General features: G+C 43.5%; 49 protein-coding genes and 1 pseudogene (1 of these 50 running past the window's edge). 19 read left to right on the top strand and 31 right to left on the bottom strand.

Annotated elements, in window-relative coordinates:
- Nucleotides 1-487: the 5' portion of a DUF4097 family beta strand repeat-containing protein gene (locus AC19MV_RS15625; protein ID WP_498308707.1), read on the bottom strand. The gene continues 317 nt to the left of window position 1, outside the view; only the first 487 of its 804 coding nucleotides appear in the window; its start codon is at nt 485-487; the stop codon falls past the left edge of the window.
- 280 nt (nt 488-767) lie between these two features.
- On the opposite strand from AC19MV_RS15625, the gene yjjX reads away from it, so the two are divergent.
- From yjjX to AC19MV_RS15595, 6 genes are all read left to right on the top strand, one after another.
- Entirely contained in the window at nt 768-1,340 is a 573-nt protein-coding gene (gene yjjX / locus AC19MV_RS15620; protein WP_498308705.1) for an inosine/xanthosine triphosphatase, read from the top strand.
- The gene (locus AC19MV_RS15615) at nt 1,324-1,836 is read left to right on the top strand and encodes a GNAT family N-acetyltransferase (RefSeq protein WP_498308704.1); all 513 of its coding nucleotides are present in this window, start codon (nt 1,324-1,326) and stop codon (nt 1,834-1,836) included. The genes yjjX and AC19MV_RS15615 overlap by 17 nt, the downstream gene beginning before the upstream one ends.
- 146 nt (nt 1,837-1,982) lie before the next feature.
- On the top strand, nt 1,983-3,023 hold the full coding sequence (locus AC19MV_RS15610; RefSeq protein ID WP_432402536.1) for an NADP(H)-dependent aldo-keto reductase: 1,041 nt from the start codon (nt 1,983-1,985) through the stop codon (nt 3,021-3,023).
- A gap of 124 nt (nt 3,024-3,147) precedes the next feature.
- The gene (locus AC19MV_RS15605; RefSeq protein WP_498308703.1) at nt 3,148-4,407 is read left to right on the top strand and encodes an aminotransferase class V-fold PLP-dependent enzyme; all 1,260 of its coding nucleotides are present in this window, start codon (nt 3,148-3,150) and stop codon (nt 4,405-4,407) included.
- Nucleotides 4,408-4,444: 37 nt separating this feature from the next.
- On the top strand, nt 4,445-4,906 hold the full coding sequence (csdE, locus tag AC19MV_RS15600; protein ID WP_498299218.1) for a cysteine desulfurase sulfur acceptor subunit CsdE: 462 nt from the start codon (nt 4,445-4,447) through the stop codon (nt 4,904-4,906).
- A gap of 39 nt (nt 4,907-4,945) precedes the next feature.
- On the top strand, nt 4,946-6,127 hold the full coding sequence (locus tag AC19MV_RS15595) for a membrane dipeptidase (RefSeq protein ID WP_498308702.1): 1,182 nt from the start codon (nt 4,946-4,948) through the stop codon (nt 6,125-6,127).
- Nucleotides 6,128-6,212: 85 nt separating this feature from the next.
- Here AC19MV_RS15595 and cysC read toward each other — a convergent pair whose 3' ends face one another.
- The 5 genes from cysC to cobA are packed head-to-tail and all read right to left on the bottom strand — an operon-like array spanning nt 6,213 to nt 11,882.
- Nucleotides 6,213-6,836 (bottom strand): adenylyl-sulfate kinase, encoded by a 624-nt coding sequence (cysC, locus tag AC19MV_RS15590; RefSeq protein ID WP_432402548.1) that lies wholly within the window; start codon nt 6,834-6,836, stop codon nt 6,213-6,215.
- A gap of 45 nt (nt 6,837-6,881) precedes the next feature.
- Nucleotides 6,882-8,606 carry an SLC13 family permease gene (locus AC19MV_RS15585; protein ID WP_498308701.1) on the bottom strand — a complete coding sequence of 575 codons (1,725 nt, stop codon included), beginning with the start codon at nt 8,604-8,606 and terminating at the stop codon, nt 6,882-6,884.
- Between the two features lie 3 nt (nt 8,607-8,609).
- Nucleotides 8,610-10,052 (bottom strand): sulfate adenylyltransferase subunit CysN, encoded by a 1,443-nt coding sequence (gene cysN, locus AC19MV_RS15580; RefSeq protein ID WP_498308781.1) that lies wholly within the window; start codon nt 10,050-10,052, stop codon nt 8,610-8,612.
- A 48-nt stretch (nt 10,053-10,100) separates the two neighbouring features.
- A complete protein-coding gene (gene cysD / locus AC19MV_RS15575; RefSeq protein WP_432402552.1) occupies nt 10,101-11,009 on the bottom strand; it encodes a sulfate adenylyltransferase subunit CysD in 909 nt (302 codons plus the stop codon).
- A 54-nt stretch (nt 11,010-11,063) separates the two neighbouring features.
- Nucleotides 11,064-11,882 (bottom strand): uroporphyrinogen-III C-methyltransferase, encoded by an 819-nt coding sequence (gene cobA, locus AC19MV_RS15570; protein WP_498308700.1) that lies wholly within the window; start codon nt 11,880-11,882, stop codon nt 11,064-11,066.
- Between the two features lie 272 nt (nt 11,883-12,154).
- On the opposite strand from cobA, the gene AC19MV_RS15565 reads away from it, so the two are divergent.
- Complete coding sequence (locus tag AC19MV_RS15565; RefSeq protein WP_498299251.1) at nt 12,155-13,018, top strand: phospholipase A; 864 nt, start codon at nt 12,155-12,157, stop codon at nt 13,016-13,018.
- A gap of 81 nt (nt 13,019-13,099) precedes the next feature.
- On the opposite strand, the gene AC19MV_RS15560 is transcribed toward AC19MV_RS15565, so the two are convergent.
- From AC19MV_RS15560 to AC19MV_RS15545, 4 genes are all read right to left on the bottom strand, one after another.
- Nucleotides 13,100-14,824 carry a hypothetical protein gene (locus tag AC19MV_RS15560; protein ID WP_498308699.1) on the bottom strand — a complete coding sequence of 575 codons (1,725 nt, stop codon included), beginning with the start codon at nt 14,822-14,824 and terminating at the stop codon, nt 13,100-13,102.
- Between the two features lie 763 nt (nt 14,825-15,587).
- Nucleotides 15,588-16,361: a phosphoadenylyl-sulfate reductase gene (locus AC19MV_RS15555; RefSeq protein ID WP_498308698.1), complete on the bottom strand. Its 774-nt coding sequence runs from the start codon at nt 16,359-16,361 to the stop codon at nt 15,588-15,590.
- A 10-nt stretch (nt 16,362-16,371) separates the two neighbouring features.
- Nucleotides 16,372-18,063 carry an assimilatory sulfite reductase (NADPH) hemoprotein subunit gene (gene cysI, locus AC19MV_RS15550; protein ID WP_498308697.1) on the bottom strand — a complete coding sequence of 564 codons (1,692 nt, stop codon included), beginning with the start codon at nt 18,061-18,063 and terminating at the stop codon, nt 16,372-16,374.
- A gap of 71 nt (nt 18,064-18,134) precedes the next feature.
- A complete protein-coding gene (locus AC19MV_RS15545) occupies nt 18,135-19,925 on the bottom strand; it encodes an assimilatory sulfite reductase (NADPH) flavoprotein subunit (RefSeq protein WP_498308696.1) in 1,791 nt (596 codons plus the stop codon).
- Between the two features lie 464 nt (nt 19,926-20,389).
- Between AC19MV_RS15545 and AC19MV_RS15540 the strand changes: the two genes are divergently transcribed.
- The 4 genes from AC19MV_RS15540 to AC19MV_RS15525 all read left to right on the top strand — a co-directional run bounded on the left by AC19MV_RS15540 (nt 20,390) and on the right by AC19MV_RS15525 (nt 25,557).
- Nucleotides 20,390-21,919, top strand: a complete 1,530-nt coding sequence (locus AC19MV_RS15540) for a Re/Si-specific NAD(P)(+) transhydrogenase subunit alpha (protein ID WP_498299225.1) — start codon at nt 20,390-20,392, stop codon at nt 21,917-21,919.
- A gap of 11 nt (nt 21,920-21,930) precedes the next feature.
- On the top strand, nt 21,931-23,415 hold the full coding sequence (gene pntB, locus AC19MV_RS15535; protein WP_432402568.1) for a Re/Si-specific NAD(P)(+) transhydrogenase subunit beta: 1,485 nt from the start codon (nt 21,931-21,933) through the stop codon (nt 23,413-23,415).
- Nucleotides 23,416-23,537: 122 nt separating this feature from the next.
- Nucleotides 23,538-24,542 carry a PAS domain-containing protein gene (locus AC19MV_RS15530; protein WP_498308695.1) on the top strand — a complete coding sequence of 335 codons (1,005 nt, stop codon included), beginning with the start codon at nt 23,538-23,540 and terminating at the stop codon, nt 24,540-24,542.
- A 316-nt stretch (nt 24,543-24,858) separates the two neighbouring features.
- Nucleotides 24,859-25,557 (top strand): DUF3581 domain-containing protein, encoded by a 699-nt coding sequence (locus AC19MV_RS15525; RefSeq protein ID WP_498299227.1) that lies wholly within the window; start codon nt 24,859-24,861, stop codon nt 25,555-25,557.
- A 299-nt stretch (nt 25,558-25,856) separates the two neighbouring features.
- Here AC19MV_RS15525 and AC19MV_RS15520 read toward each other — a convergent pair whose 3' ends face one another.
- The 3 genes from AC19MV_RS15520 to hldE all read right to left on the bottom strand — a co-directional run bounded on the left by AC19MV_RS15520 (nt 25,857) and on the right by hldE (nt 28,974).
- On the bottom strand, nt 25,857-26,330 hold the full coding sequence (locus tag AC19MV_RS15520) for a TetR/AcrR family transcriptional regulator (protein ID WP_432402574.1): 474 nt from the start codon (nt 26,328-26,330) through the stop codon (nt 25,857-25,859).
- Between the two features lie 247 nt (nt 26,331-26,577).
- Entirely contained in the window at nt 26,578-27,540 is a 963-nt protein-coding gene (locus AC19MV_RS15515) for a hypothetical protein (RefSeq protein ID WP_498308694.1), read from the bottom strand.
- Nucleotides 27,541-27,543: 3 nt separating this feature from the next.
- Nucleotides 27,544-28,974 carry a bifunctional D-glycero-beta-D-manno-heptose-7-phosphate kinase/D-glycero-beta-D-manno-heptose 1-phosphate adenylyltransferase HldE gene (hldE, locus tag AC19MV_RS15510; RefSeq protein WP_498308693.1) on the bottom strand — a complete coding sequence of 477 codons (1,431 nt, stop codon included), beginning with the start codon at nt 28,972-28,974 and terminating at the stop codon, nt 27,544-27,546.
- 105 nt (nt 28,975-29,079) lie between these two features.
- Here hldE and AC19MV_RS15505 point away from each other — a divergent pair, with 105 nt between their 5' ends.
- Complete coding sequence (locus tag AC19MV_RS15505; protein ID WP_498299230.1) at nt 29,080-30,006, top strand: LpxL/LpxP family Kdo(2)-lipid IV(A) lauroyl/palmitoleoyl acyltransferase; 927 nt, start codon at nt 29,080-29,082, stop codon at nt 30,004-30,006.
- A 47-nt stretch (nt 30,007-30,053) separates the two neighbouring features.
- On the opposite strand, the gene AC19MV_RS15500 is transcribed toward AC19MV_RS15505, so the two are convergent.
- Nucleotides 30,054-30,440, bottom strand: a complete 387-nt coding sequence (locus AC19MV_RS15500; RefSeq protein WP_498308692.1) for a hypothetical protein — start codon at nt 30,438-30,440, stop codon at nt 30,054-30,056.
- A 93-nt stretch (nt 30,441-30,533) separates the two neighbouring features.
- Nucleotides 30,534-31,202: a nitroreductase family protein gene (locus AC19MV_RS15495; RefSeq protein ID WP_498308691.1), complete on the bottom strand. Its 669-nt coding sequence runs from the start codon at nt 31,200-31,202 to the stop codon at nt 30,534-30,536.
- A 150-nt stretch (nt 31,203-31,352) separates the two neighbouring features.
- Between AC19MV_RS15495 and AC19MV_RS15490 the strand changes: the two genes are divergently transcribed.
- Both AC19MV_RS15490 and AC19MV_RS15485 read left to right on the top strand, forming a co-directional pair.
- Nucleotides 31,353-32,033, top strand: coding sequence for a Rossmann-fold NAD(P)-binding domain-containing protein (locus AC19MV_RS15490; protein ID WP_498308690.1), 681 nt, complete (start codon nt 31,353-31,355; stop codon nt 32,031-32,033).
- A gap of 103 nt (nt 32,034-32,136) precedes the next feature.
- Nucleotides 32,137-32,316 (top strand): helix-turn-helix domain-containing protein, encoded by a 180-nt coding sequence (locus AC19MV_RS15485; protein WP_432402586.1) that lies wholly within the window; start codon nt 32,137-32,139, stop codon nt 32,314-32,316.
- Between the two features lie 111 nt (nt 32,317-32,427).
- On the opposite strand, the gene nqrF is transcribed toward AC19MV_RS15485, so the two are convergent.
- From nqrF to AC19MV_RS15440, 9 genes are all read right to left on the bottom strand, one after another.
- Complete coding sequence (nqrF, locus tag AC19MV_RS15480; protein ID WP_498308689.1) at nt 32,428-33,645, bottom strand: NADH:ubiquinone reductase (Na(+)-transporting) subunit F; 1,218 nt, start codon at nt 33,643-33,645, stop codon at nt 32,428-32,430.
- A gap of 24 nt (nt 33,646-33,669) precedes the next feature.
- Entirely contained in the window at nt 33,670-34,278 is a 609-nt protein-coding gene (gene nqrE / locus AC19MV_RS15475; protein ID WP_498308688.1) for an NADH:ubiquinone reductase (Na(+)-transporting) subunit E, read from the bottom strand.
- 9 nt (nt 34,279-34,287) lie between these two features.
- Nucleotides 34,288-34,908, bottom strand: coding sequence for an NADH:ubiquinone reductase (Na(+)-transporting) subunit D (locus AC19MV_RS15470; protein ID WP_432402592.1), 621 nt, complete (start codon nt 34,906-34,908; stop codon nt 34,288-34,290).
- Nucleotides 34,909-35,676: a Na(+)-translocating NADH-quinone reductase subunit C gene (locus AC19MV_RS15465; protein WP_498308687.1), complete on the bottom strand. Its 768-nt coding sequence runs from the start codon at nt 35,674-35,676 to the stop codon at nt 34,909-34,911. It abuts the gene before it with no gap.
- Entirely contained in the window at nt 35,666-36,877 is a 1,212-nt protein-coding gene (locus AC19MV_RS15460; protein ID WP_498299234.1) for an NADH:ubiquinone reductase (Na(+)-transporting) subunit B, read from the bottom strand. The genes AC19MV_RS15465 and AC19MV_RS15460 overlap by 11 nt, the downstream gene beginning before the upstream one ends.
- The gene (locus AC19MV_RS15455; protein ID WP_498308686.1) at nt 36,877-38,253 is read right to left on the bottom strand and encodes a Na(+)-translocating NADH-quinone reductase subunit A; all 1,377 of its coding nucleotides are present in this window, start codon (nt 38,251-38,253) and stop codon (nt 36,877-36,879) included. Before AC19MV_RS15455 ends, AC19MV_RS15460 begins: the two co-directional genes overlap by 1 nt.
- A 270-nt stretch (nt 38,254-38,523) precedes the next feature.
- Nucleotides 38,524-40,224, bottom strand: a complete 1,701-nt coding sequence (gene cydC, locus AC19MV_RS15450) for a heme ABC transporter ATP-binding protein/permease CydC (protein ID WP_498308779.1) — start codon at nt 40,222-40,224, stop codon at nt 38,524-38,526.
- Nucleotides 40,225-40,307: 83 nt separating this feature from the next.
- Nucleotides 40,308-42,086, bottom strand: a complete 1,779-nt coding sequence (gene cydD / locus AC19MV_RS15445; RefSeq protein ID WP_498308685.1) for a heme ABC transporter permease/ATP-binding protein CydD — start codon at nt 42,084-42,086, stop codon at nt 40,308-40,310.
- Nucleotides 42,087-42,265: 179 nt separating this feature from the next.
- Complete coding sequence (locus AC19MV_RS15440; RefSeq protein WP_432402603.1) at nt 42,266-43,339, bottom strand: DUF3626 domain-containing protein; 1,074 nt, start codon at nt 43,337-43,339, stop codon at nt 42,266-42,268.
- Nucleotides 43,340-43,658: 319 nt separating this feature from the next.
- On the opposite strand from AC19MV_RS15440, the gene AC19MV_RS15435 reads away from it, so the two are divergent.
- Complete coding sequence (locus tag AC19MV_RS15435) at nt 43,659-45,146, top strand: DEAD/DEAH box helicase (RefSeq protein WP_498308684.1); 1,488 nt, start codon at nt 43,659-43,661, stop codon at nt 45,144-45,146.
- 439 nt (nt 45,147-45,585) lie between these two features.
- Here AC19MV_RS15435 and dbpA read toward each other — a convergent pair whose 3' ends face one another.
- The 3 genes from dbpA to AC19MV_RS15420 all read right to left on the bottom strand — a co-directional run bounded on the left by dbpA (nt 45,586) and on the right by AC19MV_RS15420 (nt 49,708).
- Nucleotides 45,586-46,959 (bottom strand): ATP-dependent RNA helicase DbpA, encoded by a 1,374-nt coding sequence (dbpA, locus tag AC19MV_RS15430; protein ID WP_432402633.1) that lies wholly within the window; start codon nt 46,957-46,959, stop codon nt 45,586-45,588.
- Between the two features lie 226 nt (nt 46,960-47,185).
- Nucleotides 47,186-48,052 (bottom strand): pirin family protein, encoded by an 867-nt coding sequence (locus AC19MV_RS15425; protein ID WP_498308683.1) that lies wholly within the window; start codon nt 48,050-48,052, stop codon nt 47,186-47,188.
- A 105-nt stretch (nt 48,053-48,157) separates the two neighbouring features.
- On the bottom strand, nt 48,158-49,708 hold the full coding sequence (locus AC19MV_RS15420) for a methyl-accepting chemotaxis protein (protein ID WP_498308682.1): 1,551 nt from the start codon (nt 49,706-49,708) through the stop codon (nt 48,158-48,160).
- A 295-nt stretch (nt 49,709-50,003) separates the two neighbouring features.
- Here AC19MV_RS15420 and AC19MV_RS15415 point away from each other — a divergent pair, with 295 nt between their 5' ends.
- Together AC19MV_RS15415 and AC19MV_RS15410 are read left to right on the top strand one after the other, a co-directional pair.
- Complete coding sequence (locus tag AC19MV_RS15415; protein ID WP_498308681.1) at nt 50,004-50,378, top strand: hypothetical protein; 375 nt, start codon at nt 50,004-50,006, stop codon at nt 50,376-50,378.
- 152 nt (nt 50,379-50,530) lie between these two features.
- Nucleotides 50,531-51,490 carry a hypothetical protein gene (locus AC19MV_RS15410; protein WP_498308680.1) on the top strand — a complete coding sequence of 320 codons (960 nt, stop codon included), beginning with the start codon at nt 50,531-50,533 and terminating at the stop codon, nt 51,488-51,490.
- Between the two features lie 57 nt (nt 51,491-51,547).
- Here the strand turns inward: AC19MV_RS15410 and AC19MV_RS15405 are convergent, their stop codons facing one another.
- Nucleotides 51,548-52,567 (bottom strand): GGDEF domain-containing protein, encoded by a 1,020-nt coding sequence (locus AC19MV_RS15405; RefSeq protein WP_498308679.1) that lies wholly within the window; start codon nt 52,565-52,567, stop codon nt 51,548-51,550.
- 320 nt (nt 52,568-52,887) lie between these two features.
- On the opposite strand from AC19MV_RS15405, the gene AC19MV_RS15400 reads away from it, so the two are divergent.
- Together AC19MV_RS15400 and AC19MV_RS15395 are read left to right on the top strand one after the other, a co-directional pair.
- A complete protein-coding gene (locus AC19MV_RS15400) occupies nt 52,888-53,139 on the top strand; it encodes a hypothetical protein (RefSeq protein WP_498308678.1) in 252 nt (83 codons plus the stop codon).
- Between the two features lie 320 nt (nt 53,140-53,459).
- A complete protein-coding gene (locus AC19MV_RS15395) occupies nt 53,460-53,951 on the top strand; it encodes a DUF1097 domain-containing protein (RefSeq protein WP_160053445.1) in 492 nt (163 codons plus the stop codon).
- A 97-nt stretch (nt 53,952-54,048) separates the two neighbouring features.
- Here the strand turns inward: AC19MV_RS15395 and AC19MV_RS15390 are convergent, their stop codons facing one another.
- The 3 genes and pseudogenes from AC19MV_RS15390 to AC19MV_RS15380 all read right to left on the bottom strand — a co-directional run bounded on the left by AC19MV_RS15390 (nt 54,049) and on the right by AC19MV_RS15380 (nt 57,537).
- On the bottom strand, nt 54,049-55,362 hold the full coding sequence (locus tag AC19MV_RS15390; protein WP_498308777.1) for a M24 family metallopeptidase: 1,314 nt from the start codon (nt 55,360-55,362) through the stop codon (nt 54,049-54,051).
- Between the two features lie 216 nt (nt 55,363-55,578).
- A pseudogene (locus AC19MV_RS15385) lies at nt 55,579-56,590 on the bottom strand (substrate-binding domain-containing protein).
- A gap of 665 nt (nt 56,591-57,255) precedes the next feature.
- Nucleotides 57,256-57,537: an anti-sigma factor domain-containing protein gene (locus tag AC19MV_RS15380; protein ID WP_498308677.1), complete on the bottom strand. Its 282-nt coding sequence runs from the start codon at nt 57,535-57,537 to the stop codon at nt 57,256-57,258.
- Between the last annotated feature and the right edge of the window lie 134 nt (nt 57,538-57,671).

Here is a 57,671-nt window from a genome sequence, read left to right as displayed (position 1 = left end):
AGCCGTCTTTAAGTTTAATGGCGGCCGCTACATCAGTTATCTTAATCGAGCCAGAACCGTCGGTAATATCTAGCGCTAAAGCCGCTGGTACAGTCAGTAACACATCGATAAAAGGAGATTGCTCCATAAAACCGTCAGACTGAATATCGGCAACAAACATGCCATTGTCGCCTTGTTTGTTTAAGGTTAATTCAATCTCAACATCGTCGCTGTCTTTATCCGTATAAATATCGGCCGTGACTTCAATGTTTGTTTGCCCCTCTACCCCTTTAACGGTTAATTTACCCGCGCCAGTATTAGCCACTAATTGGTTTAGTGATTGGCTGTCTAGGGTCATTTTTTGTTGGGTATGTGTTAGTTCTGCATTCACGTCGGCAGAATCTGCTAACGAGAATATCGACTCAGCTTCAGTGTATGACGCGCCAAAAATCGTCGCACCTAATACTAAACCTACAGTTAGGCTAATGGTCGCAATACGAATAGACATAGGTTAAATTCCTTTTAAAAGAGATTCGAAATAGAATAGGCTGATACACAAGGTTAGTCGCAAACTGACTAATACATATCATCACCTGATAGCTATCACTAAGCAGGTTTCATACCAAAAAAGTAAGCTGTTGTTTTAAATCGCTTATAATTATTTTATGATAATACTCATTGAGCTAAAAAATTAAAACTTCACCTAAAACAACACAAAGTGGTGAATATCACTACCCGATAAATCCAATATTGAATAACAAATATTGAACAACGAATAACGACAACTTATGACAACAATTCAACACGACCATCTTCATTGCATCGATATCATTGTCGGCTCTACCAATCCAGTAAAAATAAATGCTGCCAAAAACGCCATAGCGCAGTATTACCCCAACAGCACTGTGCGCTGCCAAGGTATGCATGCACCCTCGCAAGTGGCAGAACAACCGATGACCGAAGCAGAAACCAAACTAGGCGCCATTAATCGTGCTCGTTATTGTCAACAACAGGCACAAGTTGCAGACTTTTATGTGGCAATGGAAGGCGGCGTTGACCAATTCGATCATGGCCCTGCCACGTTTGCTTATATGGCGATTATCAGTAATGACACTTTATCGGTCGGCCGTAGCGCCAACTTACCCTTACCGCCGACCGTATATGATGCTCTAGCCGCGGGCGAAGAACTCGGCCATGTGATGGACCGAATGTTTAGCACCCAAAATATCAAACAAAAAGGCGGCGCGATAGGCTTACTGACCCAAGGTTTAGCCACTCGTGAAAGCATTTATACCCAGGCGCTGCTACTGGCCATGACCCCTTTTATTAATGCGGAATTATTTAATGACTCAACACTCTAGTATTTCAAGCCACAGCGTCAATGCCATAATCCGTAGACTCACAGCGCAAGATGATGCCGCAATAGCCGCGGTTATCCGTGAAGTGTCGGCAGAATACGGCTTAACCCCAGATAAAGGCTTTAGCGTGGCTGATAAAACCCTCGACAGCTTAAGTGAAGTGTATCAAGCACAAGGCTCACAATATTGGGTGATTGAATACCAAGGTAAGGTCGTTGGCGGCGCCGGCGTTGCAGCGCTTGCGGGGAATATTGGCGTGTGCGAACTGCAAAAAATGTATTTTAACCGCGCCATCCGCGGCCAGGGCATGGCCAAAAAACTTACCCAGCAATGCATTGAGTTTGCTAAAAACCAGCAATATCAATCGATGTATTTAGAAACCACAACAGTGTTAGTTGAAGCCTTAGCGCTCTATGAAAAATTAGGATTTAAACACTGTCAGCATTTAGGCGAAACCGGTCACGATGCCTGCGAAATCGCCATGATAATGGACTTATAGCTAAAAAGCATGCCATTAATTTACCTACCACCCAGCTTACTTTAGAGTGTTTTTTAAGCAGTCCTCTCCTAACCGTTTAATAGCGCTTTGCACGGATGCAAAAGCTTGGTAGCCTAAAATTAAGCACATTCCATAGGAGGAAGGTAATGGAATATCAACGTATCGGACATTCTACGCTTGAGGTGAGTAAAATTTGCCTTGGGACGATGACTTGGGGTGAACAAAATACCCAAGCACAAGCTTTCGCTCAACTTGACTATGCCATTGGCCAAGGCGTTAACTTTATTGATACCGCTGAGATGTATCCAGTGCCACCCAAAGCTGAAACTCAAGGCGAAACCGAACGCATTTTAGGTTGCTACTTAAAAGCGCAAGGTAATCGTGACGAGCTCGTTATCGCCACTAAAATCGCCGCGCCTGGGGGTAAAGGCGACTATATTCGCGACAATATGGCCCTAGACTGGCGCAATGTACATCAAGCTGTTGATGACTCACTGAGTCGGTTACAAATCGACACCATCGATTTATACCAAGTGCATTGGCCTGACAGGAATACCAATTTCTTTGGCGAAATGATGTATGAGCACGATGAAGATGAACATTACACGCCTATTTTAGACACCCTCGAAGCCCTCGCTGAAGTCATAAAACAAGGTAAAGTCCGTTATATTGGGATTTCGAACGAAACCCCTTGGGGCTTTATGAAATACCTTAAATTGGCTGAAAAACACGATTTACCGCGTATTGTCAGTGTGCAAAATCCTTATAACTTACTCAATCGCAGTTATGAGATAGCCATGTCTGAAATCAGTCACCGCGAAGACGTACCACTACTGGCTTATTCGCCATTGGCATTTGGGATGTTGACGGGTAAATATGAAAATGATCAATGGCCGGAAGGCGCGCGCTTAACGGTATACAAACGTTTTGCTCGTTACAACAGCACACAAGTTGCATTACAAGCCACTCAGGCCTATATCGACCTGGCGCGCGAGTTTGGCTTAACCCCAACAGAAATGGCCTTAGCGTTTGTTAATAGCCGTAAATTTGTGGCCTCTAACATTATTGGCGCAACAGACTTGCATCAGCTCAAACAAAATATCGACAGCCATAAAGTGACATTATCGACGGAATTAATGGTTAGGATTAATGAACTATCAACACTGTATCGTTTTCCTTGTCCGTAAACTCGATACATTAGGTTAATTGGCTAGCGTGTAACATTATGCTAATTGCCGACAAACCTTGCATTAGGCATCAAGATCACTGAAGATCTTGATGCCTTTTATTTTGATAAAGAACCCCATATTCATGAAGTCGATATCCCCATTGCCGTCGCAAGCGCCATTTGATCACCCTGCCATTCGCGATCAATTTCCGGCATTAAAGCAGACCCTAGGCGATCATCCTTTATGTTATTTAGACACTGCCGCAACCAGCCAAAAACCTCAGGCTGTGATTGATGCAATGAATGAGTATTATCAGCTCAACAATGCCAATGTTCATCGCGCAGCGCACCAATTATCGGCTCGAGCAACCAGCCAATATGAAGCGGTAAGGCTGCAGGTTGGCCACTTTATTAATGCCGCAAAGCCGCAAGAAATTATCTTCACTCATGGCACGACTGAAGCAATCAATATGGTGGCATACGGCTTAACTGCGCAGCTACAAGCTAATGATGTGATATTAATTGATACCGCAGCCCACCACGCCAATATTGTTCCTTGGCAGGAACTGGCAAAGCGCACTGGCGCGGTGATCAAACCGATCCCGCTGACAACTGACGCGCAACTGGATATAACCGTTTTTGATCAATTATTAGCCCTAAAACCTAAAGTGGTTGCCCTGTGCCATGTGTCAAATGCCTTGGGCACATTAAACCCAGTCAATGAGCTAGTCGCAAAAGCCAAAACCGTCGGCGCACTAACCTTAGTTGATGGCGCACAAGCTATTGCTCATCTAGATATTGATGTACAACACATTGATTGCGACTTTTATGTGTTTTCAGGTCATAAAATGTATGGTCCTACAGGTGTAGGTATTTTATACGGCCGCTTTGAACAACTAGATGCATTAACCCCCATGCTCACTGGCGGCGAGATGATCAAAACCGTTAGCTTTGATCGTACTGAATATGGTGAGTTGCCAAACAGGCTTGAAGCGGGCACACCAGCCATTGCCGAAGTCATAGGCTTAGGCGCTGCAATCACATTTTTGCAGGGCCTACCGCGCCAGCACATTAAAGCCCACGAGCAACAGTTAATGGGTTATTTACAACAGCAACTGCTTAGTTTGGGTGATATATCTTTGTACGGCATTGCAGATAATCCACTGCAGAATAATATTGGCTCTGTGGCGTTTAACGTAGCTAATGAGCATCACCAAGATGTTGGCATATTACTAGACCAACAGGCGGTTGCCGTTCGCTGCGGCCATCATTGTGCAATGCCACTGATGAGCGATCTTAATTTAGCCGGCTGCTGCCGCGCTTCAATTGGCATCTATACTAATAAGCAAGATATAGATCAATTTATTCATGCGTTAATTACGGTAAAAGAGTTACTGTTATAACTTGGCAACCTACGCGCTTTATGAGACAACACAGTTAATGACCCAAATTAGTGCAACTAATACACCAGAAAGTCAGTTATTTATCTCGTTACCTGCAGAGCTATCAACGGCAGTCACTCAGATAGAGCAAGCCAAAAACTGGCAAGACAAATATCGTCACATTATGCTACTTGGTAAACAATTACCGACGTTAGCCGATGAATTCAAGCAAGCTGATGCTCAAGTTAAAGGTTGTGAAAGCCAGGCCTGGTTATACCATCACCAACAAAACGGCCAGCATTTTTATCTCGCTGACAGCGATGCGCGGATAGTCAAAGGACTGATTGCCATTTTACTTGTGGCAACCCAGGGTAAAACCACTGAACAAATCAGCCAATTCGAAGTATCAGCTTATTTTGATCGCTTAGGCCTTAGTGGCCAGTTAAGTCCATCACGAACAAATGGCCTCAATGCATTAGCCGAAGCAATAAAACGTTATGCAAAAGAGAGTGTCACCTAAAAAAGTGCCGCCAATATCGGCCACAACTAAGGAATAATAATGACCCTAAAAGTCTGCAACCCAACACGCCGCCACATCATAAAAGGCCTTGGAGCAGCCACATTATTAAGTCCACTTTGTACGCTTCCTGCATGGGGAGCTCAATCTCACCGTCTGTATGTTGACGGGCTATCGTTTTTACCCAATGACATCAATGATGTTAAAGCCTCAAAACTCGATGCTTTTATTGCTGACATTTCTGCAATTGAAACCATCGAGCAAAGCGATGGCACCAAAAACTATAAACGCACTTATCAAGCCTGCATTAACAGCATTAAACAAGCAGCAAGCTCAGTTAATGCTAACCCTGACGTTTACTTGCAAGGCCTCACAGGCGCCGATATCGACAAGGCTCGGGCACAACAACGCACAGCAGTGTACTTTCAAATCCAAGGTGCTGATTGTGTTGAAGCCGATGGCATTTCAACCAATGGCAAGCCTCCACTTTGGCCACAGCTAGACTCACTGCATCAACACGGGTTGCGGGTATTACAGCTTACCCATCACTACGGTAATCGTTTTGCAGGTGGCGCATTAGACAACAATGGCAGCCAGGGCCTTAACGAGCCTCTTAGCGCCGCGGGTGTTGAGCTAATCGCAGAGCTTAATCAAAGAAACATTATGATTGATGTTAGCCACTCAAGCGAACAAACCGCGCTTGATACCGTCAAGGCTAGCCAATCACCTATTGTGCTAAGCCATGGCGCAGCTAGACACTTTGTCAATCATGCGCGCTGCTCGTCAGACGAGGTTATTCGTGCAATAGGCGACAGCGGCGGTATATTTGGGGTGTTTATGATGAGTTTTTGGCTAACAAACAACCCCACTCCAACCATAGAAGATTACATCGATCAGCTTGAATATGTCGCCAAGATCGGTGGTGTGGATTGCGTGGCGATAGCCAATGATTTCCCACTGCGGGGCCAAGAGAATTTATTAGCGTTAAACAACAATAATAGCGAAGGGGTAAAAGAGTACCTTGACTGGTGGCACAGTTTACAGAGTAGAAACGTACTCGGTTTTGATGTAGAACCTAAGCATGTGGTGATCCCAGAGTTTAATCATATCGATCGCATGAGCCGCATCGACGACGCACTCAAAAAAGCGCACTTTAAATCATCTGATCGCGATCGTTTTATGGGTGGAAACTGGCAAAGAGTGATGAAAAAAGTATTGCTATAAACCAATAAACTCACATAAAAAAAGGGCTGAATAATACTATTCAGCCCTTTTTCATTATTTGTTCAATGAGGTTTACATTCGAGACTTAAATCCCCGCACCAGCAATTTGTCTCGGTGGATTTAACACTTCGATTGCTTTTAAATAAGCTAATAAGCCATTCACTTGAGTACCAAGATCGCCTTTGCTGGTGTCTATGGTTAACTCAGCAGATTCAGGCACTTCGTATGGTGATGAAATACCGGTAAAGTTAGCAATTTCGCCTTTACGCGCTTTAGCATATAACCCTTTAGGATCTCGCGACTCACACACACTCAATGGCGTTGAAACATGGACTTCAACAAATTGACCTTGTGGAAATAATGCACGGACGCGATCACGCTCTTCGCGGGTGGGTGAGATAAACGCAGACAGTACCACTAAGCCTGAATCAACCATCAATTTAGATACTTCGCCCACACGACGTAAGTTTTCATCACGGTCTTCAAGGCTAAAACCTAAGTCTTTACATAAGCCATGACGAACGTTATCACCGTCTAACAAATAGGTATGAAAACCATGCTCAAATAACGCTCTCTCTAATGCGCCAGCAAGGGTTGACTTGCCAGAACCAGACAAACCAGTAAACCATAACAACACTGGGTTTTGGCCTTTTTGCGCCCCTCGGGCGGCTTGGTCTATCGAATGTTGATGCCAAACAATATTGCTCATAACAGCTCCTGATCTACGGCAATATACACCGCACGAAAACTCATACTAAAACGGGAAAAAATACGGTACAGCCATTAACACTATGGCGGAATACAAAACTGATAACGGTAAACCTAAACGCACAAAATCGCTGAGTTTATAGTTGCCCGCGTTGTATACCATCAGGTTAGTTTGATAACCGTAAGGAGAAATAAAGCTCGCGCTTGCGCCGAACACTACCGCCATAATAAATGGACGAGGATCAACACCAAAGCTTATGGCTATCGCATAAGCGACCGGGAATGCTAACGCCGCAGCAGCATTGTTGGTTATCAGTTCAGTGACAATCAAAGTGATAAAATACACGCCAACAAAAGCAGCAAATACACCGTAACCACTAAACACACTGAGTAAGCCCTGAGCCATTTGGTCTGCTAAGCCAGTTGTCACCATTAGGTTGGCTAACCCTAACGCACTGCCGACGATAACCACCAACTCGAGCGGGAAGCGTCGTTTTAGTTCAGTTAACGTCACCGCGCCAATCGCCACATAGCTGAGCAGTAATAACACTAACCCTTTGGCTAAGGGTAATACTTCAAAAATGCTCGCTAAGATAGTTAATGCAAATCCCGCTAACACCCAATTACCGCGTTTTTCATCTAACCGGACACTGAGGTCTAAACCACTAATGGCCGCAAAATCTGTGGTTAAATTGGGGCATTTTGAAAAACGATCGCCTGGGGTTAATAGCAATACATCTCCAGGCTGTAATACGATGTCACCCAGGCCACCCTTTAACGGCATATTGCCACGACGAATCGCCATGACTGCAGCGTCAAACACTTCACGAAATCGAGAGTCTTTTAAGCTCGTACCCACTAAACTTGATGATGGTGCTAACACCGCTTCCACCAAATTTTGGCCTTTAGCGTGTTGCTTACCAAACCATTCTAAGCCATCAAATTGATGCAATAATTCGACCGACTCCACCGCGCCACTAAATCGCAAAACATCATCTGCTTGCAACACCATTTGTGGTGGCACAGGACAAATGCGAATACCACTGCGTTCTAATTCAACTAAATACAGTTTTTTAAGTGCACGTAAGCGGTTATCGATAACACTATTACCCACCAAGGTGGAGGTTTTAGCCACGTGAGCTTCAAGCAAATAAGGCAATGCCTCGTCTTCTGACTCTTCGCGTCTGTCGGGTAAAAAGTTAGCGAGAATGGTCAGTAAAGTTAATCCACCCACCACCAACAGTGCACCCACCTGTGAAAATTCAAAAAAACCTAATGGCTTTAAGCCCGCATTTTCCACAAATGAGTTAACAATAAGATTGGTTGAGGTACCGATTAACGTTAACGTGCCACCTAAAATGGCAGCATAGTTTAACGGTAATAACAGCTTAGATGGTGCATGTGCTTGGTTTCGGCGCACAACACCAATAAGCGAAGCCACAACGGCAGTATTGTTAGTAAACGATGACAACAATGCTGTCGAGACACCGAGTTTAGCTAGGGTTGAAAACAGCGAACCTTTACCAATCACTTGGCTTAATTTACCTAACAAAGAGGTTTTCTCGAGCGCTGTGGCGGCAAGCACCAAGAGCACAAGTGTGATTAAGCCGTTATTGGTAAAACTACTCAGGCTGACACTTAAATCCACCAACCCGAGCATGTAACACAATAATGAAGCGAAAAAAAACATGGCGGCCGGAGTGGCAAGCCCAGCAAGGAGCCCGCCGACCAGTGCTAACAAGATAATCGCTAACAACCATATTTCGCTCATTAATTATTTTCCAAGTACGCTAATATCACGGGCATTCCAGTGTGGATAATGCTTACGGACCAACGCATTAAACTCAATTTCAAATGCACTAAATTCAGTATTGGTTTGCTTATCACCTTGATGACCACTCACAACCATTACGGCTGCGACTGTCGCATTTGATAAACGGTCGATTAAAATCATTCCGCCCGTATCGCGCACTAAGCTGTATGCATCTAATACAATCGATTCTGTAAGATCTAACTTAACTCTCGCGATGGTGTTTAAGCTCAACGTAGTCGCTGCACTGCGCTCAAGGGTATTTACATCGGTAACATATTCGATTTCACTGACAACAGCTTGAGTCTTTTTACCCGCCACTTTTACATCGTATAACTGACCGATTTGTAATGGCTTTTCATCCATCCACACTAAGTCTGCCGCGATATGGTTAGCCATTTCTGGTGCACTGTCTGGTTTAGCTAACAAATCACCACGAGAGATATCAATTTCATCTTCAAGGGTAATGGTCACAGCTTGACCCGCTACAGCCTCTTGCAAATCACCATCAAAGGTCACAATGCGTTCAATCTTGCTGCGCTTGCCTGAGGGAAGTGCTACAACTTCATCACCTACATTAAGCACACCAGAAGCTAATGTGCCTGCAAAACCACGAAAATCTAGGTTAGGGCGAGAAACATACTGCACAGGAAAACGAACCGGTAACTCGCTAAGCTCGCGCTGAGTATCAATCGTTTCAAGTAGTTCCAATAAGGTACCACCTTGATACCAATCACACTGCGTGCTGCGGTTAACTACGTTGTCGCCATTTAATGCTGATAACGGCACGTAGTGAATATCTAAGTCGCCGAAGTCTTTTACGAAGTCAGCAAAATCTGCCTGAATGTTATCAAATACAGTTTGATCAAAACCCACTAAATCCATCTTGTTTACTGCGACAACAAAGTGACGCAAACCAAGAAGTGAAGCAATAAACGCATGACGTTTAGTTTGCGTTTGTACACCGTAACGCGCATCAACCAAAATAACAGCGAGGTCGCATGTCGACGCGCCGGTTGCCATGTTACGAGTGTATTGCTCATGGCCAGGCGTATCTGAAATAATAAACTTACGCTTTTCGCTTGAAAAGTAACGATAAGCCACATCAATCGTAATGCCTTGCTCGCGCTCTGCTTGCAGGCCGTCAACTAATAACGCTAAATCGATCGCTTCACCTGTGGTGCCCATTTTAGCGCTGTCATTTTTTAAACTGGCTAGCTGGTCTTCGTAAATCTGGGCGCTGTCATGTAGTAAACGGCCAATTAAGGTACTTTTACCATCATCAACACTGCCACACGTTAAAAAGCGTAATAAGCCTTTATTTTGTTGTAAGGCTAAGTATTCTTTTACACCATGCAGCTGGATCTCTGCTGCCATGCGGTCGGTATTTGCTGTTGCTTTATCCATCATATCTCTCACTCAAATTAGGTCTAGTGGCGTTGTCCGCTGGGTTAATTAGAAATAACCTTGACGTTTCTTGTGCTCCATCGACGCACTTTGGTCCGAGTCGATTAAGCGGCCTTGTCGTTCACTTGAGCGAGTAAGCAACATCTCTTCAATAATTTTCTCTAACGTATCAGCTTCAGATGGCATCGCGGCTGTTAACGGATAACACCCTAAGGTTCTAAAACGCACGCGCTCAACAGACTCAACATCACCCGCTTCTACAGGCATACGGTCATCATCTTTCATGATGAGCTGTCCGCCTTTATTCACGACAGTGCGAGGTGCGGCAAAATATAACGGTACAATTTCAATGTTTTCTTGATAGATATATTGCCAAATATCCAACTCAGTCCAGTTAGACAATGGGAATACACGAATGCTTTCGCCTTTGTTTACCGCGCCGTTATAAGTGCGCCATAATTCTGGACGTTGGTTTTTAGGGTCCCAACGATGGTGTTTATCACGGAACGAATACACACGTTCTTTAGCGCGAGACTTTTCTTCATCGCGACGGGCGCCACCAAAAGCAGCATCAAAACCGTATTTGTTTAACGCTTGCTTTAAAGACTGGGTTTTCATGATGTCAGTGTGTTTAGCACTTCCATGGGTAAAGGGTCCAACACCTTGCTCAACACCCTCTTGGTTTGTATGAGTCAATAACTCAAAACCAAACGCCTTAGCTTGGGCATCACGAAAAGCGATCATCTCTTTAAATTTCCAACCGGTATCGACGTGGAGCAACGGGAATGGAATTTTGCCTGGATAAAACGCTTTGCGTGCAAGGTGCAGCATCACCGATGAATCTTTACCTATCGAATACATCATGACAGGGTTATCAAACTCGGCGGCAACTTCGCGGATGATCTGGATGCTTTCAGCTTCCAGTTGTTGTAAATGGCTTAACGAACGGCCTGCCATGATGATTCTCCATTACCTAATATGCTGTCTACACAGCGGGTTAAAATTGTGTGACTACAGCGCTTTGGCTGCAGCCTCTAAATCGATTACATGTTGTTCAGTGTTGGGCTCAAACCAGTGTAAAGTGTCTGCTAACTCAACCACTTCGCCAATGATCATTAATGCTGGCATGTGTAATGCGGGATCGGCTGCTAACTGTGCAAGCTCGCCTAATTTACCAATAAAGCGCTGTTGCGATGATGTCGTGGCTTTTGACACGATAGCCATAGGTGTATCAGCGCTTCTACCTGCGCCAATGAGCCCTTCGCTAATAATATTGGCATTTAAAATCCCCATATAAACCACCAGGGTATTGTTAGGATTGGCATAACCTTGCCAATCCATTGGGCGACTGGCTAACTGGCAATGCCCGGTAATAAACGTGACACCTTGGGCATAATCACGATGTGTTAACGGGATACCGGCATAAGCAGATGTACCGCTGGCAGCGGTAATGCCCGGTACAACTTCAAAGGCAATGCCTGATGCCACTAATGTTTGTAGCTCTTCGCCACCACGGCCAAAAATAAATGGGTCGCCACCTTTTAAACGCACTACGTTTTTACGGGTATACGCTTTTGTCACTAATAGCTGATTAATTTCATCTTGGGCGGCACTGTGTTTACCCGCGCGCTTACCTACGGCAATTTTTTCAGCGCTGTTGGGAATAAGATCTAAAATATCCTGGCTCACCAATGCGTCATATAGCACTGCATCAGCGTTTTTAAGAATGCGATAGGCTTTTAGGGTTAATAGCTCAACGTCACCAGGACCTGCGCCAACTAACCATACTTTGCCTTTGGCCTTCTGACCCGGCATCGATACTAATTCCATCACATCTACCTCAAGATAATTTACTATGTTCAAATATAGCGGTTTCTATATTCCATATACAATAGTAAAAAGTTAGTTTTTATAACCAAAAAGAATAAGCCGTAAATTAATCTATTTACGACACCAAAACGTATAAGCTACCCCGATAAGCACACAAAAACGAACTTTGTTCGACAAAAGCTGCACAATTGATAACAATGTGTATCAAAGAATTCATACTGACTATTTTGCTAATGGATAATGCAATGAAAAAAAGCACGCAATACCTTGGAATGTCACTGTTAATGCTTGGCAGTATCAATAGCGCATTGGCTGAAGATTCACTAGTAGAAGAACGTGTTAAAAGAGAACTTGCTACCTCAGAAAAGCCTTTTGTGCTCACGCCGCATAAAGCTAACTACTTGCTGCCGGTTACGTATCAAACCAGAACGAACCCTGCACCATTTGAAGCGAAATACCCCGACGACGACATTAACATTGATAAGTTAGAAGCTAAGTTTCAAATCAGTTTTAAGTTTCCGGTTTGGTATAACGTGTTTGGCGACAACGGCCATTTATTCTTTGCTTATACTAATCAGTCCTATTGGCAAGTGTACAACCAAGATGCTTCGTCGCCGTTTCGTGAAACTAACCACGAACCTGAAGTGTTTATGCTGTTTAACAACGACTGGAAAATTGGTGGCTTTACTAACTCATTTTTAGGATTTGGTGCAGTGCATCAATCTAACGGCCAAACGACTGAATTATCGCGCAGCTGGAACCGCATTTACGGCAGTGCCGTATTTGATAAAGGCCCATTCGCGCTAGGATTAAAAGTCTGGTGGCGTATTCCCGAAGACGAGAAAGAAATGCCTAACTCAGCTGATGGCGATGATAACCCCGATATTAACGACTACATGGGTAACTTTGAGCTCACGGGTGTGTATGGCCTAGATGAGCATCGTTTTACGATGTTACTGCGTAATAACTTTGAATCGCCAAATCGTGGTGCAGTCGAGTTAACCTGGAGTTATCCGATTATCGGTAATCTGCGAATATATACTCAATACTTTAATGGTTACGGCGAAAGCCTTATCGACTACAACCATCATAATCAACGTTTTGGTATTGGTATTGCGTTAAACGATATTTTATAACTCACCTGAATTCAGGTTAAAGACAAAAAAGGTGACCTCATTAGGTCACCTTTTTATTTGCTTGTTGAGGCTGGTTTTGAACTACTCAGCGCTGGCTTTGCTGTTCACTTTAGAACCAATCACAATGCCTTTATCAGTAAAGTCGACAGACATCTTTAACCGCATGTCGTAATCTTTTAATACCGATAACTCTTCTGGCATTGGCTCACCGCTCATTTCAATCATGTCCACTAACGGCATAAACATTTTTTGATAATCGACGGCAAAATCAAAGAAGCCATTCGCGTCTAATGTTTGCGTGTAAAGGCCATCAGCCAGTTCGGTGCCTCTGTCGCCAGTGTAAACCACAAGGTGATTACCTTTAATCGCCACTTTCGCACTGACACCATACTCTGGAGGTAACATCAACATTGGCGTGATATCAACTGGGTCGCCATTGTCTTTAAGATCAATACTCGCCAACGGTGGAAAGAATGGCTTAGCCATATCAATTAACATCATTGGATTATCAGCCGAAATACTGATTAAGGCATCAAGCTTCTCAAAGCTTGGTTCACCATTGGTTTCTGCTAACTTGTAATCAGCTAGCGTAACACTAATACCTTTAACACCGTTGGCCATGCCGGTCATCATGCCGACCATTGCAGGGTTTAATTCATCTAGCTCACCTTGCATTTGTGCAAGAGCTTCACACTGATAAGATGGCGCTTGTAAGTCTTTCCATATTTCATTCAATGCTGGCGCTAATTGATTAACATCAATGCCTAATCCAAGCGATAAAATATTTTCGTGGTCGCTATTATTAAACGCCGGAATAAAGCCGCGCATTTTGTTCAACGCAGACAGAATAACTTGGTTATTACTTTCAACCACAATCGCAGCATCAATGGTGCTTTCTGCACGGCTAATAGAGTAACTGTTGAGCCCCATTACTGTGCGCGGCCAGTTAGCTGCAATAGCCGAAAACTCCGCTTGGCAAGTCGGTGTTTTAAGCTCAGCCAGTGGGTCTTCACCTTGTGCTGCAGCCATTTTGCTAATTTGTTTAGCCAGCATGTTACCGTCGGTGGTTGTTAATCCTTTAACCAGTTCAACATGGTTAATGAAGCTAATGCTGTCTTGCATAAAACCGTGTGTTTTAGCGATGTCTTGTAACATCGTGGTACCACTTAGTGGGTTATCGACTTTTTTCTCACCAAGTGCGGTTTCAAGCAGCGCCACATCATTTACTGACGTATTTAACGTGACCGTTAACCAACCTTGCTTTTCAGAAAAGATAATACTGATTTGCTCTTTGTCATCGGCATCGGTTAACGCATAGGCGCGGTATTCACTGTCGCCAGCCTTACCAGTGGTATGCACTAAACCACTGTCTTGCTCTGCACGGTCAAGCTCAGCCCAAAATGCAGTAGGATTGCTTAGCTGAGTTTTCATCACAGGCAATGCACCGAGTGTATAAAAATAGCTTTTTATCGAATCAGCTAAACCATAAGTGCTAAGCAATGCATCTGGTGTAGGCAGTAATGTCATGTATTGCTTGTATAAGCTTACAAAGAAGCGCGCTTGTGGGCTTGAGCTATCATCAATTTGCAGTAACTCATCAATGTCCTGAGCTTGGTAATTACCCGCAATGCTATATAAATAGTCTTTTAGTGGGAATGGCGCTAATTGTCCTGAAAACGCTAATGTGTCTGCGGGAATGTAATCAAGCATGGGGTCACTTGTACTTACCGAACCACCTTGTTGTGTTAGTAAATATCCACCAGCACCGACGGCTAATACCACAGCAGCAATTGCCATTTTATTCATCTATAAACTCCAATTTATATGACTGTTAACTCTTCCTTGAAATGAGTTAGCGTTAAAATTCTTTAAGTGTGAATTATCAATTACATCGATAAACAGCGGATTAATTTAACATTAATTGAGTCATTTGGCATCTGCTGAGGCCTAACAACAAAAAAATAAACAAAATAATAACAATTAAGTTAAACGATAGCTGGGCAAAATAAATGATGACGTAGAGAGAGGAGATGTGATTTAACGATTAAGAGGCTACCCGATAACCCATGTACATCAGGGTTATCGGGGCTAACTCAAATGATTGCTTATACGCTAACAAGTCAATCAAAGTACTCGAGGATGCGAGCGAAGCTTTTGCAGGTACGTGGATTGCAAAAACAATCCCAAAACGTCCACAAAAACCGTCTACGGGAACATCTAAATCTAGACTACTATCGGCATCTATGCATGAAAATTTAAATAAAATTTAACGTTTTTATTTATCGCGATTATCTCTTCTAAACCCTCATGTGGAATGTGGGCGATTGTTACCCCTATTTTCGCAGACCCACACTCGGTTTTTCGCAATCATATGGACGCAAAATTGAATAATCGCTCTGCCAAGTTGCGCTAACAATTCAAACTTTTGAATGACAAAAATCACGGGCAGAAAATGAGGATATTACCAAGCAGTAAAACGGGGATAAAAATTTGATTATCATCCATCTGCAAATTGCAGATGGATGATATAACACGATAATGTTCTATCGCGCGAATGAAAGAGGTTAAGCTAGATATCGAAGTGCAGACCACATTCTCGCTGTAAACCATTAAAACGAGTTTCTTCTTCGCTCATACCAAGCTCAAGTGGTTTACTTGAGTGAGTATCGCCTACCGACACATAACCCTGCTCCCATAATGGGTGATAGGGTAAGTCATGTTCAGTTAAGTACATGTGCACGTCTTTGTTGCTCCACTCAATGATGGGCAGCAACTTAAAACGTTTGCCACTAATAGCTAAAATAGGCAATGCTTCACGGGTGCTAGACTGGCTGCGACGCAAACCGGCAAACCAGGTACCAACATTTAATTCAGCTAATGCACGCTGCATAGGCTCAACTTTATTGATGCGGTTATACTTTTCTAAGCCGTCAATCCCCTGCTCCCACAGCTTCCCAAAGCGCGCTTCTTGCCACGCTTGGGTTTGCTCAGCCTGGTACACGTTAAGATTGAGGTTTAAGCGCTCAGTTAACTGATCAATAAACTGGTATGTCTCAGGAAACAAATAGCCCGTATCGGTTAAAATCACTGGGATATCGCTTTGCGCTTGAGTGACCATATGTAACATCACTGCACCTTGAATACCAAAGCTTGACGATAACGCATGATCCCCAGGTAAATACGCTAGCCCCCAAGCAACCCGCTCCTGAGCCGTTAATCCCGCTAAAAACTGGTTAATGCTTTCCAGTGCGGCCACTTGCTCAGCTTTAGGCGCTGATAACAACGCCTGCAGTTGAGCGGGAGTGACACTATGATCGACGCCTGCACTTTTCGATGCAGTCATTACCACTTCATTAGGCATGAAAATCCTTAGCGGCGTCATTAACCGCCTTCACAACGCCAATGCGCACTGTGAAGTTACCAAAGGTTTCGCCAGCATCGCGCTCTGTGGCGTAGCGGCCAAACAAGGCATCCAATTCAGCTAAAATTTCAGCCTCTTGAATGTTTTCTTTATGCATTTTGTTTAAACGCGTGCCTTCAAAGCTGGCGCCTAAATACAAGTTATAACGACCAGGCGCTTTACCCACTAAGCCAATTTCAGCAGCAAATGGACGGGCACAGCCGTTTGGACAACCTGTCATGCGCACCACAATTGATTGCTCGCTAATGCCGTGCTTAGCCTGCAGCGCATCGATGTGATCGATAAACTCAGGGAAATAACGTTCAGCTTCTGCCATCGCTAATGGGCAAGTTGGTAATGCCACACAAGCAATTGAATGCCCGCGAGTACCACTTAGCACCTGGCCTAATAAGCCGTGCTTGCGCGCTAAACCTTCAATTTCGGCTTTATCTTCTGCAGCGACACCGGCAATAATCATGTTCTGATTAGATGTCATGCGGAAATCGCCTTTGTGGATTTTGGCAATTTCACGTAAACCGGTTTGCAAGGTTTGACCCGGCATATCTTTAATACGGCCGCTTTCAATAAATAACGTTAAGTGGAATTTATTGTCGATACCCTCAACCCAACCATAACGGTCGCCGCGATCGCCAATGATCACGTCACGCTTTGGCTCAAACTTAACTCCGGCACGTTTTTCAACTTCGGCTTTAAACGCATCATAGCCATGATCAACAATGGTGTATTTTAAACGCGCACGTTTACGCACAACACGGTTACCCCAGTCACGTTGAACGGTCATTACCGCTTCTGCAAACTTGGTGACATCAGCCGTTTTAATAAAACCAAAGTCGTCCGCTAAACGCGGGAAGGTTTCAACTTCCCCGTGGGTAGAGCCCATGCCGCCGCCCGCTACCAAGTTAAAACCAATTAACTCGCCAGCTTCTGCTACTGCGATAAAACCAAGATCGTTTGTATAAACGTCTACATCGTTATGTGGCGGAACCGCAACAGCCATTTTGAATTTACGTGGCAAATAAGTTTTGCCGTAAACCGGTTCAACCGTTTCGGTGCCTAATAGCTTTTCTTCATCTAACCAAATCTCAGCATACGCGCGAGTGTGTGGTAATAAATGGTCAGATAAATGCTTGGCAACCGCATAAGCCTGCGCATGTAACTTAGACTCAACTGGGTTTGGGTTACACATCACGTTACGGTTTACATCACCACAGGCGGCAATAGAATCAAGTGCAGCGCGATCAAGACCCTGGATCAAGGTTTTTAAATTACGCTTTGGAATGCCGTGGTACTGAAACGTTTGACGTGTGGTTAAACGAATGCTGTTTGAGGTGGTTAGCGTAGATGAAATTTTATCCACTTCTAACCACTGCTGTGGGGTACAAATACCGCCAGGTACACGAGCACGTAGCATAAAGCTATGTAATGGTTCTAACTTTTGCTCTTTACGTTCATTACGTAAATCGCGATCGTCTTGCTGATAAAAACCGTGGAATTTGATCAACTGCTGATCGCCATCACTAAACGATCCCGTCACCTGGGTATCTAACCCACCCTGGATGTCGCCGCGTAAATAATCACTGTCGATTTTTAAGTATTCGTTTAACGCTAACTTTTGCTCACTCATGGCCTTGGCCTCTCTTAATTCTGTTCAATTCATTAGTGCGATTGGGTATTGAAAACTGACCTAGACCGAATTTAATACACGTCTTTTTGGTAACGTTTTTCGCTACGCAGTGTTTCAAAGTATGCTTCGGCGTCATCAGCGCTTAAGCCACCTTGTACAACCGCAATATTCACTAATGCTTGATGTACGTCTTTGGCCATGCGCTCTGCATCACCACAAATATACACATGGGCGCCGTCTTGCAGCCACTGCCATAATGCTTGAGCTTGCTCGGCTATGCGGTGCTGCACATACACTTTATGAGCTTGATCGCGCGAGAATGCCACATCTAAACGCGATAAATCGCCATTTTTAAGATACTGCTGCCACTCAACTTGGTATAAAAAGTCTTGTTCAAAGTGTGGGTTACCAAAGAATAACCAGCTATTGCCCGACACACCGTCTGCGGCGCGTTGCTGCATAAAGGCGCGGAATGGCGCAACGCCAGTACCAGGACCCACCATAATCACAGGTGTCTCAGGGTTTTCTGGTAAGCGGAAGTGGTTGTTAGGCTCAACATAAACGTTAACTTGTTGGCCTTCTTCAGCTGACGCTAAAAAGTGCGATGCGCCGCCAAAACGGGCATGACCTTGACGTTCATCTTCAACAAGCGCCACGGTTAAATGCACTTCTGATTCAACTTCTGCCTGACTTGAAGCAATAGAATACAAGCGTGGTGTTAATGGACGTAACATATCAACAAGCTGTGTCGCGCTGACTTTGGCTGGGTAAGCTGCAATTAAGTCGGCTAACTGATTTGCTAAAATAAACTGTCTGGTTTGCTCTTTATCTTCACAAATGGCAGCAAGTTCAGCATTACCACTCAATTCAGCCCAAGACTTAACAAGGCCTGGGTATAACTGAGTGAGTTCTTTTTTGTCTGTTAATGCCGCTTTTAATGAATACGATTCTTTCGATACAGTAACGTTTTCGTCAGCGTCTAAACCAAGGCCGCTGATCACTTCATCAACTAAGGCTTCGTTGTTACTAAACCACACGCCTAACGCGTCACCCACTTGATAGCTTAATCCTGACTCACCCAAATCAATTTCAACATGGCGTACGTCACGGTCTGAATCACGGCCGGTAATTTTTTGGCTTACAAGCACTTCTGCGCTGTATGGATTTTGCTTGGTGTATTGGCTTTCACCTACTACTGCAGTTGCACCAATAGCGGTTACGCTGGCACCTGAGGTTTGAATATGTGGCTTAGCCGCTTCGACTACACTGTCTTGCCATTGCGCCGCGGCATCTTCGTAATCAACATCGCATTCAACTAAAGGCAGCAATGCTTTGGCACCTAATGCACTTAAACGCGCATCAAAGTCTTTACCAGTTTGGCAGAAGAACTCGTAGCTTGAATCGCCTAATGCTAAAACCGAGTAATGTAGGTTATCTAATTTTGGCGCACGTTTTGAGGCTAAAAACTTATGCAGTTCAATGGCATCATCAGGTGCTTCACCTTCGCCGTGGGTACTGACAACAAGCAGTAACACTGTTTCTTGCTTCAATTGGCGAACATTGTATTCACCCATTGAGGTTAGGTTAACAGCATAACCTTGTGCCTGTGCTTTAGCGGCTAATGCCTGCGCAACACCACGGCCATTACCGGTTTGGCTGCCATATAAAATGGTTACTGTTTGTGCTGCAGAAGTCTCTGCAACAGGCGCACCTGCTGTTTGGCCCTGACTTGCACTTGCTGCCAAATAACCACTAACCCATGCAAGTTGCACAGACGATAATTCTGATGTGAATTGTTTTAGCTTGTCGACTTGCCCTTGAGACAATGGCGATGCTAGCGCTGAGAGTTCTTTTAACAACATAAGACGGCCTTATAACAGTGTAATGTGAGTTAGCTTACTACTAGGTTCGAAAACCAAAAAAGAATAAAAGATAATTTTTTATTCCATTTAGGAATATGCAAAGGTGTTTTTTTAGGCTACAAAAGTGTGGCGGAGTTAAAAGTTTTTAAATTACCTCAATTTAAAACCAAGGAATTAGCCTAAAGGCACTTGTACCGAACACGCCTCATGTCGCAAGCTAGGAGGTCCAATTAACTAATGAAAAACTATCAGGTTGATTGTTCTCTGAGTAAAACGACATATGAATATGATATCGCGATGTCATAGCAATGCCATTGGTTAAATAGTTTACCCGACTTCAATGGTCATATGCTGCACTTTTTCTATCCTATAAGTGCCCATGTGAAGCTAGTAATACTCAAACACAATGGTCTATTGATGGGGAAAGCAATAGACGGTCTTTTATTAACCATCAGGAAACAGTCATGCAGATTGGAATACCGAGAGAAAGTATCGAAGGTGAAACTCGAGTCGCGGCGACTCCAGCCACTGTGGTACAACTAAAAAAACTCGGCTTTAGTGTGGCAGTCGAAGCACAGGCAGGTGTGAAGTCGAGCTTTGATAATGCTGCATTTGAAGCCGCTGGGGCTGATGTAGTCGACAATGTGTTCGACGCTGACTTTATTTTTAAAGTGAATGCACCCACCGATGACGAAATTAAAAAAATGAAACCGGGCACGACGTTGGTCAGTTTTATTTGGCCGGCACAGAATCCTGAGTTAGTTGAAAAACTTTCAAGTCAAAATATTACCGTAATGGCAATGGACATGGTGCCGCGTATTTCACGCGCCCAATCGCTAGACGCATTATCGTCAATGGCTAACATTGGTGGCTATCGCGCGGTGATTGAAGCGGCACACGAATTTGGTCGTTTCTTTACCGGGCAAATTACCGCTGCAGGTAAAGTGCCACCAGCCAAAGTGTTGGTTATTGGTGCTGGTGTAGCCGGTCTTGCCGCTATTGGCACTGCTGGCTCTTTAGGGGCCATCGTACGCGCATTTGATACTCGCTTAGAAGTCGCGGAGCAGATTGAGTCAATGGGCGGCAGTTTCTTAAAGCTTGAATTTGAAAATAAAGAAGGCGGATCATCTGACGGTTACGCCAAAGTCATGTCAGATGAGTTTATTGCCGCTGAAATGGCATTATTTGCCGAGCAAGCCAAAGATGTCGACATCATCATCACCACAGCGTTAATTCCTGGTCGTCCTGCGCCAAAGCTGATCACTAAAGACATGGTCGACACCATGAAACCGGGGTCAGTGATTGTCGATTTAGCAGCCGCGACGGGTGGCAACTGTGAATATACCGTTACTGGTGAGCGCTTTATTACCGACAACGGCGTTAAGGTATTGGGTTACACCGATTTACCGGGTCGTTTACCGGCGCAATCGTCACAACTTTATGGCACTAACCTAGTCAATTTGATGAAGTTAATGTGTAAAGCCAAAGACGGTAATGCCGTGCTCGATTTTGATGATGTGGTTATGCGTAATATGACTGTGACCCGTGGCGGCGAAATTACTTTCCCACCACCAGCAATTTCAGTATCAGCTGCGCCACAAAAACCTGCCGCGAGTATTGAACCCAAAGCGGCAAAAGTGGAAAAGGCACCGTCAAAACTTAAGTATATTTTAGGCGCGTTAGGGCTTGCAGGCTTTGCTGCTGTCGCGTCGGTTGCACCGGCGGAGTTTTTATCACACTTCACCGTATTCATCCTATCGTGTGTGGTGGGTTATTACGTGGTGTGGAATGTGTCGCACTCATTGCATACCCCACTAATGTCGGTCACCAATGCCATTTCAGGTATTATTGTGGTGGGCGCGTTATTGCAAATAGGTCAAGGTTCAGCATTAGTCACGGCGCTTGCGTTTGTTGCGGTGCTTATCGCCAGTATCAACATCTTTGGCGGGTTTACCGTCACTCAGCGCATGCTGAAGATGTTCCGTAAAGATTAAGGAGTCATATCGTGTCTCAAGGACTGGTTACAGCATCTTATATCATTGCCGCGGTGTTTTTTATTCTCAGCCTAGCTGGGTTATCAAAACAAGAAACCGCTAAAAATGGTAATTTATTTGGCATTATTGGTATGGCGATTGCGCTTATTGCAACCATACTCAATCCTGCTACGAGCGGCGTAGAATGGATTATTCTCGCCATGGTCATTGGTGGTTCAATTGGTATCCGCTTAGCATTGAAAGTCGAAATGACTGAAATGCCGGAGCTGGTCGCCATTTTGCACAGCTTTGTTGGTTTAGCTGCGGTATTAGTAGGCTTTAACAGCTTTATTGATATTCAGCCCCATGAAGTGTCTGAAGTCGTGTTGGTATTAGGGCAAGACCTGAATACCACTCTCGCTAGCGCCAAAGCGGCGTTTATTGAAGCCAACGCAGCACAACAATCCGAACACCTAACCGGTGCCATGCTCAACATTCACTTGGTTGAAGTGTTTTTAGGCGTGTTTATCGGTGCAGTGACCTTTACCGGTTCGATTGTGGCGTTTGCTAAATTACGCGGGCTGATTTCATCAAAAGCATTAATGTTACCGCACCGCCACAAGCTTAATTTGCTTGCGGTAGTGGTTTCATTCATTTTGATGGTGATGTTTGTTCAAGCTGGCGGCGCAGTAACGCCCATCATTTTGATGACCCTAATCGCCTTTGCATTTGGTTGGCATTTAGTGGCATCTATCGGTGGTGCAGATATGCCAGTGGTGGTGTCAATGCTGAACTCATATTCAGGTTGGGCAGCCGCAGCAGCGGGCTTCATGCTATCAAATGACTTACTGATTGTTGTCGGTGCCTTAGTGGGCTCGTCAGGTGCGATTCTGTCTTACATTATGTGTAAAGCCATGAACCGCTCATTTATTTCAGTAATTGCCGGCGGCTTTGGTAACGATAGTGTGGCATCAACGGGTGATGACACTGTGGGCGAATACCGTGAAACTACCGCTGAAGATGTCGCTGATATGCTTAAAGCATCGGACTCAGTCATCATCACCCCAGGTTATGGTATGGCAGTTGCGCAAGCGCAATATCCAGTCGCTGAAATCACTAAAAAGTTACGTGCATTAGGCATTAAGGTTCGCTTTGGTATTCACCCTGTTGCCGGGCGCTTACCTGGCCACATGAACGTACTATTGGCAGAAGCTAAAGTGCCTTACGATATCGTGCTCGAAATGGACGAAATCAACGAAGACTTTAGCGACACAGATACAGTTTTAGTGATTGGCGCAAACGATACAGTTAACCCTGCGGCTATGGAAGATCCAAGTAGCCCTATCGCGGGTATGCCTGTACTCGAAGTGTGGAAAGCACAAAACGTGATTGGCTTTAAACGTTCAATGAATACCGGTTATGCCGGTGTACAAAATCCATTGTTCTTTAAAGACAATACCCAAATGTTATTTGGCGATGCCAAAGACAGCGTAGAAGCGATTTTAAAAGCACTTTAACGCTTGACGTTATCAGTTAAAATACCAGCTAATTAGCTGGTATTTTTTTATCTCAAAATTCGCTAAACTAAACAAATATGACTTAAAGGGATTATCGGTTATCAATGGCATTGCAGGATAACATGACTCCGCTGCAGCTTGAACTTGAGCAATGTAAGCTCAAAATTAAGCAATTAGAGCGAGAGAATAGCCACCTTACCTTAGTGAACAAACGGGTAAATGAGCAACTCAATGCTGCCCTTGATGGCACTGGGTTATGTCTGTGGGAGCAACACATCCCTAGCGGTAATTTGACCATGTTTAATCAACAATGGGGCAATCTACTCGGCTTTACTCGTCAAGAACTCCCTGCCCATATCGACAGCTGGAAAAACAACTTACACCCAGAAGATAAAGACTGGGTGATAGCAGCATTTGAAAGCCACGTCGCAGGCCAAGCTGAAACCTATGAAGCAGTGCACCGCATGATCCACAAAGATGGCACTGTGGCATGGGTATCGGACCGTGGCCGCATTATTGAACATGACATTAATGGCAAGCCATTACGTATTATGGGAACGCACATTGATGTCACCAAAGAAAAGCGTTACGAAGAAGATTTAGCCAAACTCGCCCACCGAGATCCGCTCACTAACTTGCTCAATCGTACGGCAATAGTGACCGCCTTTAAGCATGAAAAACAACAACAAGATAAACACCACCTCGGCGCATTATGCTTTATCGATCTTGATGGCTTTAAAATCATTAACGACCATTTAGGCCATCGTTATGGCGACAGTTTGCTTATTCATATTGCCAAAGATCTCACTCGCATATGCCAACAGCTGTTTTCACCACCCGATACAGCAAGTAAACAATATAGTTTTCATATTGCCCGCTTTGGTGGTGATGAATTTGTCATTTTAACCCAATGTTATGATATTGATGTATTAACCCAGATGGCCAACAGGCTACTGGACCTATATCGAAAACCACTCAAACTCGACGGCGAAACAATAAGTATCGGATTGAGCATAGGCATCAGTTTATTCGACGAACTCGATGAGTTTGCTAACGTGTGCGAGCAAGCAGACAAAGCCATGTATAGCGTCAAAAAGCACGGCAAACACAACTTTTTATTTTGGTGAAAACTGGCCACTAGGCGCCTAACACCAGTGAAGAAACTTCCCGTTGGTAACAAGACGTTGTATAACTGCGCAGCACAATTCATTTATGCTCATACTAAAAGCACCTGCATAACCGACAAACTATCGACAAACTGAACTTAAGTGCGAAACAAGCCCTAGTCATCGGGTGAGTTTATTTGATGTTTTAAAGTACACTCTGGCTCAATTAACTATTTTATTAATATATTGTTGCCCAAAAGCATGTTTATTGCTGCATAATCAGTAACAAACCGCTGCTGTGCGATAGCAGACAACTGACCAATAAGAATTATTCTTTATGTTTTTATCACCTTATTTTACTCAGCAAGATCAAAGCGTGTTTATCTCTGCCCAGCAGGCGAGTGACTTTGCCAAAAAAGTGGCTGAAGACTTTAACCCTATCCATGACGTAGGCGCCAAGCGTTTTTGTGTGCCTGGTGACTTACTCTTTGCCTTGGTATTAACGCAATACGGTTTAAGCGCGAATATGAAGTTTAAGTTTGCCGGCATGGTGGGTGATAATGTCGAACTGCATCTTGATAAAGGTGTCACCGACAAATTCAGTATTTGCGATACCAAAGGTAAAGAATACCTGCACATTGAACGTCAAGGTGAAGTATGCAAGTGCGATGTACAAACCGCGGCATTCATTAAAAGCTATGTGGCGTTTTCAGGGCTTAACTTCATTCATGTGTTGATGCCAATGATGAAACAACATCAAGTGATGATTAATCCAGACCGCCCACTGGTGATTTACGAAAGCATGTCGTTCCATCTTGACCACTTTGATTTTACCACCATGAGCTTACACCTCGTTGACCAGGCCCTGGTCATTAATGGCAAGCGTGGTGATGTCACCCTAACTTTTGAGCTGCAAAGCGAAGGTAAAGTGATTGGTAGCGGGATGAAAACGTTAGTGTTGAGTGGCTTACGTGAATATGACGATGAAAAAGCACAACTATTGTGTGACGCCTATGAAAGTAGAAAACAGCGTTAATTGTATTTAATAGCATTGCGCGGTACTCAAAAATCGCTGGACGCATTCTGAGTGGTCACTTGTTAATGCGGATTGATATAATAGCCAAACAAAAAAACGCGAGCTGCACTTTGGTGTGCAGCTCGCGTTTTTTACCATTTTACTATCCTGTTTTACACTCAATTTAACTCGTAAATTGCTGCAATTCAGGCCATGGTATGTCAGTGTTTTATTGATCATCTCGCCAATTTAAACACCGATGTGTTACTTACAAGGTAAAATGACTATTTAGCCAAATTATCTACTCTACGATCAATGGCTTATTGCGCAGTTTTTCCATCGTGTAACAGTGCTATTGCACTGTGTCCAATTAGTTGCTCAACACATTGGCTACCTGCCTCAGCAAAATGACTGATAGCAGTCTCTTTTGCCATGTTAAGCGATTTCAGCGTTTTTACATTGTCATCAACACTACCGCACAAACTAAAAAATAGTTGTAATACGGCTTTGCGCTCGGGTTGTTGCATCAATGCATACCAAGATTGCTGTAATGACTCAATTGAAGAAAAATCTAATCCCTCAATGAAAAACTGCCCTATGCGCTCATCTAAACGCACTAAAAATTCCGTTTTACGTGGAAAATGATGACTAATACCAGTTCGGCTTACCCCAGTCGCTGCTGATAAGGTGGTATAAGACATGGCCTCAAAACCAATCGTGAGGATTTGCTTAAAGGCTTCGTCTAAAATTTGGTTAACGGTTAACTCAGTTTCAACGCGTGAACGCTTGGCCATAAACATAGTCTCTCTAATTATTTTGGTGCAAGAGCTTACCAGACCATACTAGAAAATTCTGCTAAGAATTAGCAAATTTACAACATATTTAACCGTACAATATCCAGAAAGGCAGCCTAAAACAGAACATTATCGCGATAACTAATGGTTTACCCCTTTAAAATCAAAGGTTATAGAAATTGTCTGATAAATGATTGGCGGGCAATAAAATATGATGTGTTTTTTTTGAGTCACAAAGAGTTACAAATTATTGAATTGTATTGAACTGATTTTGTAGCCATTGCTGCGTCGCGTCTTTGCCCATCAGCTGTTCAAGTGTTGGTGATAACACTTCAACTAGCTTAGGTTGACGCCAAAACATATACCCGGGTAACGGTTGGACAACACCGGCACCAAACGTTCGTTGCACTAAACTCGAAAACTCTCCCATGTCGCGTGACGACCATAAAGGCATTAACGGATACACTTCAGCAATAAAATCATCGTACCGAATAAAATGCTGTAATTGCTCAATATTATAGTGAGTTAACACAATTTGCAGCTGCGGCGCACTCCAATGAGATAAATTACCGCTATCGTTAATTAACGCCAGATTACGGCGGTGAAATTGTTGCCACGCTAGATCAAGCTGAGAATAGTGCTGTGCAATTCGCCACAGTAAATATAAATCGGCCAGCCATTCATGCTGATACTTGGTTAATGAACTCGGTAAAATATGGTTTTGCAGACGTATATTGTGTAAATGCCCTATCTCATGCCATAGGGTTAATTGTGCTTGCTGGGGTAAAGGCAATTGATAGGTCGTTAACCCTATCGAGCCACTTTGCTCGACAATGTCTTTTGTTGGATTAACCACAATGATACCGGCAATATGCTCATCAACAGCCGACAACACCATCGCACTTTTATACCCCATGGCAGCACGGATCGCTTGCGGCGAAAATACACCTTGCTGTTGCAGGGCTTGGGGCAATAAATGCAAGCAAGCGGTTAATTGAGGCAAATGACAAATTAATGCACGCTTGATGCCGATATCGGTGAAGTACCCTTGTGAATGAGGCGATACAGTAACAGCATCTATTTGCAATGACGCCGTGACTGTATGCTTAAGCTGAGCAGTTGGTGTAGATTGAGTCGATAAGGTTTCACTGGCAACGCTAGTGCAGTAACCGATAAGGCCGATGAATAACCATTGCCAGTGTTTAACCATCAACTATTTTTTCGACATAATATTTTGGATAATTGCAGTGGTTGATACGCCTTCTTCAAACCCAAGCACTTCCACTTTGCCTCCGGCAGCAATCACTTCTGCGCCGCCAGCAATATCTTCTACTTTATAATCGCCACCTTTGACGAGTGCGTCAGGTAATAACCGTGCAATCACACGCTGCGGTGTATCTTCAGCAAAAGGCACAACCCAATCCACAGACGCTAATCCCGCTAATACCGCCATACGGCGATCGACAGGGTTCACAGGGCGACCAGGGCCTTTTAAGCGTGTTACGGAATCATCGCTATTCACCGCCACAATTAAGCGATCGCCCAAGGCTTTAGCTTGTTGTAAATAGCTCACATGGCCAGCATGTAAAATATCAAAACAGCCATTGGTCATCACAATACGTTCGCCACGCAAACGTGCCTGCTCCATTGCATACGCTAATTGATCTTCTGTCATAACACCAAAACCAGACTCACCACGATTGAGCGCTAATGCTTGAATCAACTCAATGCGGCTCACTGTCGAAGTGCCTAGTTTACCTACCACTACACCAGCGGCGGTATTGGCGATGGCACACGCTTGTGCCAATGTCGCGCCTGCAGCAATCGATGTGGCTAATGCAGAAATCACCGTATCCCCCGCGCCTGTCACGTCATACACTTCACGGGCAACAGTTGGAATATGCAGTTCAGGCTGATCTTTGGACACCAAGGTCATGCCCTTTTCAGAACGTGTCACTAAAATGGCTTTAAAATCATGTAACTTTATAAGTGCCTGCGCTTTTTCAATCAGATCATCTTCACCCGTTACGGTACCCACTACGGCTTCAAACTCACTCATGTTGGGTGTGATAAGTGACGCACCATGGTAGCGGGCAAAATCATGGCCTTTAGGGTCGACCAATACTGTCACGCCTTTCGCGCGGGCTTTGGCGATAAAGTCTTTAGGTTCGTGAATCGCGCCTTTGGCGTAATCAGACAGTACTAACACATCTACGTTATCTAAAATCGATTCACTTTGGTCAAACAGCGCTTGGCTACTGGCTTTATCGAACAATTCTTCAAAATCTAAACGGATTAATTGCTGGTTACGAGACAATACTCGTAATTTTGTAATCGTGGGCTTATCGGCAACGCTTAACCATTGCGGTTCAACCCCAAACACTTTAACCCCTTGGGTTAACGCTTCAGCAGTTTCATCTTGGCCGACCAGGCCGGCTAAATGAACATGTCCGCCCAGAGCGGCAATATTCAATGCCACGTTGGCAGCGCCGCCAGGTCTATCTTCAATCTGGTTAATTTTAACAACAGGCACAGGCGCTTCGGGAGAAATGCGTCCCGTTGGACCCACCCAATAGCGATCCAACATTACATCCCCAATCACTAAAATACGCGCGTTTTCAAACGCTGGGAGAGAAACCTTCATTGTGTATTCACTGTGTTGTAAAAATTTAACCGCAATTGTACCTAATTTTCAGCAGAATAATGAGTTAGAATAACAAATAATTTTTGAGAACAAGACGAGTTATCTGTGGTCGAAAAAGCCGAATTTTCTTCTGATTTATATCATCCTAAACATTGGCCTATGTGGTTTGGCGTATTATTAATGCGCACGACGTTATTGCTGCCCTTGCGCTGGCAAATGAAAATGGGCAGCGCCATTGGCCGCTTAGTTAAAAAATTGGCTAAAAGTCGTGCTCATACCGCCCGTCGTAATATTGATTTATGTTTTCCAGACATGAGCGAAACAGATAAGCAACAGCTCCTCGATCGCACCTTTGAAGAAACCGGCAAAGCGTTATTCGATACCATTAACGCATGGTGGTGGTCAAATGATCGCATTCAACAACACATGACCATCAAAGGCACCGAACATGTCAGCGACAGCCTAGACAGTGGTAAAGGGGTGATTTTATTTGCGGTGCATTGCTTACCACTTGAAATGGGCGCGCGTATCTTTGGCCAATTTGCGCCCGGTATTGGGGTATATCGCCCGCATAACAATCCGGTGATGGAATATTTGCAGGTAAAAGGCCGGTTGCGCTCAAATAAAGGCCTAGTGCCCAAACGTGATGTCCGCCAAATGATCCGCAGCTTACGCGCCCCGAATGTTATTTGGTATACCGCCGATCAAGACTTTGGCCGTTCAAGCGCAGTATTTATCCCGTTTTTTGCCGTGCCCGATGCGGCAACCATTACCGGTGCGACCTCACTGGCTAGACTCGGTAAAGCTAATGTATTGCCTTTTTTTGTTGAACGTAACGCCGACGACACAGGCTATAATCTCGAAATCATGCCGGCGCTCGACAACTTCCCTGGCGACAACGAAACCGACGATGCCATTCGCGGTAACCAAATTGTTGAACAACTAATTAATCGCAACAGGAACCAATACATGTGGCTCCATCGACGATTTAAAACTCGGCCAGTTAAAGGCTCACCATCGTTATACAAATAACAAAAAAGCGCCATAAAGGCGCTTTTTATTTAATCTTTAACAATGCTTTAGGTCTTTTTAGTCGTAAACTCGAATTCTTGCGAGATATGTGCCGCTTTAAACCCTGCCGGATTTTGCATTAAATTGGTTGCAATAAAATCGGCTGCCATACCAAATGGCTTTTTATTAATTTGGCGCATAAACATCATTCCTTGCGCGGATTTAGCGCTCAGATACGAATAAGCCAAACTATTACATTCAACAACCCAATCGGCGGTGACACTGGCCGCTTCTGTTTTTGGTAAGCAACTTAACCCAATTGAATCTTCATTGAGTGTAATCGACAACTCAACGAGATCGCCCTGAGCCGATTGAGTATCTTGGTTGTCAGCCTCAGCCAACATCGACATCATGCCACCCAAAGCCGACGTCAGTACCGTGCTTGATAATTTCATATTAACTCCTTTTAATACTTTATAACGTGAAAGACTGTCACAAATAGCAATCACACTTCGGCCGAAAGCATGGCTGTGAATGCCTTGGTCTGTTTACAAAAAGTCACACATTTCATTCAGTGATTTTTTATCCATTGCATGCTGTGGAACCGTGGCATTGTCGGCAGGATAACCGGCAATAATTAACATATATGGCCGTTCGTTATCGTTGTCTCGACCGCATACTTTACTCAAAAAGCTCATGGGTTTAGGCGTATGGGTTAATGTACCAAGCCCGGTATGATGAAGCGCCTGAATTAAAAAACCAGTCGCGATACCCACAGACTCATGTACATAATAATTGGTCTTTTGCTCGCCTTCATCCTCACTGCGTTTTTGACTAAACACCGCAATCAACCAGGGCGCATTTTCCAAATAAGGTTTATTTGCATCTGTACCTAATGGTTTTAACGCATCTAACCATTCTTCTCCAGCGCGGCCAGCATAAAAAGCCTGCTCTAACGCTTCAGCTTGTTGACGGATTTGTGCTTTTATCTCAGGGCTATTAATCGCCACAAAGTGCCAAGGTTGATGATTAGCCCCATTAGGCGCTGTACCTGCAGCTAAAATACATTGTTCAATAATGGCTTGCGGTACTGCGCGATCGGAAAAGGCCCGAATAGAGTGACGACGCTTAACCTCTTGATAGTTATCTTGGGCACGTTTAAGCATTTCATCTTGCGGGTATTCTATAAAATCGGTAAGCGGCAAATGCGCTGTCATAACATGTCCTTAAAATGAGCCGATTGAGATAATGCTATAAGCTAACAAACATCACTAAAAATGCTATACAAATATTCTTATTGAATCCCTATCGCCGACAGATTACAGTCAATAGCATGAGTTCAACGTTTTAGCATAATAAAGGATTATATGATTGCAGCGATAATGGGCGCGACAGGCTTAGTCGGTAATGCGTTACTGAGCCAATTAATTGAAAGTGAACAGTACAGCAAAGTTATCGTGATTGGACGTTCAACACCTGCACTGGTTGAGCATCAATTTGGCGCTGAAAAAGTGCAATTTATTGCCTGCCAGATTGATGAGTTACGTGAGTTAACCTTATCAGAAAAAATCGACCATGCGTTTTGCTGCCTCGGTACCACCATAAAAGAAGCCGGTAGCGAAGAAGCCTTTATTCAAGTCGATAAACTTGCCGTACTCGCCTTTGCTAAATTATGCCTGGTGCAAAAAAATCCCACACTTAAATTTATGGTGGTTACCGCGCAAGGTGCCAGTGCCAAATCAACCGTGTTTTATAATCGGATTAAAGGTGAACTCGAACAAGGGTTAACTGCTATGGCATTGCCTGTGCTAAATATTTTCCAACCTAGCTTATTATTAGGTGAGCGCGCTCAAGGGCGTTTTTTAGAAGGAATAGGACAAACATTATTTAGCATTCTTGGCTGGCTATTTATTGGGCCATTACGAAAGTTCCAACCGATTGATGCAAACACAGTTGCGGAGGCGATGTACCAAGCCGCACTCAAGCCTCAAACCGCACCAACAACCAGAATAATCACCAATGTGATGATGCATAACAGCCAACATTAAGCCTCTGAGCTCGGAATACGAAATACGAGATAATAGCGAAACGAAGCAATAGATTAACGATGTAAAAGACTCTAGCAAGCAACCGGTAAGGATGGAGAAGAATATGAATGACAATGATTATTTAACTTTAGATGAAGTCTGCGAAATACTCGATAAAAGTCCTACAACGATTAGACGCTATGCTCGAGAGAATCTGTTATTGAGTGAGCAAAATGGCCAAGAACTGAGTTTTAATAAAGTGGAAGTCATGCGCTATTTAACTTTTTCAGACCGCTTAGGTTAATGCGAACAACACCATCAAGCACATAAAAAATCCCCAAGCGCTTAACGCGCTTGGAGATTTTTGTTATCTCACCGCTACACTGAATCGGTTAACGCCTCAAATACATTGGCACTAATCGCCAAAGTCATCGAGTAAAATGTTTTCAGACTCCACACCCAGACTTTCTAGCATCGCGATAACTGATGCGTTCATGATTGGCGGGCCACACATATAAAACTCGCAATCTTCTGGCGCTTTATGCTGTTTTAAGTAGTTCTCAAACAGCACGTTATGAATAAAGCCGGTGTAACCCGTCCAGTTATCTTCTGGCAACGGATCAGACAGCGCTACATGCCAGACAAAGTTATCATTTTCGGCAGCTAATTGATCAAAGTCTTGTTGATAAAACACTTCACGAGTTGAACGAGCGCCGTACCAAAAACTCATTTTACGCTTGGTTTTAACACTTTTTAATTGATTAAAAATGTGTGAACGCATTGGCGCCATACCCGCACCACCGCCAACAAACACCATCTCCGCATCGGTCTCTTTAACAAAGAACTCACCAAAGGGTCCTGAAATCGTGACCTTGTCGCCTGCTTTTAAATTAAAGATGTACGACGACATTTTCCCAGGAGGTAAGCCCTCTTTTGGCGGAGTCGCAATACGCACGTTAAGCATAATACGGCCCTTTTCATCTGGGTAATTTGCCATTGAGTAAGCACGTAAAACGTCTTCATCAACGGTAGACACTAAGTCGAATAAGCCGTACTTAACCCAGTCGCCACGATACTCCTCAGGAATATCAAAATCGGCATAACGCACTACATGAGCTGGTGCTTCAATTTGAATATAACCACCAGCTTTAAATAATACTTCTTCGCCATCAGGAATTTTTAACAGCAATTCTTTAATAAAGGTTGCCTGGTTATCATTTGAAATAACCTCACATTGCCATTTTTTAACCCCAAAGATTTCTTCGTCAACTTCAAGTTCCATGTCTGTGCGCACGGCAACCTGACACGCCAAGCGACAACCTTCTTTGGCTTCTTTTTTAGTAATATGATCAAGCTCTGTGGCTAAAATATCACCGCCGCCCGATTTTACTTTAACGCGACATTGGCCACAGGTTCCGCCACCGCCACAAGCCGATGGAATAAAAATTTGTTTTCCTGCTAACGCGCTAAGTAACTTGTCACCAGCGGGTGTTGTCACACTTTTACTTGCATCACCATTAATGCCAATAGTGACATCAGCGGTACTGACTAACTTACGTTTGGCGAGTAAAATCACCATTACTAGGATGCATACCACAATGGTAAACATGCCTATACCTATTGCCATTTCCATTACATAGCCCTTCTTATCAATGCGTTATAACGTGATGCCAGCAAAAGACATAAACCCAAGCGCCATCAACCCTGTCGTGATAAAGGTAATACCGATACCTTGTAAACCATCAGGTATGGCATGAAACTTCATCCGCTCACGTAAGCCTGCAAGTAATACAATCGCCATTGCCCAACCCACAGCCGAACCCGATGCAAACACCACAGATTCAGTAAAGTCATAGTCACGGTTAGCCATAAAAATAACCCCAGCAAAAATGGCGCAGTTTACGGTTAATAACGGTAAAAAGATCCCCAATGACTGATACAAAGTAGGAATGTAACGATCTAAAAACATTTCTAAAATTTGCACTAATGCGGCTATCACCCCAATAAAGGTAATCAGCTGTAAGTAGCTTAAATTTAACTCAGCAAAACCTGCCCAGGCTAATGCACCAGGTGCAAGAATATTCACATAAATGATTTGATTTAATGGCACAGCCAGCACCATCACCACAATCACGGCAATCCCTAAACCAAACGCGGTAGAGACCTTTTTAGACACGGCAAGAAACGTACACATACCCAGGAAAAAGGACAGGGCCATGTTGTCGATAAATGCAGCTTGGATAAATAAATTAATATAGTGTTCCATGATGCTTCCTTATCTGCGCTTACGCTGAACGACTTTAATGGCCCAAATCATCACGCCAATTAAAAAGAATGCACTCGGCGGTAACGTGAACATTTCGTTAGCAAGATACCAACCACCGTTTTCAATGGTGGTAAATATGTCGTGACCAAACAAACTACCGCGGCCTAACAATTCACGTACAAAAGCAACGCCCAGTAAAATTAAGCCATAGCCCATGGCATTACCTAATGCATCAACCACAGCTAAATGTGGTGGGTGTTTCATGGCAAAGGCTTCAGCACGGCCCATGATAATACAGTTAGTAATGATCAAACTGACAAACACAGATAACTGTTTTGACAGTTCATACGCCACATCTTGCAGCACCATATCGACAATAATCACCAATGAAGCAATCACGGTCATTTGCGCAATAATCCGCACACTGTTAGGAATAAAGTGGCGAATACTGGAGATAATTAAGTTAGAAAACACCAGTACAAAGGTCACGGCTAAGGTCATCACTAATGCGGTTTGCATTGAGTTACTCACCGCCAACGCTGAACACACACCGAGCACCTGCATGGCGACGGGGTTATTTTCAAATATTGGCGATGTTAAAATCTCGCGAGTAGACGTGTTATTACTCATTTACTTACCCTCCGCAGCAATCGCGTGTAGATAGGTTTGATATCCTTCAACGCCAAACCAGAACTCAACTAAACGTTGGATCCCAACACCTGTTCGCGTTGCCCCACTGACACCATCGATGCCGTGAATATCACCGTCTTTAGCGCCGCCTTTAATGACTTTAATCGCCATTTTGCCTTTTTCATCAAACAGTTTTTTACCCTGCCATAACGCTAACCACTGTGGGTCGGTAACAAAATCGGCAATACCCGGGGTTTCACCGTGTTCGTAAAATACGATATTTTCAATGGTATTAAGGTCTGGTTTAATTGCCATATAGCCATAAATAATCGACCATAAACCTTTACCGTAAATCGGCATTACAATGCTAGACAGCTGGTTATTGCTATCGTAAACCTCAAAAATACGGATATCATTTGCCATGGTTTTAATCTTGGCGATGTCTTTTTTAGGTTTACTAGACGTGTCAGGATTGATGGCCGCCATACGCTCGTCAAAGTCGAGCAAGTTGTCTTTTTCAGTGACTTGCCCACTGGCTAAATTAACCATTTTAGGCTTAACACGCTGCGCAAACAGCTCGCTAAAGTCACCCTGGCTAATATCAATACCCGCGGCTTTTAGTACAAATTGCTTCACTTCATCACGCTTTTTGGCCAACTTACGCTCTTTTAAAATCTCGGCAGTACCAGTGATCATAAACGAGCAAATCAAGCTTAAAACGATGATAAAAATCATTGTTCCGGTAACGGTATCTTTTTTAAAGGCCATGACGTTTTAGTCTCCGTTTAATATTGGCTTGAGCGACTAGGTAGTCGAATAACGGTGCCCATAAATTGGTAAACAAAATGGCTAACATAATACCTTCAGGCATTTTTGCATTGAGCAAACGGATAACGATGGTCATTAAACCAATCGTAAAACCATAAGCAAACTTGGCCTTGCGGGTATATGAGGCAGTAACCGGGTCGGTTGCCATAAACATCATCCCCAAGGCAAAACCGCCTGTCACTAAGTGCCATGTCCACGGCATTGCTGACATAGGGTTTCTGCTTGAACCAAAGTAGTTAAACAATAAGACGGTTAATATCATCCCAACCATCACACCCGCCACAACGCGCCAATCAGCAATACGGGTCATTAATAAAATGCCGCCACCGATTAAAATCGCTAAGGTGCTGGTTTCGCCAACAGAGCCTGGCGTAAAGCCTAAAAAGGCATCCCACCAGGTGCTATCGCTAAACACACTGAACCAACTTGTGTCGACGAAGCTGAGCTTTTTCGCCACAGTCAGCGTTAGCGTGGTTGCGCCAGAATAGCCATCAGCCGCAACAAACTGGCCTAATGCGACCACCTCTGTTGGGTAAGCAAAATAAATAAAGGCATAACCCGCAAGCGCAGGATTTAAGAAGTTATACCCCATGCCGCCAAACATCTCTTTTGCCACCACAACACCAAAACTGAGGCCTAACGCCACAATCCATAATGGTGTCGAAATCGGTAAAATAAGTGAGAACAGCAACGCAGTAATAAAGAAGCCTTCGTGTAACTCTTGGTGGCGAACTTTAGCAAATACCACCTCCCAAACCAGGCTCACTACCAATGCGGTGAGGTAAAATGGCACATAAAAACTGGCACCATAGGCAAACAAACTGATTAAGCCAGAGCTTTCAGTTAACGGGCCAAACAATAAGTTATAAATGGCCAGTTGCCATGCTTCTGGTTGCGTGGCACCGGCCATAATGGCGACCTGAGCTTGTAGCCCCAAGTTGTACATGCCAAATAACATCGCCGGAAATAAACACATGCCCACAATGTGCATGGTGCGTTTAACATCAATGGCGTCACGAATGTGCACATGGCCTTTAGTGCTGCGGCCATTGGCTATCCATAATGAACGTAAGAAGCTACGCATCGAGTCGCCATGAGCGTAATAGCTATCTTGGCTGGGCTTTTTCTGTTGCTGACTCATTAACCTTCCCTCTCGATAATATCTAGGCAAGCACGAAGTTCTTTACCAAAGTCATACTTTCCTGGGCACACAAACGTACATAAGGCTAAATCTTCTTCATCTAGCTCTAATGCGCCCAGCAGTTGCGCTTCATCGGTATCTCTTACCACTAAATCACGTACTAATAAGATAGGGAGAATATCCAGCGGCATAACATGGTCAAGTTGGCCAAAGGCCATCATGGCGCGAGGAGAGCCCCCCGCATGAGTGGTAAAATCGAATAGTTTTTTGGTGCGGCTAAAGCCAGACATCATGATACCGGTGAGCGAAAACTTATTGTTGTCATGACGCACCCAAGGTAACACTTCCTGGCGATCATTCTCAGTTAACACACTGACCTGATTATGGAAACGACCAAGGTAATCATAAACCCCTGCCGCCGTGTGGCCTGACAATAATGACCCAGACACGATGCGCGATTGACGCTGGTCAATTTCACTATTAACCCATTCACTGAGCTTTGCACCCAATTGGGTATGCACCAAACGCGGTTTTAATACATTTGGGCCAGCAATAGCGACGATGCGGTCGGTATACAGTTCACCGGTTAAAAACAATTTGCCAAAGGCAATCACGTCTTGATAACCCAAATGCCACACTTGACGCTCAATACTGGCCGGCAAGAGATAATGTATATGGGTACCGACTAGACCAGCAGGGTGTACGCCATTAAAACGCTGAACGCTAATGTCTGATAAGTCATACTCATTTGCTTGCTTGATCAGTGACTCCCCCTCGTCCTGACACAAGTACACTTTGCCAGAGGTTAATATGCTCAACACATATAGCCCGGCCTCAAATGCTGCCGTTTGAGTAGCAATAACGATGCGAGGATCGGCCGCTAACGGATTGGTATCAACGGCGGTGACAAATATGCCTGCTGGAGTAGCATCAAGCTGCGGTACGCGCGAAAACGGACGAGTTCTGAATGCAGTCCATAAGCCACTGTCGACTAAGCCTTGCTTAACGCTTTCAAGACTTAAACCGCTAAGCACCTGTGGTTGCAAAATCTTAGTCGCTGTTTGCTCAGCATCACAATCAATCACTACCGACTGTAAAACACGACGATCACCACGGTTAATCGCAGATACCACACCACTTGCTGGCGCGGTAAATCGCACGCCAGGCGTTTTTTTGTCTTCAAATAGCGTTTGGCCTGCTGTTACGCGATCGCCAACCTCAACCATCATGGTTGGTTTTAGACCAACATATTCTTCGCCAATCAACGCCACTTGCGTCGCTTTAGGCATGCCATCTATTTGCTGAAGTGGTTCACCAGCAATCGGGATATCAAGCCCCCGCTTAATGGTTATCACTGGGTTTGCAACACCAGCCATGTCATTCACCATCTATAAAAAATTTCGATAGCTTATGGTATATGTTTGCAACTGCTAATATATGAACAAAGATCACACTCCCAGCGCAGACTGTAATTTTGAAACATAACCTAATCGCAAATTTGTGAGGTGGATCAATTTATCGCAACAAGCGAAATCACTTTATGTAATTTTTGTATCAGAAAGGTTGTTACATACATGAGTATTTATGCTTACTCGCTAATAAAGAAAATAAGCATAAACCTCAGTATTGGCGGGGAGTTTAGCGGATTAGTTTACAGCACTTGTTCGCCGCAACATGCCTTGTTTAATAGTATAAACCGCATCCATTTTGTCTAAGGCTGTGGTGCGATGGCTAATCATTAATAAGGTTTTATTTTCAGCAAAATTCAATAACAATGACAATATTTCGCGCTCGGTACGTTTATCGAGCCCTTCTGTTGGTTCATCTAATAACAATAGCGGGGCATCACGCAGTAACGCTCTCGCCACGCCTATTCGACGCTGTTCGCCGCCCGATAATTGTCGCCCACCTTCACCTATCCAGGTGTCTAAAGGTTTATCGCCTTGCAACAATGCCCCTAAACCCACTTGCTGCAATACATTTATAAAGCGCTCATCGTGGGCTTTTTTCGGCTCGTCTTGAATAAAAGGTAACGCTAGCGCTAAATTGTCACGCAATGTGCCGGCAAATAAATAAATACGTTGGCTCACCACCGTCATTGCTGCCCGCAGTTCAGCTTCGCTGTAATCGGCGATGGGGTGCCCATCAAGGGTAATATTGCCTTGTTGTGACAACCATTCTCGGGTAATTAGCCCAAACAAGCTCGATTTACCGCAGCCTGTAGGGCCTAATATCGCCACCTTCTCACCCGCGTTAAGGGTTAAATTAACACCCTGTAAAATCGGCGAATTTGGCTGATAAGCAAAATACACCTGATGCAATTGCAATGCGCCGGAGCTAGCTTGAAGCGGACTTTGGTCATTAAAGCTCACCGCGGGGGCTTGTTCAGTGATGTCTGTGACACGCTGTGCGGCAAGCAAGGTACTGGATAAATGTTGAAATGCACCGGCGATGGGCATCATCATTTCGAGGCTGGCCATGGTGGCAAACACCATCAATGCCATTAATGGGCCTGGCGGCACCTTATCGCCCACGCCATGACTGGCCAAATACAACATCACCACTACCGCAATACCGTTAACGATAATCAGCATAGCCTGGCTTAAGCCTGTAATATTGGCCATGGCTGTTTGTTGGCTAAACAATCGCGCTTGCGCTTGCTCAAGTTTAGCTAAATAGCGGTTGTTAGCCGCAAATAGACTTAATTCGGCTTGGCCCTGAATAACATCTAATAACATGACTCGATATTGCTGTTTTGCATCAATTAATGCCCGACCAGGCGCTTTACCGAGCACATAAAACACTACAGGTAATACGCACCAGGCTAACAATAAAATGCTGCACAAACTCAAGGCTAAGCTGAGATCAAACCAAGCTAGAAAAATACCTAAGCCTGCAATCATCAGTAGCGACGCGACTAAAGGCGTAAGCAAGCGTAAATACAAATGATCTAAGGTATCGATGTCGGCCACTAAACGATTAAGCAAATCACCTTTACGTAAACCTTGCAGGTTGGCAGCACTGAGCGGTAAAAGTTTTTGCCATGCCCAAATACGTAATTGAGTGAGTAACTTAAATGTCGCTTCGTGGGTGGCTAAACGCTCACCATAGCGGCTGGCGGTTCGGGCGATAGAGAAAAAACGTACCCCACCTGCCGGGGTAAAAAAGTTAAACATTTGCGCAGTGACAATCGATAATCCCGCGATTGCCGTCGCCGATAAAAACCAGCCCGATAGCGACAATAAACCAATGCCGGTTAATAAGGTGATAAAGGTTAATATTAAGCCGGTCAGCATCATTAACCACTGGCGACGAAACAAGGCTAAAAACGGCATTAATACTCGCAATGATGTGCTACGCGTTGATGTCGAGTTTGCTGCAGTTTGAAGTGAGGCAGTGTTAAGTGAGGTTTGCTCATTCGAGTGAGTCATTAGTAACCCTCCTGCTGCTGATTAATCATTTGCGCTAACAATCCATCACTGTGTTGTAATTGGCTCACATGACCTTGCTGCACAATAACGCCTTTATCCATCACCAACACCCTGTCCATCGAGCTTAAATCATCTAACCGATGGGTAACGGTTAACCCACTCGCGCCTTGCATAGCACGTTGTAATGACGCTAAAACAAACTGCTCGCTTTGAGCATCTAAACTGGCAGTCGGTTCATCGAGTAAAAACAGCTTGGCGGGTTGCGCAAGTGCCCGAGCTAAAGCAAAACGTTGCGCCTGGCCAACAGAAACCCCGGCACTTTGATCGCTTATCATCAAATCTAACCCTTGGGCATGCTGGGTGACAAAATCGCCGATATTAGCTTGCTCAAGTAACGCCATAATTTGCGGGTCAGTTAATTGCGGATTTGCTAGCGCGACGTTATCGCGCACCGTGCCATGAAACAATTGCGGATCCTGGCCAAGCCAAGCTAAATGACGTCGCCAATCGGCCAATTGAATACTCGACAGCGATTGTTGATTGATTTTCAGGCTGCCTTTGTAAGGTAAAAAACCGAGTAAAGCATTGAGCAAACTGGTTTTACCTGCGCCACTTGGGCCAACTATCGCCCAATGTTCACCCGCTGGCAACGTAAATGAAATAGGCCCTAACAAACGCTGACCATCAATGCTAAACACCTCAAGTTCAACCGCTTCTATACTGACCGCATCAGCTAAAAATGGTGCTTTAGGCTGGCTATTGGCGGCCATTTCGCTGCCTTGAACTTGATAATTGAGCAGTTCGACTAACGTTTCTGCCGCACCAATTGCTTGCGCTTTGGCATGGTAATGGGTGCCTAAATCGCGCAGTGGCTGAAAAAACTCTGGCGCTAAAATGAGTACAAACATGCCGGTAAATAAGCTAATACCTACACCGTAATGGCCAAAATCTAAATGGTCTAAATAACTAAAGCCAAAATACACTGCTAGCACGGCAATCGACACTGCAGCAAAAAACTCTAATACCGCTGAGCTTAAAAAAGCTAACCGCAGCACAGACATAGTGCGACTACGAAAATCTTCTGAAGCTGTTTCGATATTAACTAACTCAGCGTCACCACGGTGGAATAACTTAACCGTCTGCAAGCCTTTTAAACGGTCCATAAAATGGCCGCTTAACCGAGACAACGCCTTAACATTCTTACGGTTAGCATCAGCAGCGCCCATACCTACCAAAATCATAAACATTGGGATCAAGGGGGCTGTGGCTAATAAAATAATCCCTGCTGCCCAATTAAGTGGAAATACACACACCAAAATAAGCAAAGGAATAAAACCGGCTAACATCATTTGCGGCACGTATTTAGCGTAATAGTCGTGTAAGTCTTCAACCTGTTCAAACACTATGCTTGCCCAGGCGCCTGAAGGTTTGCCCTTAATAAACACGGGCCCCAACTCAACCAATTTATTCAACACGGCTTGACGAATATCACTGCGCAAACGCTTACCCGCCTCAAAACTCACCCGCTCACGCACTTGCGCTAATCCGGCTCGCAGCAGTAACAAACAAATGAGGCCGATAAATTCAATGCTGGATGCTTGCACAGGCATATTTTGCATAATCACTTGCTGTAAAATACGCGCAATACAATAAGCTTGCCCAACAATGGCAACGCCATTGAGCCAGCCACACAAAATAGATAACTTAAGGAAAATACCACAGGCAGACTGTTGGCTTTTAAGCCACTGAGTTAATGACTTTTCTAACGACTTATCCATAATGCTCCGGCTGTGTTGATCTTCGCCTAAAATTGGCTGCAGTATCGCAGCACTGGGCCTGAGATAACACCTTAAACAGTGTAAATGTTAACTGATTCACATTTTGCTAATGGACTATTAGCAATGGATATCAGTTATAGATATCAGTTATAGATAATCGCGCTTAAATCAAACTGAAACTACAACAGAAATGGTTCACTCGAGGGGGTATGACCGTATTTAACCAACACATGCCATAACAATTTTAAATCTTGCAGCTTTTTAGTATGCGCCCCGCGCTCGCTCCACGAGGTAGGTTGTTTTTGCAGTTGATATGCCGCTCGGCCAATAATGTCGGCATTAATGATTTCATCTTCAGCAATGCTTTTTGCCAACGCAGGCATCACAGCTCCTCTAAAATCATCAGGCACATCCGCAATGTGCATTTGTCTGCCGTTGTGCCAATGCAGTTCGATGTCATATTCAGCGCACAATGCCATTAATGAATCGCCAATTTTACTGCCATTAAACGACGGGTCAGCCACCAGCATGGCAATGTCCCTCTCTAGCGACACATCACCGTGAATTTGTGCTTCGATGTAATGATCTAAATTACCACTGGTCATACCCTCAAAGCGTGAGGTCACCGGATCGGTTAAATGCTGGCTAAAGTGCGAAATTAACTTACTCGGTTTAAGGCCTGCGCAGCCCAAGGCATATTGACGTTCAAAACTCTCACTCATTAACGCCGCTAAAATGGCATCAAAACATTTGATGGTGCCCTTTTCTTTGGGTAACCGATAAGAGTCCATATAGCTGAAGGTACAACGAGATAGTATTTGCGAGTGAGTGATTAAATAACAGCTACCAAAACGCGGCGCAGGCCCCAAAGGACATAAACCAAAATCGAGTGCGCCGTATTTGGGCCGATGCTTAATACCAGCATAGCTATTACCAAATAATTGATTTTCCCAATGGTCTCGAGAACCACCTAACTCTGGTGATAAATGGCCATTAGACACATGGGTCTCAAACTGGCTTTTATAGACGCCGTCACGCAATAGACCGTCAATGACACTCAGGCCACGGTTATCAATTCTGTCGGGATGAAAATGCAATGCCACGCGGCTGTGACTCGATAATTGGCGCATCGCCAGTTGGAGCTCTAAAGTAGAAATATTCGACATTAACAACACATTCTTGAGCACAGCATGAGCATGGTCTCGCAGCTCGTATGCCGTTTTCTCAATATGTGATAACGCCGTTAATTTCATCAGTCAGTAATACCTTAACCTTCAATCACTTCAGCTAGGCTGCTAAAGTTCGATTGTCATTTTATTGTATGTAATAAGTTGAGTTTTAGCACTGATCGATGCCTCAAGATTAACACTATTTCATTCTAAATCATTATATTCTGTGTATCAGTCGACTATTACAGCCCTTAGCAGACACAGCAAGCTAATGAGGCTTCGCGCTGGCGGCTATAATAAGAGTTTAATAGCACTTATAGCCGTTTTCAGGTAAGCTTCACGGCCGCCGTTTCTGGCTACCTTTTATTCATAGCAACAATATGTTGCCCAAAGAGATTTTTCTATGAGTTTTGCCTCACTTGGTCTGAATGCTGCTATTTTAAAAGCAGTTGAAAAACAAGGTTATGACACCCCCTCTCCGATTCAAGCACAAGCCATTCCAGCAGTACTAGCCGGACAAGACGTCATGGCAGCCGCCCAAACCGGGACAGGAAAAACCGCAGGCTTTACCCTGCCAATCCTAGAATTATTGTCAAAAGGCAACCGCGCCCAGCGTGGCCAAGTGCGTGCATTAGTATTGACTCCAACGCGTGAATTAGCCGCACAGGTTCAAGAAAGTGTTGCCACTTACGGTATCAACCTACCGTTAAAATCAGCTGTTGTGTTTGGTGGTGTGTCTATTATCCCGCAACTTGCAGCCCTAAGAAATGGCGTTGATATTTTAGTGGCAACCCCAGGTCGACTGCTTGATCTTTGCCAACAAAAAGCTATTAGCTTCAGCAATTTAGAGATTCTAGTGTTAGACGAAGCGGACCGCATGTTAGACATGGGCTTTATTCGCGACATTAAAAAAGTATTAGCGTTATTGCCACCTAAACGTCAAAACTTGATGTTTTCGGCGACCTTCTCCGATGAAATCCGCGAATTAGCCAAAGGGTTAGTCAATAACCCGGTTGAGATTTCAGTGACGCCACGTAATGCCACCGCCAACACCGTTACTCAGTGCGTGTATCCAGTGGATAAAACGCGTAAGTCGACGGCATTAATCGAATTGATTAAAACCAATGATTGGAAACAAGTGTTGGTGTTTTCACGCACTAAACATGGTGCTAACCGTTTAGCTAAAAGTTTAGAAGCTGCCAATATTAAAGCCGCCGCTATTCATGGTAATAAAAGCCAAACAGCGCGTACTAAAGCATTGGCTGACTTTAAAGCCGGCACAGTACAAGTCATGGTGGCAACCGATATCGCCGCGCGTGGTATCGATATTGACCAACTGCCATTTGTGGTTAACTTTGACTTACCTAACGTACCTGAAGATTATGTTCATCGTATTGGCCGTACCGGCCGTGCAGGTTCTACCGGTCAAGCGGTATCGTTAGTTGGCCTTGAAGAAGTGAAGCTACTGCATGATATTGAGCGATTAATTAAGCGTACTATTGAGCGTAAGCAACTTGCAGGTTTTGAAGCGCCCTTCACTATTCCTGAAGCGAGCAGTCGCTCTGGTGGTCATAAAGCCAATAGCGTTAAAAATCCAAACCCAAATCGCAGTAAGCATGCTCAGCAAAATACAAATAATGCTGATAAGTCTGAGCGTAAATATGATTCACGCCAGCAAGCTCGCAGCAATGATGGTCAATCACAAGGCGCTAGCAAGCCTAAAGCGCCAGGTAACAGACAAGAAGCGATCGCTAATGGTAATAAACCGCCACAGCGTAATCGTCCACCACGTCGCAGTGGTGCAGGTAATAGCGGTGCAGCAGCAAGCAGCAATACTGGTGCACCTAAAGACAGCGTTAATCCATATGCTAATGCCAAAATAAGAAGCTAACATTGATATTAAGCGATAAGGCTTACGGCTTCTCTCATAGAGAGTAGCCGCTTAGAGAGTAGTCGTTTGGCTAATAGTTAATTAACCCAGAGTTGATTAACTATTAGCTGATTAGCCAATAAAAAACCGGTGAACATTGTTCACCGGTTTTTTTGTTTAAACATCACTTATACCATTCCGCGTGAGTAAATGATTTCTCAGCGAGAATTTAAAAGGGCTTAAACAAGGCGAATGACTGAATGAATAGTGGTTCTCTTTCGAAGTCATGCAACGCAGTGTAAGCCCTTTTAAAACTCGCCTGAAATGAATACCTCAGTCACTTTTGCTCTGCGTTCTCGCTATTTGAAAGGGAACAACCATTACTACATAGCGACGCCTTAATCAAAAACCGCTGGACGCATTCTGAGTGGTCACTTATTAATGCGGTATGGTATTACGATTACATAAACCAGGCTCGGTAGTTACGACCTTTCAACTTACCTTTATTCAATTTATTCAGCGCTTGTTTAGATACTTTGCTGTTTACCGCAACATAAGCACGGAACTCGGTCACTTTGATTTTGCCGATATCATTAAAGTCTAAGCCGTTATCACCGGTTAATGCGCCAACAACATCACCAGGACGGATCTTTTGCTTTTTACCGGCATCAATCTGAATTGTGATCATCTCAGCCGCTTGTGGCAGTTTGTTTAAGGCACTCATTGGTGGCAATGTTTCACTGACAACATCTTTACCCATGGCTTCTTCAATCATAGCCATTTTGTAACCGTCATCTTCACCAAAGAAGGTGTAAGCTGCACCCGAGCTACCCGCACGGCCAGTACGGCCAATACGGTGAATGTGTACTTCGGTATCGTAAGCAATGTGGTAATTAAATACCGCATCAAGCTCATCAATGTCTAAGCCGCGCGCCGCAACATCGGTAGCCACTAAAATACGCGCACTGCGGTTAGCAAACTGTAATAACATTTGATCGCGATCGCGTTGTTCCAAATCACCGTGCAGTGCTAACACACTAAAACCAAACTCGGCTAACGAATCAGCCACTTGCTGGGTTTCACGCTTAGTATTACAAAAAACCACTGAGCTACGCGGTTGCTTATCAAGTAACAATAAGCGCAACGCTTCTAGGCGGCCATGGTTGTCATCGACACGGTAAAAGTGCTGTTCAATGGTTAAGTTGTCATGCTTTTGCTCAACTTTAACCATCACAGGGTTATACATGATTTGGTCGGCAATCGATTTGATTTGCTCAGGGAATGTCGCGCTAAATAATAACGTTTGGCGCTCACGCGGCGCTGCCGAAATAATTTGGTCAATGTGCTGCTGGAAACCCATTTCTAACATGCGATCGGCTTCATCTAAAATCAACATGTTCATGTTGCTTAAATCTAAGCGGTTGCGATCTAAATGATCGACTATACGACCCGGCGTACCCACAATAATATGTGCGCCATGTTCAAGCGAACCAACTTGTGGCCCCATTGGCACACCACCACATAAGGTTAATACCTTGATGTTATGAATACCACGAGCCAGAGTACGGATTTCTTCTGCTACCTGGTCTGCCAATTCACGAGTTGGGCACAACACCATTGTTTGAATGCGAAAACGTTTTACATCAAGCTTATTGAGCAAACCTAAACCAAACGCAGCAGTTTTACCTGAACCTGTTTTTGCTTGGCCAATTACGTCTTCACCGGCCAAAATTGGCGGTAAGCTTTCGGCTTGGATCTGAGTCATCGATTCAAAACCCATGGTTTGTAGGTTTTCAAGCAATTCAGTTTTTAAATTAAGTGACGCGAAAGCCATGTTAACGGCTGGTTCAGTAGACTGACTCAAGGCGAATATCCTCTGATATCGAAAGCTAAAAAGCACGCAAGTGCTGCACAAACAAATTAGCCAAGGTTAATATTCTTAGCGTATCAATCTCTACGCATCAAATTGTCCTTGGCCATATACGCGCTATTGTAGCAATTTTCTTCAGCTTTCGCTGACAAATCTTTATCTCAAACTGGGATATTTTATGATTGGTTGGCTAAAAAATTTGACCAAAAAGTCCTTGCTGATAATCTCGTACAGCTTGGTCTATTTCTGCCTGAGTGTTCATCACAAAAGGCCCCATCTGCACGATGGCCTCGTTAATAGGGTTACCGGCTAAAATCAACAAACCGACACCTTTATCTTCGGCCTGAAAATGGCACACTTCAAGGGCATCTAATACCACAAACTCACCAGCTTTCGCGCTTTCACGCAAACCTTGGCCATCGATATAATGCAGATCACCTTGATAAATATAGACACAGACGGTCTTAAAACGTTCGAGGTTTAGCGTGCCGTGGCCATGTGGCTGTAAGGTTAAATCGGCAATAGCGCCATTACCCGCCAGCCCTTCAATCGCGGCGTTGATTGCTAATGGATTATGATTAAACCCCCACGCACCTGCTAACGCTAAAAGTGTGGCGCCGTGCTCATTATTCAATTGGGGTTTATGTTGGTTGAGACTGTCTTGATATATCGGCGTACGCATTTTGTCTTTAGCGGGCATATTGAGCCAAATTTGAAAACCATGCAGGCCTTCTTTGGCATCTGCTAGCGGCATTTCAGAATGCACGACACCACTGCCGGTGCTCATCCACTGCACATCACCGGCTCGTATCGGCTTAACATTGCCCATTTGGTCACGATGCTCAAACCCGCCTTTACGGATATAGGTAAAGGTTTCGACACCACGATGAGGATGTGGCGGAAAGCCACCAATAAAGTCTTGCTCGTCGTCAGATTTGATCTCATCGATCATTAAATAGGGATCAAAGCGAAGCTGCTCAAAGTCGGTAATACGCTTGATGTTAACGCCATCACCGTCCATTGCCGGTAATGCGCTAAAACGCTGTAGCACTTTCATGTAAACCCTATGAGCAATCAAATGATACCTAGAGCATAGCAGTCAACTAACTGAATAAATATGGCATAATAGTGTGATTTACGTTCGATAAAATCGATAATAAGTTTAGTTAAACTGCAACACTAACTCCGTTTGTCTGCTGCCTTGAGCGCTAATATCTTGACTATGCATTGCGGCATTTTGGCAATTTTTTTCAAATTGATTAATACCTTGCTGAAGTGTCATTGCATTAGTATAAATTTGATTAACAACTGCAGCTTGCTCTTCTGCTGCCACCGATATTTGCTCACCATTACTCTCAATAGTCGCCATCACGTGACTGACCGTCGTTAGACTTTGCTCAAGCATGTTTCCCGAGTCGATACTTTTATCGGTAAGCAAGTGGCTTTGATCCATTTGTACTACCGCCTCAGCCGTTGTGCGACTCAGTGTATTGATAATTTTATGGATTTCATTAGCCGATGTTGCCGAGCGGCTTGCTAGATTGCGTACTTCGTCAGCAACAACTGCAAAACCCCTACCCGATTCGCCTGCACGAGCGGCTTCAATTGCTGCATTTAGCGCCAATAGATTGGTTTGTTGCGCAATACTCTCAATGACTTCAACTACTTGATTAACATTCAGGCATTGTTGATTTAAAGACGAAATCGCAATACGCGACTCAGAAAGTAAATGATTTATCTCTGTGCTAGCGGCTTGGCTATTGACCAGCGCTGTTTTAGTGGCTTGCAATTGGGTAACCAATTTATGAATTTCAGTTGTCGAATTGGAAGTGCTCTGAGCAATATCGGTAACAGATGAACTCATTTGCCCTATCGCGGTAACAACCTGCTCAAGATTTTGAGACTGCTCAACAAGTTGGTTTTGATTAGCTTCATTTTGCTGCTGGTGTTCGTCTAACCCCTGCTGAAGATGTTCTCCGCTGTCTTTAATTCGCCCTATCACGGCCAATATTTCGGCCTTTTGCATCCGTAAACTTAATTCTAAATGAGATAACTCATCGGTATAACCGGTATAAACAAATTGGTTGAGCGGGTTATTGTGGATTGTCTTGCTCAAAGCGAGCACAGCTTCAAAACGGTGTTTCAACAAATAAAGTGGCATACAAAAACACATGACAGCGGCAACAAGCCCAAAAACAGCAAATGTTGAACTTAAATAAGGTAGGCTAATAAACAGAGTTACTGAGCACAACCAAGTTAAAAAGAGTTTAGTGATAATACTGGCGCCAAACTTTGGCTTTGGCGTTTTACCCGCATTAACTGAATCATAGCAAGCCTGAGCACGCTGGGTTAGCTCGGGGTCGGGTTGCGTTCTCACAGACTGATATTCGCAAATAATACCATTGCGTTTAATTGGAGTAACATAGGCATTGACCCAATAATACTTACCATTTTTACAGCGGTTTTTTACCAGCCCCATCCAGCTTTGCCCCTGCTTAATGGTATTCCACAAATCAGCAAATGCAGCCTTAGGCATATCAGGATGGCGCACAATATTATGCGGCTGGTTGATTAACTCTTCTTTGGTGTACCCACAGGTCGCAATAAAATCATCATTAACATGTGTAATAATACTCTCTAAATTGGTTGTAGAGAGTATTTTAAAATCCGGCGGATAAACGACTTCTTCGTCGATAATATCTTTTACAGTCATATTGATTTATTAAGTCTTGTTAGATAAGCCATGATGCTGATTATTATTCAAGCAACATCATTTTTATGTGATGGCTCGCGACTTTAATAAGTAAAAATACAATGCCATCAAAATACCTAGAATAGATCACATAGAGAGTTTATTGATAACGAGTGAGATCACTTCATAAGGGGTTACGGTTGTAAAATACCCAGCAAACAATATTGTTTATCGCATTCATGATGTGTACTAGATAACGGTAAACAATGCAAAACGCCGTATAATCAACGTGAACTTACCATTATAGGACGATGACGTGTTAACAAAAATCCTCATTACCATGTTAGTTATTATTGGGGCAATAGTGTATTTACGACGAGGGCGAGGCAGTAAAGTCGCTCAACGTAACGCCGCTATCCATATTGAAAAGCCCCCCTTGCTAAGCAGGATGATTATTTACACTATGATTGCACTTTCAATGCTAGCCACTGCGGGTTATTGGGGCTGGGGTTGGTACGACGATAACACGATTGTAGAAGTCACGATTTCGTCCCCCATTGAAGCCATGACAGCGAGTTATAAGGTGCGCAAAAAAGACATAGAAGAGCAACGGATTACCACTATCGATGGCATACAAATTCGTTTATCTAACCAAGAGCGATTAACGGTAAAGTCACTCGATAACCAGTAACACACAAAATAATCACCACAACGTTAAGGTGACCAATACTCACGTTAACAGGTCATTACTCGTTAAAAGTCTAATGTACCAATTCACTTGAACTTTACTTTCTATTAACAATCAAAGGTAACAACGATAAAATAAAACGACACTGACGCTAAATGACTAGCATTAAAACCTGCACTGAATGCACAAACAGACACGTTAGTACACTTGAGCAACAACACTTCTCTAAGCCATTGAGTTACGCGTTAGTAATGCATAGCGTACTCATTGTATTAATGGCCTGGTTTTGGCAACAAGATAACAAGCAAAGAGTGGCAAAACACGCGCCTTCAAGCAAACATGCCGCCATTAAAAGTTATCTCATCACCTCACAACACTATGAGTCGATGCTCGCGGCGACTGGTAACAAACCAGAGCATCAAGCTCAATATAAAACTAAATCTGAATCTGAACCTGAATTCGACATAAAAAGTGCAGCGAACTCATCCGCTCAACGCATTGAACAAACGTCTTTATCAACCCAAAGTGACTCGCCAAGCACAATAGTATCGGCCTCGATACAAACGGTTCCCATAAAATCAGCCCCAATAGAGGAACCAGTATCGAGTGAACCTGTATCGAGTGAACCAGTATTGGCAACAACAATCAGTACTCCAACCGTTAAAAGCAATCATCAACCGAAAGAGCCTAAACCAACAATCAACTCAACACTCAATACATCGACAAACACAATTAATGCAGCCTTTTCAATGCAACAAGCCGCGACGCAATACTTACAGCAGCATAATAACCAACAGCTTGAACAACTCATTGGCGCGCAAACAGCAGCGAAAAACAAACCTATTGGCAGTTTGAGTGAGATGGACACTGAGGTGGAGTTCATTGAGCTAATACCTAACATTGACACCAGCCAACCCCATACGTTAAATCACAAATTAGATCCTAATCGAATCGTAAAACAAGGTGATTATTGTTACCGAGTGGTCAATCTGGCAACTCAGGTGAATCCCCATGGCTGGGGGTTAGGCTTTGCAGAGTATTGTGGCGAAAATGAACAAAAGCAGCTGCTGACAGAAGCCATCAATAATAGAGTCAATAAAGTCAAAACGGATTAACATTCACCGATACGATCAACTAGACGACTGAATAATCTATTTAGGTTGTTTGCGATATTACCCCGACACCACCTGATTTCGCCCTTGAGCTTTCGCTTTGTAAAGTCTTTCATCTGCGGCTTTATAAATCTGTGGTAAATGACTGCCATCATCAGGCCAACGTGCGATACCAATACTAATGCTAGTGCTGAGCTTACTGTCACCAACGGCAGTAATGTTGTCTATTGCGACGCGCAAACGCTCTGCAATTTGGCTTGCCTGCTGCATATTCGTATTAGGGATGAGCATACAAAACTCTTCACCGCCAAAACGGAAAGCCCAATCATTACGACGTCGCATATCGTTAATTAACTGAGACACCTTAACCAAAACCTTGTCACCGGTATCATGACCAAATTGATCATTAATCTTTTTAAAATGATCAAGATCGAGTAGTAACATCGACACTGACAGTTGTTCTTCAGGTAAACTTTGGCATAGCATATCGAAAATGGAATCCAACAATAAACGATTATTTAACCCCGTTAACGGGTCTATAGACGCTATTTGCTGCAAACGTTCAACCGCTTCTGCACGCTTAAATTCATAACTAAAAGATAACGCCCAAATGGCCGCCAAACACAGTAAGATATTGGCAATGGTAATGGGATAAATATCGGCAAGATTGTAAATCAAGGCATACGTTAAAATCGCAATACCTGCCGTCATATATACGCTGGTATAAAGGGTGCCTAGCTTGATGCCTAATAACAAGTATGACAAAACAGGAATAATAAATAACCAGGTAAATAGCCCAGAATTAAACGATGCGCTATAAATGCCAATCAAAATCACCGTAAAAACTGCAAATAAAAATATTGAGCACCATAAGGTCAGGTTAGGCGTGCGTTTATGAATTGCGAGTATACCAATACATAAACATACCACCGCCAACTCAACCATGGCGTACACCTGGAAACCACTAAACCAGTTATTCACGACAAAAAGACTGCCTGCAATAATGATGACAATTAACACTGCCTTTAACACTGTACGACGATACTCGAGTTCGCTTGCCCATAAATTAGCAATAGCCATTAATGTTTATCCCTGTGTCACTTTTACAGCAACCTGCATTCACGGTGGCCATACGAGTTGTCTCAATATCCTGAATTCAGATTAAAGAGTTAATATGATTTAAAAGCGTAGATCAAAATTAAGTAATTTGTTCAATGATTAAATGGTTACGACCTGACAAAAAAGACTAAAAGAGTATTAATTGACCAGTTAAGTATTAATATCATCAAAACAGACCGCCTATGGTTGTACCTCAGCCAATCAAAACTCATTATTATTCATATCAATCACGATTTTATGACAATAAACATTCACACTCAAACGCGGAAATAAGACTCAATATGGCAAAACCTAACAAAAAAGGCCCAACACGCACAGTCGATATATTCTGTGCTCAGTGTAAAGCGCAACTGTTTACCTACCGCAAAGGCGGTAAAGGCGCCCTAATCAAATGCTTTAAAGAACGTATCGTAAAAGATAATACTCAAGTGCCGTGCACGTGTCCTGAGTGTGACCAAATATTTGCTCGAGACACTCTGATGAGAGGCGCTCCAGCCTATAAAATGGTGGGCGGCAAAGTCACCTTTAAATAATGTTGTACGTAAAATAGATGCACATCCATGATAAAACCTATCTTAATAACCTCATGCTATCAATGTCCTTAAATCACCCATTTTAAACCACACCCGCATAAAATAATGATCAATCTCCAGCGGCGCAGAGCTACAGCAAAATCAATAACAGCATCTTGATATCATTATAAAATAAGCGCTCGGGCCCGTTTTGAGGCTGTATTAGCTATCGCGATTATTTGCGAACTGGATCGCTTTTTATAAAACTAAACTGCATACACTGAGTTTATTGTGCTAAATTTAGAACTCACCGTTCTATTTTTTAATCTTGAGAGGCGACTATGGCGCATCGTTGGCAAATTGCTATTTCTGCAGGTTTATTGGCAGCCGTTTGGGCTGGCCTTGCGGATGTGTTTCATCTGGTCACATGGGTCGGCTTTCTTGGTTGCAGCACCTTTTTCGCGCAAACCGAAACGGGCGTAAAAGGAATGATGATGGCAATGACAACCAATCTTTCAGGCGTATTCTGGGGATGGTTAATTATTGCAGGCAGTGGCGTATTAGGCTCATCTATCATTAGCTACGCATTAACCGGTATTGTGACTGCGTTTATGTGCCTACAAGCCAGCAATAAAAACTTTGCGTTTATTCCTGGAACCTTTATTGGATGCTGTATCACATTCGCACTTAATGCCGACCTTGCCGCTATTATTCCACCATTAATGATTGGCGCTGTACTTGGCTATAGCATGAGCTTACTCACTGGCTTACTTATTACCTTAACGGACAAAACAGCAGAATCAATAAAAGATGATGCAGTAAAAGAAATGTAGCAACTGCGATTAGAACGTAAACAAATCTTGCATTAAATAAGCCGATGAACACATCGGCTTTTTCTTTGAGTTTTCATTCAGCAACAATAACTAACCATTAACTGGCACGAGGCTTAATTAACAGAAGTTCTGTTTGCCTGCCATTGAGATACCACACCCCCGATTTATCGAAAATGGCATCTTCTTCTAACATGATTCTAATTTCTTTTTTCCACTCTTCTATAAAAATAGCGTTATTCAGCTCAATGGCATACGCGGTATTTACATGTAATGGGTAATCACCATCGCCTGGTACTCCCTCTTGCGAATCCCACATCCCCAGCGTAGTGCCGGCACCATGGCCATGATAACCCAGCGGGTGGGTATAAATGGTTGGCTGTAACCCTTGTGAAATGGCCTGTTGACGAGAACGCGCCAACACTTGGTTACCCGTCAATCCTTCAGAGAAATGCCCCGTAAAGATATCTTGGAGTTGATTGCCAAATAACAGTGCCTTTTGTAAATAGTGGGGCGCCTCGGTTTCACCCGGTTTTAATACATAAGCATGTTGCTGCGTATCGGTATTTAAGCGTAAATATGTTATGCCAAAATCAACATGCAATAGATCGCCCGGTAAAATAATCTGTTTACCGTCGTCATTCGCTAAACTTGAATGATGCTTAACATTAACGTTATCACTTCGTTGAATTGAAACGGTTGGGTGAAACCAAGTTTGTAGCTTAAGTTCAACAATGCGCTCTCTAAGCCACCACACTACATCGTCAGTCGTTGTTTGCCCTGGGGTGATAACCTTGTTTGAAAATGCTTCTGCTATTATCGAATGCGCTAATTTTACAATATCTTTGTAAATCGCTATTTCTTCAGGGATTCGTTGTTCTAGCCAACCGATGGCAACAGGTTCAGCTGACACAACTTTGGTTTTGTATTTTTCAGGTAAATGCGATAGCAGGCTTTCTTTATCGGTTGCGACCACCCCATCAGCATGTGCCCAATGTGAAGATTGATTAATACCGATGCTATTAGGTCGGTAGCTTTCAATTAATTCATTAAGTGCTAACCATTGATTGGGTTGTTTTGCTTTATCCCACGCTTTTTCGAAGACATGGCCAACGTTATAAGGCGCAATAGCATGAGCACCTATACTGCCATCACTTTTACGAGCAAACACTAATATTGTTGTACGACGAGCAGATAACCACGTTGCAGGTAATAATGTTTTAAGCACCGGATCTTCATTGTACTCACGGCCAATGATGACCCACATATCTAGCTTATGTTCGTTCATTAGCTTGGGCAATAATAGCTCAACACGTTTTGCCAATATATTATCGAGAAAATCTGCCCTGTCGCGCATAGGTAAAATATCAACAGTATTTGTTGCCCATGAATTAGCGCAGAAAGTTAATATCATAAAAAACAAAAAGTAGACCCAATTGAAAAAACGCAAAATTAATTCCTTTTATTAGCGACGAAGCAGCTATTACCTTTCAATAGCTAACCTGTTGAAAAAATAAGCTTTTATCGATTTATTTAAACCTAAATAATTAACTCACTATATGCACCCAGTAAATCAAAATAACACTCACTGAAGGTTTTTGGCCATGTAATTGTTTTGAATAGGTAATGATTACAATCTCATACTCTTGGTACAGGTATCAACGTTATCTGGTGTACAAATTGAAGTCGGGATGTAAATTATTTTCTCATATTGTTGTTCTGTTACAATATTATAAAGTGTCAAAATGGCTTGTCTGCCCATTTCATATGGGTTTTGACCAATATTGATATGAGCAAGATGCTCTCCCAACATCGTTAATTGTTCAGAGGATGTATCGGTGATAACGATAATGACCTTGTTGTCATTAATCTTTGCCAGGTAAGGGGCGATCATTTTACGGTAAAGTGCTTGGTCATTTTGCGGCCAACCACCGACAGCAATAAAGGCGTCTGCTTTTACGGGTTTACCTTTCAAAACAGATTCCATCTGCTTAACAGATCGATCAAGTTGATCAAAATTAAAAAAAGGTTCCCTAATTTCAGTCCAGCCCGAGTCGTTATTAAGCAATTCTCCAGGAGGTGCAGCGTATTTTTTTCCGGATAATGCAGAACGGACTCCCATCAGTCTTAAATTCAAATTAGGAGAATCTGGTCGCCCAGATTGCATTATGAGTGTTCCCCCATTGGGCCGAAGTTTTTTTAACTCTTCACCTAGTGATTTACCCAATTCAACATTGTCAGTGCCTATATAGGCTAGGCGTAAATTGTTAGGGTCTTCGTTGATTGAAGCATCAAAATCAGAGTCATAGGTAATAATCGGAATACCTGCTTCTTTAGCTCTTTTCAGGCTATTATTAGCGAGATATTTAGATTGTGTAATGGCGACAGCAATACCATCTACACCTTCATCAATCAGCTGATTTATTACCTGGTCTTGCATCCTCACGTTACTTATATTGGGTCCCCGATATATGCACTCTACGCCTTTTATTTGAGCGGCAGCATCTATACAGCCAATTTTACTTTGCTCAAAAAAAAACACTGTTAAATTTTGGTACCACTGCAAGTTTTAATTCTTTTCCATAGACAGGAGATACGGGTAATACACTAAAGACAAAACACAATACGAGTAATCTCGCCACATAACCTCCTCAGATAAATCAGAGCACTACTCTGCTTTACAATAAAATATAGCAAAGGGATCCAGTTAAAGATATGAACTGAAACAGCATGACTGAACATATCAGTGTGGGGTAATCGATATTATTGAGTTTTCAACTCGACCATGCAACCAGGATGGCTACATCATATAAGTAACCAATGGGACCAAATTTTTAAATGTCTGTCTTAATTAAATTTTTAATTTTATGGCTACTTGTTTTGTAGGTCATTCCAAGCATCAAACGCTTTAGCAGACAGCTGGTATTACGACGCCTCTTAAACAAGGCATATACAGGTTCTTCTAATGTTGCCACCCATTTTTATGCCCTTTATGGGAAGCGCCAAAAGTATGAAATTAACTATTGACGCCATAGTCTCTTGTTATATGCCTCTAATTTGTAGGCTTTTTTTGTATCTTCGTAATTTTCTTAATAAGTGTTCGGGATCTTCATCCGAACCTTTAGCTCTCAAATATTCTTCAGCTATCTCAGGAAAATTGGACATCCATACATATTATTGAATAACAACTTATTATAAGTAGTTGATATTATTAACTTTAATAAGTGAGTGTCCCGTACTTTTTTGGTGAGGGCAAAATAGAGAATACAAAACATCAGCTTATAATGTTTTGTATTCTACTTTTTTATTACATCGAAATACTACGACCAATAGAAGTAATTGGGCCTGTTGGTAGACCTGTTGGCGATCCTGTTTCTTCTTCTATGGTTAGTTCAAAGAGTTGGTTCACTGTTAGTGCGGGTAGATTATTAATATCGAAATTAAGCGTCCCTCCACTTTTTACTAAGCCTAAAGAAACGGGTGCATCCCAGTTTTCTGCTTTTGTCCAAAATTGTAATGCTTTTCCTTTTGGAATTTCAACCGCACCTAAAGAGACAAGTTGTATTTGATTGGTGTGCCTTGTTTGCACTCTTTAAAATGCCATATATGGACGCTCCCGGTGAGTCAAGACAATACTCTGCTCACCGAAGGCTTTTTGGCCTTAGTTTTCTGTACAACATTCTCACTGTTATCGTTGCTTTTGATTTGCTCATTTACCGCTAG

The organism is Shewanella sp. MF05913 (assembly GCF_059758095.1).
This window is presented reverse-complemented; position numbering and strand designations above follow the sequence as displayed.

Excerpts from the sequence above, each read along its gene's own strand:
- AC19MV_RS15435 (WP_498308684.1), top strand. The coding sequence starts at position 43,659 with ATGAGTTTTGCCTCACTTGGTCTGAATGCTGCTATTTTAAAAGCAGTT.
- AC19MV_RS15525 (WP_498299227.1), top strand. The coding sequence starts at position 24,859 with ATGTTTTTATCACCTTATTTTACTCAGCAAGATCAAAGCGTGTTTATC.
- cobA (WP_498308700.1), bottom strand. The coding sequence starts at position 11,882 with ATGGAATTAGTATCGATGCCGGGTCAGAAGGCCAAAGGCAAAGTATGG.
- AC19MV_RS15615 (WP_498308704.1), top strand. The coding sequence starts at position 1,324 with ATGACTCAACACTCTAGTATTTCAAGCCACAGCGTCAATGCCATAATC.
- cysD (WP_432402552.1), bottom strand. The coding sequence starts at position 11,009 with ATGGCAGGCCGTTCGTTAAGCCATTTACAACAACTGGAAGCTGAAAGC.
- AC19MV_RS15455 (WP_498308686.1), bottom strand. The coding sequence starts at position 38,253 with ATGGCTGGTGTTGCAAACCCAGTGATAACCATTAAGCGGGGGCTTGAT.
- AC19MV_RS15560 (WP_498308699.1), bottom strand. The coding sequence starts at position 14,824 with ATGAATAAAATGGCAATTGCTGCTGTGGTATTAGCCGTCGGTGCTGGT.
- dbpA (WP_432402633.1), bottom strand. The coding sequence starts at position 46,959 with ATGGCTTTCGCGTCACTTAATTTAAAAACTGAATTGCTTGAAAACCTA.
- csdE (WP_498299218.1), top strand. The coding sequence starts at position 4,445 with ATGACCCAAATTAGTGCAACTAATACACCAGAAAGTCAGTTATTTATC.
- AC19MV_RS15425 (WP_498308683.1), bottom strand. The coding sequence starts at position 48,052 with ATGAAAGTGCTACAGCGTTTTAGCGCATTACCGGCAATGGACGGTGAT.
- AC19MV_RS15405 (WP_498308679.1), bottom strand. The coding sequence starts at position 52,567 with ATGGCTATTGCTAATTTATGGGCAAGCGAACTCGAGTATCGTCGTACA.
- AC19MV_RS15490 (WP_498308690.1), top strand. The coding sequence starts at position 31,353 with ATGATTGCAGCGATAATGGGCGCGACAGGCTTAGTCGGTAATGCGTTA.
- AC19MV_RS15515 (WP_498308694.1), bottom strand. The coding sequence starts at position 27,540 with ATGGTTAAACACTGGCAATGGTTATTCATCGGCCTTATCGGTTACTGC.
- nqrF (WP_498308689.1), bottom strand. The coding sequence starts at position 33,645 with ATGGAAATGGCAATAGGTATAGGCATGTTTACCATTGTGGTATGCATC.
- AC19MV_RS15500 (WP_498308692.1), bottom strand. The coding sequence starts at position 30,440 with ATGAAATTATCAAGCACGGTACTGACGTCGGCTTTGGGTGGCATGATG.
- AC19MV_RS15520 (WP_432402574.1), bottom strand. The coding sequence starts at position 26,330 with ATGGCCAAGCGTTCACGCGTTGAAACTGAGTTAACCGTTAACCAAATT.
- AC19MV_RS15395 (WP_160053445.1), top strand. The coding sequence starts at position 53,460 with ATGGCGCATCGTTGGCAAATTGCTATTTCTGCAGGTTTATTGGCAGCC.
- cysN (WP_498308781.1), bottom strand. The coding sequence starts at position 10,052 with ATGGATAAAGCAACAGCAAATACCGACCGCATGGCAGCAGAGATCCAG.
- nqrE (WP_498308688.1), bottom strand. The coding sequence starts at position 34,278 with ATGGAACACTATATTAATTTATTTATCCAAGCTGCATTTATCGACAAC.
- AC19MV_RS15390 (WP_498308777.1), bottom strand. The coding sequence starts at position 55,362 with ATGATATTAACTTTCTGCGCTAATTCATGGGCAACAAATACTGTTGAT.
- AC19MV_RS15565 (WP_498299251.1), top strand. The coding sequence starts at position 12,155 with ATGTCACTGTTAATGCTTGGCAGTATCAATAGCGCATTGGCTGAAGAT.
- AC19MV_RS15485 (WP_432402586.1), top strand. The coding sequence starts at position 32,137 with ATGAATGACAATGATTATTTAACTTTAGATGAAGTCTGCGAAATACTC.
- AC19MV_RS15465 (WP_498308687.1), bottom strand. The coding sequence starts at position 35,676 with ATGGCCTTTAAAAAAGATACCGTTACCGGAACAATGATTTTTATCATC.
- AC19MV_RS15460 (WP_498299234.1), bottom strand. The coding sequence starts at position 36,877 with ATGAGTCAGCAACAGAAAAAGCCCAGCCAAGATAGCTATTACGCTCAT.
- AC19MV_RS15555 (WP_498308698.1), bottom strand. The coding sequence starts at position 16,361 with ATGACTGCATCGAAAAGTGCAGGCGTCGATCATAGTGTCACTCCCGCT.
- AC19MV_RS15410 (WP_498308680.1), top strand. The coding sequence starts at position 50,531 with ATGACTAGCATTAAAACCTGCACTGAATGCACAAACAGACACGTTAGT.
- AC19MV_RS15610 (WP_432402536.1), top strand. The coding sequence starts at position 1,983 with ATGGAATATCAACGTATCGGACATTCTACGCTTGAGGTGAGTAAAATT.
- AC19MV_RS15605 (WP_498308703.1), top strand. The coding sequence starts at position 3,148 with ATGAAGTCGATATCCCCATTGCCGTCGCAAGCGCCATTTGATCACCCT.
- yjjX (WP_498308705.1), top strand. The coding sequence starts at position 768 with ATGACAACAATTCAACACGACCATCTTCATTGCATCGATATCATTGTC.
- AC19MV_RS15495 (WP_498308691.1), bottom strand. The coding sequence starts at position 31,202 with ATGACAGCGCATTTGCCGCTTACCGATTTTATAGAATACCCGCAAGAT.
- AC19MV_RS15420 (WP_498308682.1), bottom strand. The coding sequence starts at position 49,708 with ATGACTGTAAAAGATATTATCGACGAAGAAGTCGTTTATCCGCCGGAT.
- cysC (WP_432402548.1), bottom strand. The coding sequence starts at position 6,836 with ATGAGCAATATTGTTTGGCATCAACATTCGATAGACCAAGCCGCCCGA.
- AC19MV_RS15540 (WP_498299225.1), top strand. The coding sequence starts at position 20,390 with ATGCAGATTGGAATACCGAGAGAAAGTATCGAAGGTGAAACTCGAGTC.
- AC19MV_RS15440 (WP_432402603.1), bottom strand. The coding sequence starts at position 43,339 with ATGAAATTAACGGCGTTATCACATATTGAGAAAACGGCATACGAGCTG.
- cysI (WP_498308697.1), bottom strand. The coding sequence starts at position 18,063 with ATGAGTGAGCAAAAGTTAGCGTTAAACGAATACTTAAAAATCGACAGT.
- AC19MV_RS15595 (WP_498308702.1), top strand. The coding sequence starts at position 4,946 with ATGACCCTAAAAGTCTGCAACCCAACACGCCGCCACATCATAAAAGGC.
- AC19MV_RS15470 (WP_432402592.1), bottom strand. The coding sequence starts at position 34,908 with ATGAGTAATAACACGTCTACTCGCGAGATTTTAACATCGCCAATATTT.
- cydD (WP_498308685.1), bottom strand. The coding sequence starts at position 42,086 with ATGGATAAGTCGTTAGAAAAGTCATTAACTCAGTGGCTTAAAAGCCAA.
- AC19MV_RS15530 (WP_498308695.1), top strand. The coding sequence starts at position 23,538 with ATGACTCCGCTGCAGCTTGAACTTGAGCAATGTAAGCTCAAAATTAAG.
- hldE (WP_498308693.1), bottom strand. The coding sequence starts at position 28,974 with ATGAAGGTTTCTCTCCCAGCGTTTGAAAACGCGCGTATTTTAGTGATT.
- AC19MV_RS15545 (WP_498308696.1), bottom strand. The coding sequence starts at position 19,925 with ATGTTGTTAAAAGAACTCTCAGCGCTAGCATCGCCATTGTCTCAAGGG.
- AC19MV_RS15400 (WP_498308678.1), top strand. The coding sequence starts at position 52,888 with ATGGCAAAACCTAACAAAAAAGGCCCAACACGCACAGTCGATATATTC.
- AC19MV_RS15585 (WP_498308701.1), bottom strand. The coding sequence starts at position 8,606 with ATGAGCGAAATATGGTTGTTAGCGATTATCTTGTTAGCACTGGTCGGC.